Source organism: Caenimonas terrae (assembly GCF_042655405.1).
GTDB lineage: Bacteria > Pseudomonadota > Gammaproteobacteria > Burkholderiales > Burkholderiaceae_C > Ramlibacter > Ramlibacter terrae_A.
The window spans coordinates 891,366-947,333 of record NZ_JBHSMF010000006.1 but is presented as its reverse complement, the minus strand read 5'-3'; the positions used below and the strand labels follow the sequence as shown (position 1 = coordinate 947,333).

General features: G+C 68.8%; 49 protein-coding genes (2 of these 49 running past the window's edge). 28 read left to right on the top strand and 21 right to left on the bottom strand.

Annotation, left to right across the window (positions count from 1 at the left end):
* The 11 genes in view from ACFPOE_RS11350 to ACFPOE_RS11300 are tightly spaced (at most 29 nt apart) and all read left to right on the top strand, a layout consistent with a single transcriptional unit that may run on beyond the window.
* Positions 1-3,552: the 3' portion of a coiled-coil domain-containing protein gene (locus tag ACFPOE_RS11350; protein ID WP_376850193.1), read on the top strand. It extends 561 nt beyond the left edge of the window; only the last 3,552 of its 4,113 coding nucleotides appear in the window; the start codon falls outside the window, past its left edge; the stop codon is at positions 3,550-3,552.
* On the top strand, positions 3,549-5,189 hold the full coding sequence (locus ACFPOE_RS11345; RefSeq protein ID WP_376850192.1) for a hypothetical protein: 1,641 nt from the start codon (positions 3,549-3,551) through the stop codon (positions 5,187-5,189). The genes ACFPOE_RS11350 and ACFPOE_RS11345 overlap by 4 nt, the downstream gene beginning before the upstream one ends.
* Positions 5,190-5,193: 4 nt before the next feature.
* Positions 5,194-8,850, top strand: coding sequence for a phage head spike fiber domain-containing protein (locus ACFPOE_RS11340; RefSeq protein WP_376850191.1), 3,657 nt, complete (start codon positions 5,194-5,196; stop codon positions 8,848-8,850).
* Positions 8,847-9,341, top strand: coding sequence for a hypothetical protein (locus tag ACFPOE_RS11335; protein WP_376850190.1), 495 nt, complete (start codon positions 8,847-8,849; stop codon positions 9,339-9,341). The genes ACFPOE_RS11340 and ACFPOE_RS11335 overlap by 4 nt, the downstream gene beginning before the upstream one ends.
* A gap of 3 nt (positions 9,342-9,344) precedes the next feature.
* The gene (locus ACFPOE_RS11330) at positions 9,345-9,752 is read left to right on the top strand and encodes a hypothetical protein (protein ID WP_376850189.1); all 408 of its coding nucleotides are present in this window, start codon (positions 9,345-9,347) and stop codon (positions 9,750-9,752) included.
* A 15-nt stretch (positions 9,753-9,767) separates the two neighbouring features.
* Positions 9,768-10,070: a hypothetical protein gene (locus ACFPOE_RS11325; RefSeq protein ID WP_376850188.1), complete on the top strand. Its 303-nt coding sequence runs from the start codon at positions 9,768-9,770 to the stop codon at positions 10,068-10,070.
* A complete protein-coding gene (locus tag ACFPOE_RS11320) occupies positions 10,067-10,702 on the top strand; it encodes an SGNH/GDSL hydrolase family protein (RefSeq protein WP_376850187.1) in 636 nt (211 codons plus the stop codon). The genes ACFPOE_RS11325 and ACFPOE_RS11320 overlap by 4 nt, the downstream gene beginning before the upstream one ends.
* Positions 10,699-10,920, top strand: a complete 222-nt coding sequence (locus tag ACFPOE_RS11315; RefSeq protein ID WP_376850186.1) for a hypothetical protein — start codon at positions 10,699-10,701, stop codon at positions 10,918-10,920. The genes ACFPOE_RS11320 and ACFPOE_RS11315 overlap by 4 nt, the downstream gene beginning before the upstream one ends.
* A 29-nt stretch (positions 10,921-10,949) precedes the next feature.
* Entirely contained in the window at positions 10,950-11,921 is a 972-nt protein-coding gene (locus ACFPOE_RS11310) for a lysozyme family protein (RefSeq protein ID WP_376850185.1), read from the top strand.
* Entirely contained in the window at positions 11,918-12,493 is a 576-nt protein-coding gene (locus ACFPOE_RS11305) for a hypothetical protein (protein ID WP_376850184.1), read from the top strand. Before ACFPOE_RS11310 ends, ACFPOE_RS11305 begins: the two co-directional genes overlap by 4 nt.
* Positions 12,490-12,810 (top strand): hypothetical protein, encoded by a 321-nt coding sequence (locus tag ACFPOE_RS11300; protein ID WP_376850183.1) that lies wholly within the window; start codon positions 12,490-12,492, stop codon positions 12,808-12,810. The genes ACFPOE_RS11305 and ACFPOE_RS11300 overlap by 4 nt, the downstream gene beginning before the upstream one ends.
* Before the next feature lie 111 nt (positions 12,811-12,921).
* Here ACFPOE_RS11300 and ACFPOE_RS11295 read toward each other — a convergent pair whose 3' ends face one another.
* The 4 genes from ACFPOE_RS11295 to ACFPOE_RS11280 all read right to left on the bottom strand — a co-directional run bounded on the left by ACFPOE_RS11295 (position 12,922) and on the right by ACFPOE_RS11280 (position 14,921).
* Positions 12,922-13,188 (bottom strand): hypothetical protein, encoded by a 267-nt coding sequence (locus ACFPOE_RS11295; protein WP_376850182.1) that lies wholly within the window; start codon positions 13,186-13,188, stop codon positions 12,922-12,924.
* A 543-nt stretch (positions 13,189-13,731) separates the two neighbouring features.
* The gene (locus ACFPOE_RS11290; RefSeq protein ID WP_376850181.1) at positions 13,732-14,379 is read right to left on the bottom strand and encodes a hypothetical protein; all 648 of its coding nucleotides are present in this window, start codon (positions 14,377-14,379) and stop codon (positions 13,732-13,734) included.
* Between the two features lie 80 nt (positions 14,380-14,459).
* Positions 14,460-14,639, bottom strand: coding sequence for a hypothetical protein (locus ACFPOE_RS11285; protein WP_376850180.1), 180 nt, complete (start codon positions 14,637-14,639; stop codon positions 14,460-14,462).
* 24 nt (positions 14,640-14,663) lie between these two features.
* Positions 14,664-14,921, bottom strand: a complete 258-nt coding sequence (locus ACFPOE_RS11280) for a hypothetical protein (RefSeq protein ID WP_376850179.1) — start codon at positions 14,919-14,921, stop codon at positions 14,664-14,666.
* Between the two features lie 78 nt (positions 14,922-14,999).
* Between ACFPOE_RS11280 and ACFPOE_RS11275 the strand changes: the two genes are divergently transcribed.
* Positions 15,000-15,197: an SOS response-associated peptidase family protein gene (locus ACFPOE_RS11275; protein WP_376850178.1), complete on the top strand. Its 198-nt coding sequence runs from the start codon at positions 15,000-15,002 to the stop codon at positions 15,195-15,197.
* 3 nt (positions 15,198-15,200) lie between these two features.
* Here ACFPOE_RS11275 and ACFPOE_RS11270 read toward each other — a convergent pair whose 3' ends face one another.
* Positions 15,201-15,419, bottom strand: coding sequence for a hypothetical protein (locus ACFPOE_RS11270; protein WP_376850177.1), 219 nt, complete (start codon positions 15,417-15,419; stop codon positions 15,201-15,203).
* A gap of 133 nt (positions 15,420-15,552) precedes the next feature.
* Between ACFPOE_RS11270 and ACFPOE_RS11265 the strand changes: the two genes are divergently transcribed.
* The 4 genes from ACFPOE_RS11265 (at position 15,553) to ACFPOE_RS11250 (ending at position 18,174) form a co-directional block, all read left to right on the top strand.
* Positions 15,553-16,293 carry a TIGR04255 family protein gene (locus ACFPOE_RS11265; RefSeq protein ID WP_376850176.1) on the top strand — a complete coding sequence of 247 codons (741 nt, stop codon included), beginning with the start codon at positions 15,553-15,555 and terminating at the stop codon, positions 16,291-16,293.
* Positions 16,286-16,606 (top strand): hypothetical protein, encoded by a 321-nt coding sequence (locus ACFPOE_RS11260; protein WP_376850175.1) that lies wholly within the window; start codon positions 16,286-16,288, stop codon positions 16,604-16,606. The genes ACFPOE_RS11265 and ACFPOE_RS11260 overlap by 8 nt, the downstream gene beginning before the upstream one ends.
* 7 nt (positions 16,607-16,613) lie before the next feature.
* Complete coding sequence (locus ACFPOE_RS11255; RefSeq protein WP_376850174.1) at positions 16,614-17,222, top strand: GrpB family protein; 609 nt, start codon at positions 16,614-16,616, stop codon at positions 17,220-17,222.
* Positions 17,223-17,736: 514 nt separating this feature from the next.
* The gene (locus tag ACFPOE_RS11250) at positions 17,737-18,174 is read left to right on the top strand and encodes a RipA family octameric membrane protein (RefSeq protein ID WP_376850173.1); all 438 of its coding nucleotides are present in this window, start codon (positions 17,737-17,739) and stop codon (positions 18,172-18,174) included.
* 17 nt (positions 18,175-18,191) lie between these two features.
* On the opposite strand, the gene ACFPOE_RS11245 is transcribed toward ACFPOE_RS11250, so the two are convergent.
* Entirely contained in the window at positions 18,192-18,842 is a 651-nt protein-coding gene (locus ACFPOE_RS11245; RefSeq protein ID WP_376850172.1) for a response regulator transcription factor, read from the bottom strand.
* Between the two features lie 223 nt (positions 18,843-19,065).
* Between ACFPOE_RS11245 and ACFPOE_RS11240 the strand changes: the two genes are divergently transcribed.
* From ACFPOE_RS11240 to ACFPOE_RS11220, 5 genes are read left to right on the top strand one after another with little or no spacing between them, the layout of a single operon-like run.
* Positions 19,066-20,292: an EAL domain-containing response regulator gene (locus ACFPOE_RS11240; protein WP_376850171.1), complete on the top strand. Its 1,227-nt coding sequence runs from the start codon at positions 19,066-19,068 to the stop codon at positions 20,290-20,292.
* A gap of 29 nt (positions 20,293-20,321) precedes the next feature.
* Positions 20,322-21,122, top strand: a complete 801-nt coding sequence (locus ACFPOE_RS11235; RefSeq protein WP_376850170.1) for a sensor histidine kinase — start codon at positions 20,322-20,324, stop codon at positions 21,120-21,122.
* Entirely contained in the window at positions 21,119-21,775 is a 657-nt protein-coding gene (locus ACFPOE_RS11230) for a response regulator (RefSeq protein ID WP_376850169.1), read from the top strand. The genes ACFPOE_RS11235 and ACFPOE_RS11230 overlap by 4 nt, the downstream gene beginning before the upstream one ends.
* Positions 21,776-21,829: 54 nt before the next feature.
* Entirely contained in the window at positions 21,830-22,291 is a 462-nt protein-coding gene (locus ACFPOE_RS11225; protein WP_376850644.1) for a response regulator, read from the top strand.
* Positions 22,288-23,094: a response regulator gene (locus ACFPOE_RS11220; protein ID WP_376850168.1), complete on the top strand. Its 807-nt coding sequence runs from the start codon at positions 22,288-22,290 to the stop codon at positions 23,092-23,094. The genes ACFPOE_RS11225 and ACFPOE_RS11220 overlap by 4 nt, the downstream gene beginning before the upstream one ends.
* Positions 23,095-23,128: 34 nt before the next feature.
* Here ACFPOE_RS11220 and ACFPOE_RS11215 read toward each other — a convergent pair whose 3' ends face one another.
* Both ACFPOE_RS11215 and kaiC read right to left on the bottom strand, forming a co-directional pair.
* Entirely contained in the window at positions 23,129-23,410 is a 282-nt protein-coding gene (locus tag ACFPOE_RS11215; RefSeq protein ID WP_376850167.1) for a circadian clock KaiB family protein, read from the bottom strand.
* Positions 23,411-23,415: 5 nt separating this feature from the next.
* Positions 23,416-25,152 carry a circadian clock protein KaiC gene (gene kaiC, locus ACFPOE_RS11210; protein ID WP_376850166.1) on the bottom strand — a complete coding sequence of 579 codons (1,737 nt, stop codon included), beginning with the start codon at positions 25,150-25,152 and terminating at the stop codon, positions 23,416-23,418.
* Between the two features lie 257 nt (positions 25,153-25,409).
* On the opposite strand from kaiC, the gene ACFPOE_RS11205 reads away from it, so the two are divergent.
* The 5 genes from ACFPOE_RS11205 to ACFPOE_RS11185 all read left to right on the top strand — a co-directional run bounded on the left by ACFPOE_RS11205 (position 25,410) and on the right by ACFPOE_RS11185 (position 31,691).
* Positions 25,410-28,832, top strand: coding sequence for a PAS domain-containing hybrid sensor histidine kinase/response regulator (locus ACFPOE_RS11205; RefSeq protein ID WP_376850165.1), 3,423 nt, complete (start codon positions 25,410-25,412; stop codon positions 28,830-28,832).
* A gap of 112 nt (positions 28,833-28,944) precedes the next feature.
* On the top strand, positions 28,945-30,075 hold the full coding sequence (locus ACFPOE_RS11200) for a sensor histidine kinase (protein WP_376850164.1): 1,131 nt from the start codon (positions 28,945-28,947) through the stop codon (positions 30,073-30,075).
* A gap of 44 nt (positions 30,076-30,119) precedes the next feature.
* A complete protein-coding gene (locus tag ACFPOE_RS11195) occupies positions 30,120-30,461 on the top strand; it encodes a hypothetical protein (RefSeq protein ID WP_376850163.1) in 342 nt (113 codons plus the stop codon).
* Positions 30,462-30,613: 152 nt separating this feature from the next.
* Positions 30,614-31,231, top strand: a complete 618-nt coding sequence (locus tag ACFPOE_RS11190) for a hypothetical protein (RefSeq protein WP_376850162.1) — start codon at positions 30,614-30,616, stop codon at positions 31,229-31,231.
* Positions 31,232-31,463: 232 nt separating this feature from the next.
* Positions 31,464-31,691, top strand: coding sequence for a hypothetical protein (locus ACFPOE_RS11185; RefSeq protein WP_376850643.1), 228 nt, complete (start codon positions 31,464-31,466; stop codon positions 31,689-31,691).
* A gap of 51 nt (positions 31,692-31,742) precedes the next feature.
* On the opposite strand, the gene ACFPOE_RS11180 is transcribed toward ACFPOE_RS11185, so the two are convergent.
* Positions 31,743-32,474, bottom strand: a complete 732-nt coding sequence (locus ACFPOE_RS11180) for a 4'-phosphopantetheinyl transferase family protein (protein WP_376850161.1) — start codon at positions 32,472-32,474, stop codon at positions 31,743-31,745.
* A gap of 36 nt (positions 32,475-32,510) precedes the next feature.
* On the opposite strand from ACFPOE_RS11180, the gene ACFPOE_RS11175 reads away from it, so the two are divergent.
* Positions 32,511-33,233, top strand: a complete 723-nt coding sequence (locus ACFPOE_RS11175; RefSeq protein ID WP_376850160.1) for a thioesterase II family protein — start codon at positions 32,511-32,513, stop codon at positions 33,231-33,233.
* Positions 33,234-33,284: 51 nt separating this feature from the next.
* The gene (locus tag ACFPOE_RS11170) at positions 33,285-33,599 is read left to right on the top strand and encodes an STAS domain-containing protein (RefSeq protein WP_376850159.1); all 315 of its coding nucleotides are present in this window, start codon (positions 33,285-33,287) and stop codon (positions 33,597-33,599) included.
* 6 nt (positions 33,600-33,605) lie between these two features.
* Here ACFPOE_RS11170 and ACFPOE_RS11165 read toward each other — a convergent pair whose 3' ends face one another.
* The 12 genes in view from ACFPOE_RS11165 to ACFPOE_RS11110 are tightly spaced (at most 13 nt apart) and all read right to left on the bottom strand, a layout consistent with a single transcriptional unit that may run on beyond the window.
* Complete coding sequence (locus ACFPOE_RS11165) at positions 33,606-35,819, bottom strand: ABC transporter transmembrane domain-containing protein (RefSeq protein ID WP_376850158.1); 2,214 nt, start codon at positions 35,817-35,819, stop codon at positions 33,606-33,608.
* Positions 35,797-38,922, bottom strand: a complete 3,126-nt coding sequence (locus ACFPOE_RS11160; RefSeq protein WP_376850157.1) for an efflux RND transporter permease subunit — start codon at positions 38,920-38,922, stop codon at positions 35,797-35,799. The genes ACFPOE_RS11165 and ACFPOE_RS11160 overlap by 23 nt, the downstream gene beginning before the upstream one ends.
* Complete coding sequence (locus ACFPOE_RS11155) at positions 38,919-40,025, bottom strand: efflux RND transporter periplasmic adaptor subunit (protein WP_376850156.1); 1,107 nt, start codon at positions 40,023-40,025, stop codon at positions 38,919-38,921. Before ACFPOE_RS11155 ends, ACFPOE_RS11160 begins: the two co-directional genes overlap by 4 nt.
* Entirely contained in the window at positions 40,019-40,321 is a 303-nt protein-coding gene (locus tag ACFPOE_RS11150) for an acyl carrier protein (protein ID WP_376850155.1), read from the bottom strand. The genes ACFPOE_RS11155 and ACFPOE_RS11150 overlap by 7 nt, the downstream gene beginning before the upstream one ends.
* Positions 40,322-40,334: 13 nt before the next feature.
* Complete coding sequence (locus ACFPOE_RS11145) at positions 40,335-42,119, bottom strand: fatty acyl-AMP ligase (RefSeq protein ID WP_376850154.1); 1,785 nt, start codon at positions 42,117-42,119, stop codon at positions 40,335-40,337.
* Positions 42,112-43,059: an MsnO8 family LLM class oxidoreductase gene (locus ACFPOE_RS11140; RefSeq protein WP_376850153.1), complete on the bottom strand. Its 948-nt coding sequence runs from the start codon at positions 43,057-43,059 to the stop codon at positions 42,112-42,114. The genes ACFPOE_RS11145 and ACFPOE_RS11140 overlap by 8 nt, the downstream gene beginning before the upstream one ends.
* Positions 43,056-44,126 carry a 1-aminocyclopropane-1-carboxylate deaminase/D-cysteine desulfhydrase gene (locus ACFPOE_RS11135; RefSeq protein WP_376850152.1) on the bottom strand — a complete coding sequence of 357 codons (1,071 nt, stop codon included), beginning with the start codon at positions 44,124-44,126 and terminating at the stop codon, positions 43,056-43,058. Before ACFPOE_RS11135 ends, ACFPOE_RS11140 begins: the two co-directional genes overlap by 4 nt.
* Positions 44,123-45,322 carry a hypothetical protein gene (locus ACFPOE_RS11130; RefSeq protein WP_376850151.1) on the bottom strand — a complete coding sequence of 400 codons (1,200 nt, stop codon included), beginning with the start codon at positions 45,320-45,322 and terminating at the stop codon, positions 44,123-44,125. Before ACFPOE_RS11130 ends, ACFPOE_RS11135 begins: the two co-directional genes overlap by 4 nt.
* Positions 45,319-49,953 (bottom strand): amino acid adenylation domain-containing protein, encoded by a 4,635-nt coding sequence (locus tag ACFPOE_RS11125; RefSeq protein WP_376850150.1) that lies wholly within the window; start codon positions 49,951-49,953, stop codon positions 45,319-45,321. Before ACFPOE_RS11125 ends, ACFPOE_RS11130 begins: the two co-directional genes overlap by 4 nt.
* Positions 49,953-53,834 carry a non-ribosomal peptide synthetase gene (locus ACFPOE_RS11120; protein WP_376850149.1) on the bottom strand — a complete coding sequence of 1,294 codons (3,882 nt, stop codon included), beginning with the start codon at positions 53,832-53,834 and terminating at the stop codon, positions 49,953-49,955. The genes ACFPOE_RS11125 and ACFPOE_RS11120 overlap by 1 nt, the downstream gene beginning before the upstream one ends.
* Positions 53,831-54,907 carry a TauD/TfdA family dioxygenase gene (locus ACFPOE_RS11115; protein ID WP_376850148.1) on the bottom strand — a complete coding sequence of 359 codons (1,077 nt, stop codon included), beginning with the start codon at positions 54,905-54,907 and terminating at the stop codon, positions 53,831-53,833. Before ACFPOE_RS11115 ends, ACFPOE_RS11120 begins: the two co-directional genes overlap by 4 nt.
* Positions 54,904-55,968, bottom strand: partial view of a type I polyketide synthase gene (locus ACFPOE_RS11110; protein ID WP_376850147.1) — the final stretch only. Its footprint extends 7,755 nt past the window's final position; the window shows 1,065 of its 8,820 coding nt (coding positions 7,756-8,820); its start codon lies beyond the right edge, outside the window — the gene reads right to left on this strand; its stop codon occupies positions 54,904-54,906. Before ACFPOE_RS11110 ends, ACFPOE_RS11115 begins: the two co-directional genes overlap by 4 nt.

The window sequence follows — 55,968 nt, the reverse complement described above, 5'->3', positions numbered from 1 at the left end:
GTCACTGCCGAACAGGCCGTCCAGGCCCACGAGTTCGAGGTGGCGCTTATCCGGCTCGATGCGCAGTCCAACGCGTGGAAACGCACGCTGGCGATGGCTCTGCTGCCGACGCTGAACGACATCCTGCAGACGGTGATCGAGCTGCGGGGGAATACCAGCGCCCTCGGCGACCTCCTGGCCGGTGGCGTCAAGGATGCGCTCCAGACCGTTGCCGTGCTCGGCGTGAATCTGGTCTACATCTTCAAGGAGACGGGGATCGAGATCGGAGGAATGGTCGCGCAGCTGCAGGCTCTGCTGCGGCTCGACTTCTCCTCCATAACTGGCTCGATCAGGGCGCTGAGCATGGTGCTCAACCCTGGAAACGCCGCCGCCGCGCTGATCACGGGCAACTGGAAGGCGTTCAATTCCATCAGCCAGGAAATGAAGACCGACGCCGCCGCCGCGCGCGTCGAAGTCGACAAGCTGAGCAACTCGCTGCTGGGATTGACCAACAGCCGCGCCGGCGCAGGACGCGGCACCGCCGCAGATCCACGCGCTCTCGGGCCAATCGCCAAGGACGATTGGCAGCTGGAGCAGGAGAGGCTGAAGCTCAACGGGGACGGCAAGGCCAATTCCGAATACGAGAAGCTCGTCAAGCAGGTCAACGAGCGAATCGCGCAGCAGGAAAAGGAGCTCGCGATGGGTCGCGAGCTGACCGAACAAGAAAAGTTCGAGGTCAAGATCCTGGCGGACATCGACAACGCCAAGAAGTCGCTGACAGACACCGAGAAGGCATACCTCGAGCAGAAGCTCAAGCAGTCCAACGTGGACGCCCTGGCCCTGCAGATGTACAAGCAGGACCTCAAGAACGCCGGTGACATCGCGCGCCAGGTGTTTCAGGAGAACGCTGAACTCGCGGCTGACGACAAGGCGCGGAAGGACGCGCGCGATGCCCTCAATCAGTCGCTCTTGGACCAGACCAAGGCGCTTCAGGACAACGCCGCGCAGCTTGACCTCGAAGGCAAGATGCTCGGCGCCACCGATCGCGAGCGCGTCACCGCGATGGAGAACCTGCGGATCGACACCGAGCTGCAGAAGCAGAAGCTGGAGGTGGACAAGAACCTGCTGCTGAATGAGGAAGCCCGGGTCAAGGCCCGCGCCCAGCTCGATGCCAACGCCGCGACGGCAAAAGCGCAGTTTGCGGAGCGCGAAGGCCTCAAGGAGCAGCTGGCGCTCCTGAACCAGGTCGAAAGCGAAGGCAAGCAGCTGTGGGACACGCTCACGGCCGGCGGCACCGACACGTTCAAGAAGATCGGGCAGTCCCTCAAGACCTTCCTGCTCGACGAGCTCTACGCGCTGGTCGCCAAACGCTGGGTGCTGAATATCGGCGCGAATATCTCCCAGTCAGTGGTTGGTGGAGGCGGTGGGATGGCTGCAGCAGGCAGCAACATCGGCGGGCTTGGCAACCTGGTCAGCGCCGGCAGCTCGCTCGGCGGGATCGGCTCCGCAATCAGTACCGGCTTCACTGCGGGCTCGGCCGCCAGCGTCGGCGTCGACGCCTTCGGGGTCGGCTCGGTGGGGTCGGCCGGCGGTATCGTCGCAGGCATGGGCGAGGCGGTCAGCGCCGGCCTTGCCGCGATCGGCCCGGTCGGCTGGGTCGCCCTGGCCGCGATCGCAGCCTACTCGATCTTCGGCAGCGGCGGCCACGGCCCGAAAACCGAGGGCGGCTACGCGCCGGCCGGCCTCGACATCCAGGGCCGCGACATCGGGGGCAACCTGCAGGGCAGCCAGCGCGGAGACGTCGCCAGCGCCATGAGCTATGCGGACGGCATCAGCGCCGCTTACGCCTCGCTGGCCAACACCATGGGCCTGGCCAAGAAGGCGCTCGACGTCGGTGTCTTCTTTGCCAAGGACCCCAACGGCACCAGCCAGACCCAGCTGCAGGTCACCTCCAGCGCCGGCTACAACCGCGGCGCGCTGATGGGCGGCATCGAGAACGTCGGCCGCTCCGACGCCGAGTTCCAGACCGCCGTCACCGACGCCACCAGCCAGCTGCTGCTCAACGCCCTGAAGAATTCCGACCTGGCCAGCCAGTACAAGGCGATTCTCAACCAGGTGGCCGACAACGCGGACGCCGGAACGATCCAAACCGCCATCAACCGCGTCACGGCCGCCAAGACGCAGCAAGCGCAGCTGGAAGACACGCTGTTCCAGCTCACCGCCACCGACCTGGAAAAGCTGAACAAGACCCGTGCGGCCGAGCGCGCCGCCGTCGACCCCTTGAACGCGGCGCTGCTGGAGCAGGTCTACGCCCGCCAGGACGCGATCCGGGCCGAGCAGGACGCCACCGCGGCGGCGCAGCAGGCCACTGCGGCAGCCGAGGCCCAGGCCAAGGCACAGGACGCGCTGCGCGCCGCCACCGTGGCCGCCAACCAGGCGCTGGACACGGCGGTCAACAGCGCCATGTCGGCCTATGCCAGCGCCCTGCAGGCCACTGTGAGCCAGCTGCAGTCGACCGTCAGCACCCAGCAGGGCTACGCCGACGCGCTCAAGCAGTTCCGCCTGGCCCTGACCACCGGGCCGCTGGCCGCGCTCTCGCCCGAGGCGCAATACAACGCCACCAAGGCCGAATTCAATCGCCTGTCGTCGCTGCCGGTGGGCAGCGACGAGCGCATGGCCGGCCTGCAGAACGCCGGCCAAGCCTTCCTGCAGGCCAGCCAGAGCTACAACGCCAGCAGCATGGCGTACTTCTCCGACCTGGCCGCGGTCAAGGGGACGGTGCAGGCCAGCGAAGGCGCAGCCCTGACGGCGGCGCAGATCGCGCGGATCCAGCTCACCACGGCGCAGAGCCAGCTGGACGTGCTGCAGGGCATCAAGGCCAATACCGCCAGCGCTGCCTCGCTCCTGTCCTCGATGACCAGCGCGCTGATCGCCCAGATCAAGGGCGGCGGCTTCGTCGGTGCCACGGTCAACCCGGCGGCGCTGGCCGCAGTCACTGGCGGCACCACCGGCGTGGTCAACACGGTGGGCGGCGGCGTCACCTCGTACACCTCGGCCGCCGGCGCATTCGCCACCTTCAGCGGCAACACCAACGCGATCTACGCCAAGGACGGCAGCTACGTCGGCACCGCCAGCAGCGTCACCACCTACATCAGGCAGCTGTTCGACGCCGGCGACTACCAGGGCATTTATGACGGCGCCAAGCGCCTGGGCATCAGCCTGTCGGACGTGGACACGCTGGGCGGCTTCGCGGCCGGTTCCAGCAACGCCTGGGCCACCAGCAAAGGCCTGCCCAGCTTCGCGGTGGGAACGCCCTTCGTGCCGCGCGACATGGTGGCGCAGATCCACCAGGGCGAGCGGATCCTGACCAACACACAGAACCGCGACATCACCGCCAACAGCGCCGCGGTGGTCGAGGAACTGCGGGCCCTCAAGGCCATCTGCCAGCGGCAGACGGAAGTCATCGCGGAGTACTCGCGGCAGGATCTGGCAAACGGCGCCCAGGCGGCAGCGGCAGCGACGAAGGTGGCCGACACCGCGCAGCTGCAGAGCGTGCGGGCGGTGACGCGATGACCAGGCCGATTCTGGTCGCCCAGTTCACCGGCCTTGACGCGAGCGGAGCCTCGACGACGACGCTCGTCGCGACCGAGCCCTTCTCGCAGGGCGGCGGGTCGTCGATCTTCTATCCCGGTGGCCTGACGAAGCCTGGGCTGATCCGCCGCATGATGTATGACAACCAGGCGCTGCGCGGCCCGGAGGCGATCGAGTCGGGCGTGGCCGAGATCGACAACACGAACAGCGACTTCGACGGCCTGTGCGGTCTGGCCTATGACGGGATGACCTTCACGGTGGCGCGAATGGACCCGGCGACGCTGGTCGCCTATCCGTCGCCGAGCAGCCTGAAGTATTCCTTCTTCGGAAAGTCGGAGCAGGCGACATACGACTTCAACACGTTCACGTTTGCGATCCGCGACGCGGTGCATCAGTTCGACGTCGCGGCGCTGGTGACGAAGTACGCAGGCAACAACGTACTGCCGAACGGCATCGAGGGGTCGGCGCAGCTGCTGGGCAAGCCCAAGCCGGCCGTCTTCGGCGGCCCGGCGAAGAACATCAGCCCGATCCTCGTCAACACGTCGAAGCTGATCTATCAGGTCGACGGCGTGCGCGGCCTGGTCTCCGGCTACTCGATCTCCGTCATGGACAAGCGCAACCTCCTGACCGCCGGGGCTGTCTACAGCAAACAGTCGGACATGGAAACGAACGCGCCGGCCACAGGGCAGTACAGGGTCTGGCCGGCTGGCGGCTGCTTCCGCCTTGGGTCAACTTCGACGGGCCGCGTTACTTGCGACGTCACGAATCCCTGCACGACCGGGAACGGGCTGACGGGGTCGACGACGGGGCTGGAGATCCACTCCGTCATGCGGCAGCTCGCGGCGCTGCAGAACCCGGTGTTCACATCCAACGCGCCGTTTCAGAGCCTATGCGCCGCGACGCCGGCGGTCGCCGTCTATCTCGACTCAGAGATCACGGTCTTCAACGCCCTGGCCGATGTCGCCAACAGCGTCAACGGCTACTTCCGCTACATGCAGAACCAGTTTGTGTTGGAGAGCGACGGCGGGATCGGCTTCATGCTCGGCCAGCTCTGCGACCCCGCGAGCCTGCCCTACACGCCTGACCGACAGATCCTCTACGTCACCGAGGCCGACTGCCTGAGCGTGCCGAGGCGCGTCACGCCGCCGGGCTTGGAGCGCGGCCTGCCTGTCTGGCGTGTGAATCTGCAGTACGACCGCAACTACACCGTGATGACCGAGACGGATCTCGTCGGCATTGCGTTGACTGATCTGGAGTACGCGTCGAAGGAGTACCGCACGGTCACTGCCTCCGACAGCTCGATCCTGACGCAGTGGCCGGCCGCGCCGGAGCTGAACGTCACGACGAGCATCACGAACCAGACCGAGGCCCAGGCGGAGTGCAATCGGCTGCTCGCGCTGCACAAGGTCCGCCGCGACATGATCGTCGTGACGATCCCCGGCGAGCTCGCGCGCCAGGTCCCGGACACCGCGGGGACCTTGTTCTATCCGGTGCAGGTCGGCAGCCGCGTGAACCTCAGTTACCCGCGCTTCGGCCTGGACGCCGGGCGCCTCTTTCTCGTCGTGACGCTGCTGGAAAGCTACGACGACGACACCGTCGAACTCACCCTCTGGGGCTGACCATATGAGCTCACTTCTGCTGGCCTACTCCAACAGAGCCGACGGCGGCTCCCTGTCCGGCGGCTCGTGGTGGAACCCGGTCACCAATTTGCAGGACAAGCGCCTGGCGCGCGTCGCCCGCACCAACGACTGCCGCCTCACTAGCACGCGCCTGCGCTGCGACCTGAAGGCGCGCTACCCGCTGCGCGCGATGAGCCTGCACGCGCACAACCTGAGCACGGCGGCGCAGGTCCGCTGGCGCTGCGGCCGGGCCTCGCTCGACATCCTGTTCGACTCCGACACCGTCGACGAGCGGATCACGTTCTCAGGCGGCGCCAACGGGACGAGGATCAACAGTCGCGGGCTGATGCAGGCGAGCACGCGCTCGAACCTGGCGCCGCGCTCGCAGGAGTTCGAAAACGCGAGCTGGACTAAAACAAGCGCCACCATCACGGCCAACGCGATCGCGGGCCCATTCGATCCGTATGGTGGCCCGGTCACGGCCGACGCGCTGGTCGAGGCGGCGGGCGCCGTCTCCCACATGCTCTCGCAGAGCATCACGACGGTCGTTGGCACGACCTACACGCAGAGCATCTACGTCAAGGCCGGCCTGCGCGACAAGTTCCTGCTGCAGTTCTACGACGGCACGACGGACGTTCAGTTCAAGTTCGACCTGGCGGCCGTCTCCGCGACTCTCGCGACGGCCGGGCCCAACGACAGCAGCATCGCCGCGGTGGGGCGCGGCTGGTATCGCGTCAGCCTGACGGCGCTCTGCGCGGCGACGGCCGGCTCGTTCCGGCTGTACCCGCTGGACGCTAACGGCTCGCTGGTCTACTCCGGAAGCACTGCCAGCCCAGCGCTCTATCTGTGGGGCGCACAGCTCGAGATCGGCCCGGTCCTGACCGACTACATCGCAACGACCACGGCAGCCGCCACCGTCACGGATCCGCGCATCGACTACGACCCGCGCAATCGGGTGACGAATCTCGTCTACCCATCGCAAAACTTCTCTGCGTGGAACCAAGACCATGTAGCAGCTGCAGGCGGCTATACCGCGCCGGACGGCACCAACACGGCCTTCTGCGTCACCGAGGACACCACGAACGGCGCCCACCGGATCTACGTCAGCGGGCCGAACAGCACGGCCGGCCTCGGCGTCTACTCGTCCAGCATTTACCTCAAGGCGGGGACGCGGAGCAGCGCCGACTTTGTCGTGTCGGATAACGCGACTGGTGTGATGGGCGCCACGATGAACCTGGTGACTGGCACCGTCGCTCTCTCGGCCTCCGCGGCGGGATCATGGGCTGGCGTGTCGTTCGAGTCTGTCAGCGCCGGCAACGGCTGGTGGCGCGTTAGCGTTCATGGATACAAGGGTAATGCGGCCGGCAACTGCCTGGTCATGGTCTATCTGCTGGACTCCAATAGCAGCGCCTCGTATACCGGCAACGGGACGGGCAGCATCTACGTCTGGGGCGCTCAGCTTCAGGCCGGGCCGAACACCACCGCCTATATTCCGACCGTCGCGGCGCCGGCCAGCGCCTATCAGGACTTCGGCGCGATCCGCACCAACCGGCTGCCGTTCTCCCAGGAGTTCGACCGCTGGGATCGCAGCGGCGAGACGGGCAGCAGCGTATCCGCGAACTCCGTCGTCGCGCCGGACGGCACGCCCACAGCGGACGCCTATACCTGGCCGTCGTCCGGCACGACCTTCGCGTATCTCCCCTCGCTGACGAAGGGCGACGCGAGCAAGGCGTACACCTACTCAGTATGGGCGAAGGTGCCGTCGGGGACGCTCTCGCTGTCGATCTGCATTAGCGACTTCAACGCCCATACTGCGAACGGATCGCCGAACACCCTGACGACGGCCTGGCAGCGAATTTCCTTTTCTGTCCCGGCGGGCGCTCTCGCTAACACCGGGTATCTCGGCGCGGGCCTGTTCGGAGGTCCCGCCGCGGGCAACGTCATCCACCTCTGGGGCGCGCAGCTCGAGGAGGGCGCCGTCGCGACCGATTACATCCAGACGTTCAGCACGGCCCGCACCTCGCCCGACGGTTGCCGCGGCCTGCTGGTGGAGGAGGCGCGGACGAACCTGCTGCAGTATTCGCAGAATCTGGCGCTCTCGCCGTGGTCCGGCAACGTGACCGCGACGCTGTCGCCCACTCTCTTTCGCGGCTTCGCTCCGTTCTACACGCTCGCGAAAACGACCAGCGGTGGGTCGGAATCTCGCGCGCAGGACAACGCCACGACGACGACGACGTCGGACTACATCACGGCGACGATCGCGCTGCTGGCAGGTACGTCCTCGCAGGTTCAGGTCGGGATTTACGACTCTGCCGGTGGCGGCGTCGGGTTTGGCGTCATCGGCGCCAACGACGCCGAGGTTCTCGAAGGGCCCGGGACGCTCTCGAATGTGCTCAACGCTCTGATCACCGTGACCGGCCTGTCCCCGACGGTGCCGACCGTTCTTCGCATCACCAAGCCGCCGCAAGCCGCGGGAGGCAACGCGGGCCTGTTTATCTATCCCGGTACGTCCACCAGCACGACGATCGGCGATAGCGTGCTGGCGACCGCCTGCCAGATGGAGAAGGCGTCGTTCGCCACGAGCTACATCCCGACCGCCAGCACGCCGGTCACGCGGGGCGCCGACAACAACGCGATGTCCGGCTCCAACTTCACGAGCTGGTTTACGTCGACGACGGGCACCCTCTATGCGGACTTCACCGCCTCGAGCACCTCGCGGCCGGTGGCCTCGATCCCCGTCGAGTTGAGCGATACCACGTTCAATAACCGGATAGCGCCCTACCTACTGACGTCCGACAACCGCCTGGCAATCTACGTCGACGCAGCGAGCACGGCGCTGAACGCTGCGACGGCGATCTACCTCGTGCCGAACTCGCCATGCAGGACGGCGATCCGCTGGGACGGCTCTACGGGCGCCATTTCCACCAGCGGCAGAGCAGTCCAGTCCGGAGCGACGGCCAGCCCGGTCGGCCTGAACAAGCTGACGATCGGGCACGACGGAAACAACGGGGAGTTTTTGAACGGGCATGTCAAGCGGATCGGCTTCTTTCCCGGATCGACGTCCGACAGGCTGGCCGATATCGAGATGCAGGCCATCACCACAGGCGGGCTCGATTCCATCGGCTACAACAGCGGCTGGATCAACGCGCTGCAGCTGGCGTTCCAGGGCGACGCGCCCGCGGCCTGGGGCCTCGAGTACATGGTGCATACGACCCTCGGCGGCGCGGCGATCAGCGCCCGCTTCCTGTCCCTTGAGATCAGCGATACGGCGAACGCGGCGGGCTACGTGCAGGCCGGTCGCCTCGTGGCTGCAGGAGGCTTCCAGCCAGCGAAGACCGCCTCCTATGGCCTGCAGTCCGGGCGCGCGGATCTGAGCTCCGTGACGACGTCGATCAGCGGCGTGCGTTATGCGACGCCGCGCCGCCGCCCGCGCAGCGAGCAGTTCCAGCTGCAGTACGTGACGCAGGCCGAGGCCGACCGGATCCACGAGATGCACGACGAGATCGGGACGGTCGACGAGGTCGTCTACGTCCCGGACGCAGCGGACGCCGCCTACAGCCAGCGGTACGGCTTTCTCGGCTACCTCGAGCAACTCGGCGCGCTGGACTACCCGTTCCCGCTGCGCCGCTCCGTTCCGTTCCAGATCAAGGAAAAGCTATGAGCAAAGTCACGACCTACAGCTACGTCAAGGCGCCCGGCGTCACGTGCTCACGCCTGCAGGCGATCTCGGTCTTCTGCGGGACGTCGACGCTGACGGCAGACGGCACCTGGGCGCTGCTGCAGGACTGGATGGCCGGCCTCGACAGCGCCGACACCCCTGAGGGCGATACGTTCCGCCAGTCCGTCGCGGCAGCCTCGCAGGCGCTCGTGACGCTTGCGGAGCCGCCTCCGCCCGCGCCGCCGCCGCCCAGCGTGGTGCCTCAGGCGATCGACATGGTGAAAGCCGAGGTGTACTTCATTCGGATCGGCATCGACCAGGAAGTGAAGGACGCGGTGGCTGCGGCCGGCGCCGAGGCGCAAGCGATCTGGCAGCGCAGCAAGACCGTGCAGCGCAACAACGCCCTGATGCTGCAGATCGCCACCAACGTCTTGCACTGGACGGCGGCGGACATCGACGCGCACTTCATCGCAGCCGACAAGATCGAGATCTAAGCAATGGTGCGCCTTGCGCTCTACCGCGGCCCGGCGCCGACCCGACTCCGGCAGGTCGCGCATCGCCTGATCTGCTGGCGCACGCGCGGGCCGTATTCGCACGTGGAGCTGATCGACGCCGACGGCTGGGGGTGGAGCAGCAGCTGGCTCGATGGCGGCGTGCGGCGCAAGGCCATCGACTTCGGCAACGGCCACTGGGACCTGCGCACCATCGACCGCGACCTCGAAACAGCCGTGAAGTGGTTCGAGGACCACAAGGGCGAGCCTTACGGCGTGATGGGCCTGCTCACCTGGCTGCTGCCGTTCCGCGTCGGCGACAGCCGCCGCCCGTTCTGCAGCGAGGCGGTGGCGCTGGCCATCGGCATGCCCAACGCCTGGCAAGTCAGCCCGAACGACCTTCCGACCGAATGAAAGGCCCGACCGTGCATGGATCCGAAAGAACACCCCAGCGACGCGGTTCGCCGCGCCGTTCGCCGCAGCCTGGTGCTGGACCAGTGGGAGCGCGAAATGGATGACGACCGCCGCCAGGGCATGCCACGTCGCGAAGACGATGCAGAGCGGACTCTGACCGATGCCGACGTCAACGCGATCGTCGAGCGCTTCCAGGAGGCTGTCACCAAGCGCTTCTACACCGACATCGGCAGAGGCGTGATCGCGTCATGCAAGCGGGCGCTGATCATCGTGCTGATCGGCTTCGCGGCCTACGGGTCCTGGAAGGGAATGAAGTGAAGCGCCGCGCCGTCTTCACCCTATCGGCCGCGCTGCTGGCCAGCTGCGGGGGCGGCGGCGCGAGCGCGGCGCAGGAGCTGCCGCTGGTCAACCTGGAGGGCGACAGCCTCACCAGCAGCCACATCGCCGTGCCGCCCGGCCGGCTGGCGGTGCCCACGGTGCGCCGCATCAATGAGCTGGCGGCCGACCGCTTCCTGGCGATCGACAACAGCCAGCCGGGCGCGCGCATCGTCGACGCCCTGGAAGGCTCCGACACCATGCCAGGCGACCCGTATGCGACGCGCGTGCGCATCACGCCGGCGCGGGTAGCCGTGCTGCGCTGGGGCGGCTCCGACGCGATCCTGGGCACCGCGCCAGACCTGTTCGGGCAGCAGCTGCGCGAGATGGTGCGGCTCACCCGCGACGCCGGCGTCGCGCCGCTGCTGGTGGAGGTGATCAACCACGACCAGTGGAAGGTGCAGGCCGACATCTTCAACGCCATCAACCACCAGGTGGCCACCGACACGTCGACGCCGATCGTGCTGATCCGCGACCTGCCGTGGGCGCTGGTGGACCGTATCCACCCCGACCAGGCCACCGCGGACGCGATCGACGGCCGCATCACCACCAAAGTGCTGGAGCTCCTGCAATGAAACTCGCCTTGATCCTGGCCACCGCCTTCAGCGCCGCGCCTGCCGTGCCGGAGGCGCCGGCGCCGCAGCTTTCCCTGATCCCGCAAGGCGCCGTCATCCAGTGCACCGCCCCGGGCGGCTGCTACGTGGCCAACGAGCGGGCCATCGCCGCGCTGGTGCGCGAGGTGACCGCCAGGGCGCGCGCCAGCTCCTGCGGCCGCGGCGCCGACGCCCTCTGACCCGTCACCACCCCCGAAAGGAAACCGCGATGACCGACGACAAGATGCCCAAGCTGCTGCGCCGGCGCAGCTGGGTGCTGTGGCTGCTGCCGGCGCTGGTGCTGGCCTGGCTGTTCTTCACCGACCCGGACGGCGGCCGCGCCACCGAGATCTGGGTGCTGCGCGTGGTGACCGCCTTCATCGCGGTCGCGTTGACGCACCTGGTGCGCAAGGCCTACTTCGACTACCCCGAGGCGGATCTGCGCAAGATGCTCCGCAAGGCGGTGGAGGAGCCGACCGGCGCCGGGCTGGCGATGCTGGCCATCATGGTCTTCCTGACGGCGGTGCTGATGCTGTTCGCCGGCCAGGTGCGCGCCCAGGACGTGCGCACGTACATCCCGCCCAACGCGCAGGCCTTGCTGCCGGTGCTGGCCAGCGAGCGCAGGGCCCAGTGGCCCGACCACCCGGATCCGGCGATGCTGGCGGCACTGATCGAGCACGAGAGCTGCATCACCCTCAAGCGCGCCAGCTGCTGGAACCCGGCCAGCCGCCTGAAATCGGCGCGGGAAGAGGGCGCCGGCCTGGGCCAGATCACACGCACCTGGCGCAAGGACGGCAGCCTGCGCTTCGACGCCCTGGAGGATCTGCGCGGCCGCCACCCGGCCCTGGGCGACTGGAGCTGGGAAAACGTCTACCGGCGCCCGGACCTGCAGCTGCGCGCCGTGGTGCTGATGGGGCGCGACAACTTCACCTACTTCCACCGCCTGGGCGTGCCGGCGCCGGCGGCGCTGCAGTTTGCCGATGCTGGATACAACGGCGGCAACGCCGGCGTCCAGGACGAGCGCCGGGCCTGCAAGGCGGCGCCAGGCTGCGATCCGGCCCGGTGGTTCGGCCACGTGGAGCTGCACTGCCTGAAGAGCCGCGAGGCGCTGTACGGCGGCCGCAGCGCCTGCGACATCAACCGGCACCACGTGGTCGACGTGGTGCTGGTGCGGACGCCGAAGTACAGGGGACTGGTGTGAGCCTCACCGAAAAAATCATCCGCGCCGTGCTGATCTTCGCCCTGATCGCCGGCGTGCTGTTCATCACCGTCAAGGTGTACGAGCACTGGCGCGGCGGCGTGTACGCCGAGGGCGACACCGCCGGCGCCGCCCGTGTCCAGCAGCTGTGGAACAAGGACACCATCGCCCGCGCTGCAGCAGCTGCCAGCGCGACCAAGGCCGCGAGAGCGGAAGAACGTGAACAGGCCGCCCAGGCCATGGAGACCGAACGTGAAGCAAGACGCAATGCCGAAAAAACCGCGAGCCTGGCCCAGGCTGCTGCTGCTCGCTCCTCTGCTGCTGCTGGCGGGCTGTCCGGCCACCTTGCCGCGCTCGACGCCGCCGCCCGAAGTGGTGGATTGCCCACGGCCGCCGCCTGTCCCGGCGAGTTTGTCAAGCAGCGCGACGACGCCATCCGCGCGCGAGCGGTCCTCGGATCGTGTGTCGCGGAATATCAAGCGATGGGACGAGATGATGACGGCGCCATCGATGCCGTCGCCCTCCGCCTCGACACCGCGCTGAGGTACATCACGATCGTGGGGCCGCGCAAGTGATCACGCTGAGCAACAAGCTGCGCCTGGTCAAGCCGGGCGTCTACGCGCACTGGTGCCCGGCCTGCGACAAGCCGCACCAGTTCAACGAATTCGCCGACGACGACCCGGAACACCGCGGCTGCAAGTTCTACTTCAACGGCAATTGGTTCGCGCCCAGCTTCGGGCCCGACATGAACATCGAGTCGGCGACGGTGCCCGAGACGCGCTGCCGCTACTACCTCACGCGCGGGGTGCTGGAATTCCGCAGCGATTCCACCCACGCCCTGGCCGGCCAGGTGATCCCGCTGCCGGACTGGCCGGTGCACACGCGCTGCTGATTGCGCTCGACAACTTCGCAGTTGTCTCCTCCCGGGCGTTTTAATCAGGGGCGCCCGGATACTCCAAACCCCCGCGGCGGGAAGGTCGCGGGGGTTTTTTTACTGCGAAGATTAGGCGTATTGAACCCAGTTGGCGTTGAGCCACTGGGTAATGTGCTGGAAACTGCGCAGGTTGCTGGGGAGGTACTGCAACATCCGTTCTGCCTTCAGCGCATCCATATCGGATCTCAAGTGGGTGTTGAGATAGTGCAGTACCTCGTATCCCTCATGCCTGTTCAAGAGGTCGCGGTCAGGGTGTCCGGTGAGGTGGGCGTTGTCACCGCCGCCCGCACGCCAGCCGTAGGTGAATTGCAACTGGGACTGGGAGAGATTTGCCATCGTGAAGCTCCGATCCGGCCTAAGGCCATACGAAAACCGACCTTTGTTAAAAAATCGAGCTATGCTTCACATGTGTGTAGGTTGGCGTAGCTGACCTTCCCTCCCCGGGCCGTGACGGTTTGGGCGCAAAGGGCTGGAGTTGACGCTCCAGCTCTTTGTCGTTCTGGGGATGATAATTTATCCAGTATTCGCAATACAAGAGGTTGTGGTTCCTAGGGGAATGCACGGTTGTCGCGCTTGACGCCAGGCCTCGTTACCAGCATTCCGGACTTGATCGTAGATCCCGGCCTGGCTTGGCAGGGGGTGAGCTAATCCCTCAGGCAGCATTGGGCGCAGCGATCGTCAAGTACTCAGTCCAGCTTCGATTACCTTAGCGTGCAAGGTCCGCAAGCACCTGGGCACGCTCTTCCCTCGGTGTCGCCGCCGACAACCATGTCCTCGGACGTGTCGTCATTTGAGAAAACGCGGAGCGCGACGCAGAATTTCTCGCCGGCTTCCGCGCGTGAGCACTCTTGCAGCTGCGCGATGACCTAACGCGTCCCTTTATGGCTTCTTCAGGACGGCCAAGACAGCTTCCCGTTCACGCAAGCTTGGATCGGCATTGACAGTGCAGGTCATCCCTGCGGAGAGCATTGCACGTTCAAAGAGCACAAACTCGGCAACCGGATTGTCGACGCTGCGGACAAGCAGTTCGAGTCCATGCGGTTCGGGGCCAGACTGCATGATCCCGCGCGGCAACCCGCCATCAGTCGGGTATATGTCTACTCCACAGGACTGGAAAAGGTTCTGTAGTTCAAGTGCATATATCTGCGCCTCAACGTCAGAGACGCAAGAGACTCTGAGAGTGAGTGGTGGGGTAGCGTCTTGTTGGAATGGAGCGCTTTGTAGCAGTGGCTTGAGCGTTTCCGCCTGTTTCTTGTCGACGCGGCGCATTCGATTCATTTCGGCAATTCGTTCATTCGCTTTGGCGGCCTCTGCATTGGCTTTTGCGGCGCCTTCTTTTGCCTCCTCAGCCCGCGCATTTGCTTCGGCGATCTTTCTATCCGCCTCTTTCGATACGAGGTCGGACACCTGGTATCCAACCATTCCAGCGACAAAAGCAGCCCCGACAGCAAGCGCGCCAGCGATGGCGGCGGTGGCGGTTGCCCAAACGAATATGGCCTCAAGCGCCGCGATTGAAAAGCCCCACATGGATTGCCCTCACTGCCCTTACATTCAAACTGAGTCACTACCGATGACCGCCTGCTGATCGTTCGCCACCTTGAACGTGCTCATGGCATCCGCTCGAAGTCGCCTGCCATGTCGGCCACCGGCACCTCGCCTGCCTCGTCGCCATCCAGGCTCGGAAAGACGGCGATGAGCTCGCCGTCGACGTCGCAGACCAGGACCGCCTGGGCCGGACCGCCGATCGGGTCGCTGTAGTGGTAGTTGCCTGGACTGGTGGGGATCATGCGCGGCAGTCTACTCGCCGCGTTTCAGCCCTTGGCGATCCCGCGGTGCACGGCGGCCTTCTCCTTGGCGGCGTCGTCCTCCGGCTTCAGGATCTCGCGCGCACGCGCGAGCAGCGCCAGCTCGGGGCCCAGGTCCAGGGTGACGGCGTTGGCGTCGCTCAGCACCTCACCGGGCGCCGCCTCGGCCAGCATCTGCCCGTCACTGGTCACCAGGCGGTATTCCACCGCCCGCAGGATCGCGGCCAGTTCCGTCAGGTGGGCGTTGGCCAGGGTCATTGCCATCCGATCATCGTAGCCGAGCCCTACGGCAAAATCCGACGGTCGGCCTCTCGGCATCGCTGGGCTGTGGAGTTGGTCACCATGCTGACGATCAATGCCACGGACCACCCGGTGATGTGCAATTACCACCGTCCCGACGATGAGAAGCGGATGATCGTGCTGCTGCGCGAGGATGACTTCGACGCCTGGCTGGATGCGCCGGTCGAGCGGAGCATGGAATTCATGCGGCAGTGTCCGCCGGAGGACCTGGTCGCCGTCGGCGAACCAAAAGCTGCGTGACTGTCAGCCTAGCCGCTTCGGCGTGCGTAGCGTGAATTCTTCGGTCTTCTGGATGCCCCAAGCGGTGAGGTAGGTCACGGCGCCGGCGCGCGGCTTTCCGCCGCGGTCTTCGACCTTAAGGACTTCCTGCACGGAGGCCGCCAATGAGATCCAGTGGCCGCCGTCAAACTGCACGTAGAGCACTCCGGCCTCAATCTTCGTCGCGATGGATTGATTTTGCACTGGATAAGCATACAGTATCAGAAGGGCGCCGTAGCCGTGTTATTTGCACGCTCGCACCCCCGAATCAGATGAAAATCCCGGGCCCGGGTTTAGGGGGGCCTATGCTACGATTTATTAATAACTCGGTGATCTCATGAAGCTACCTACGCGGTTAGGCAAGGAACCGCTGATCGAGGCGGTCTTCGAAGTCCGTTTTGAATCGACTATTGACGCGTCGGACATTCTCCCCGGGCTGCTCCATGTTGCGCTCCCAGGTGAGAAGCGCATTGAGCGGCTACCGATAAACGAGTTGCCGAAGTCGTTACGCGATCAGGATTTGCAGCTGTCCGTGCAGCCGCTCGTTCGAATATTTTGGAATGGTTTCTACATCATGGTCGGGGAACGCTCCCTAGCGATCTCTTGTACTCTTCCTTATCCCGGCTGGGGGAAGTTCAACGAGGCAATTGTGCAGGCGCTGGGCCATCTACGGGATTCGAGGATCGTTACGGCGATCACCCGATATTCGATGAAGTACGTCGACATGATAGAAGGCCAGAACCTGGGGGCGAACATCGATCGCGTGGAGCTTTCAGTGCAAGTCGGCCGCCACGCGCTGAAGAAGGAACAGTTCCAGCTGAAAGTTCGTATCGAACAGGATGATATGTTCCACATCATTGACCTTGGAGCACCAGCGCACGCGAAAATGCATACGGGGGACGTGCGTGAAGGCCTGCTCGTGGCCATCGATAGCATTGTGGAGGGAAGAATGCCTCTGACGCAGTACATGAACGGGGTTGAAGGCAGGCTAAAGAAGCTGCACACCGCAAATAAGGCGATGTTCTTCGAATGCCTCAAGCCAGCCACGATTGATTATCTGGAGCCAACCTATGATTAGCACCTATTCAATCAACCGTCAGTCACAAACAATGAGCAACTTGCTGGTGGGTATCAGCATGATTGCCGGCGCACCTGCCCATGCTGCTGTGCCTGTGCATGTGCCCGCGGCCACGCGAGTCACAACCCCTCTGCAGTCCCAAGAAACGCCTCCTTCGGTGACGGTGACATATGACCTGGAAAAACCTGCGCTCGCATTTGAAGACGGTGTTGGCCAGGTGTTCAGTCGCCTTCAGGCCGCGCAAGAGCCGCTCGGGCGCGAATTCGAACAAGTCCTCATTGACAACCTCTGGAACCTCTACAGTCGGTCATAGGAAAGAATTGCCGGTTGATGCCGAGACGCTGACGGACTACCTGCCCTATTACCTGACGAGAGAGGAACGGGAGGGACTCCTGAAGGAGCTGGCTGAGTGGCCGCGCCAAATCAGCTACTACTTGTCCGGATTGGAAGATGAGGTCTTGCAGGGGGATGCGTGGACATCGCTCCCCATTCGCCACTCCGAGACTGGAGAACTCGCAAGAGTCACGGGCATCATTCTGTCCAACAGCTGCTCGATAGATCCTTCAAATGATCGTGCAATGCCTGCAAAGGTGGTGGTTGCTCCATTGGTCGAACTGGACCGCTACAGGGAGGTCCTTATTGCGGCCGGGTTCGCCCCAGATGCAATAACGGGCCGCATCGATGCCATTAAGGAGCAGCGCGTCCACAACATCTTTTTTCTTCCGGCGGGCGCTCAACTGAGCACGGATCACTTGGCTTACCTCGACGATCTGTATTCGTTCCCTGCTGCGAAGCTGACCGGCCCGGAAAGGTCAAACAGGAAGCTCGCCACGTTGGCTACGACAGGCTTTTACCTGTTCATTTTCAAGCTGTCGATTCACTTCTGCCGTTTCAGTGAAAACGTGTCCAGACAGCCCAGGCCAGTCTGATACACAGAAGACGAGCAGTTAGGGAGTTGTTCGTTGCCGCCCGATCGCTACAGGGCAGAGACATTCCGGAGTGCAGCGTAGGTCGGTGTCCTAGAACTGCTTCGCGTGGCACGGCATAGGCAGCCAGACCGCCAAGCAACGCCGATTCGGGTCCCCTGACTTTGGAATAAGCCTTGGTCGCCGCTTCGGAAAAAGAGCCGGATAGGCTGCCTCTTTGGAATATTGGAAGTGCCCGGAAGCCGCGCCAGTGTTGGGTTCGTGCACCGGCCTGTCACGCCGGGGGTCGCGGGTTCGAGTCCCGTCCACTCCGCCATCACATCGAGAAGGCCCGCCACAAGCGGGCTTTTCCTTTTGCGGCCGGGAAACAGCTTGGCGTGCTGCCTTCGGCCTCGACGCTTTCCTCGGCATTCGCAAGCCCTCGCCGCAGTCGAAGCGGCTGCTGCGCATTTAGGCTGCGCATTTACTTTGGCCGGCGTTGATGTGACAGTGGCGAACGCGTCGAAAAGGAGCAGCCATGGGCACCGAAATGCGACTGTTCGAGGAATGGAAGGCCAACAACGACCTGCTGAAGTTCTACGAGGACCTGAAGCAGAAGCGCTTCGCGCACTTCCTGACGATCCAGACGGCGTTCCTGGCGTTCTTCGCATTGCTGGCGAAGGACGCACTGGGCGCCGCCTCGATGGTGTCGCTGACGGCGCTGGTCCTGGTCGCGGTTCCGCCCCTGATCATTTCCTTCCACTTCATCCGCGTGGACGCGCGCAGCCGGGCGTTCGTCGACACGGCCAACACGCGCCTGCTCATGATCGAGGAGGAATGGAAGCGGATCTCCCCCGAGAGCCATTTCTGGACCTACCAGAACCTGTTCGACGTCCTCTCCCGCCACGAACAGGGGACCATCGAACGCCATCTTCGGGCGAGGAATCTCCACGGGTTTGGCGGCGCCGCCGTCTGACGCCAGCCGTCCCCGCGTCACGCCTGGATCAGCTTTTTGCGGATGGCATAGCGCGTGAGGCTGGAGACGTCGTGCAGCCCCAGCCGCTCCATCATGCGGCTGCGGTGGACGTCCACGGTCTTGGAGGACAGGCCGAGCTTGAAGGCGATCTCCTTGGACGCCAGGCCCTGCGCCAGCAGGCACAGGATCTCGATCTGCCGCGCGGTCAGTTCCTCGTCGACGGTCGGCTCCGACGGCTGCAGCAGGCGGCTGGCGATCGCGCTGCTGAAGTAGCTGCCGTTGGCCATCACGTTGCGCACCGCCTGTTCGAGTTCCGCCGGCGACGCATCCTTGGTGAGGTAGCCGCACGCCCCGTTGGCCACTGCACGCTTGATCAGGTCCACCGAGTCGTGGGTGGACAGGATGACCAGCCGCAGCTTCGGGAATTGCGCATGCAGTTTCGCCACCGCGCTCAGGCCGTCCATGCCGGGCATGCTGATGTCGGTCATGACGATGTCCGGCTGCAGGCGCTCGACTGCGGCCAGCAGCTCGTGGCCGTCCCTGGCTTCCGCGATCACCGTGACGCCGGAGATCTGCGTCAGCAACGCCTTGATGCCGGAGCGGACCAGGTCGTGGTCGTCCGCCAGGACGATCCGGGTCGCATGGGTGGGGGAGGAGGAGGGCTGCATCGGTGACCTGACTATGTGCCGCACATGCGGGGCTTGCCCACAGTATCCGCCACCTTGCGCCGGGCGAGTGAATGCTCTTGGGTTACACGGTCAATCCCCGGGGATGCTTCCGACTCTCTTAAGGCGACGGCGGCGATGGACATTGTTTCAAGCTGTTTCCCATGCTCTGATGGCGACATCAATGCTGCACCGCTCCCGACGCCGGGAATCCGCCCAAGCCACCGTGACTGATCTTGCCCTCGACCCGATGGCCTGCCGGGACCTCAGTTTCCTGGTGGTGGAAGACCACGAATTCCAGCGCCGCTGCGTCTCCCAGCTGCTGACGTCCATGGGCGCGGCAGCCGTCCACGGCGCCGAGGACGGCCAGGCGGCGCTGCGGCTGATCACCGACGGCGAGCATCCGGTCGACATCGTGATCTGCGACGTCAACATGCCGGGCATGGATGGAATGGAGTTCATTCGCCACTGGAGCGAGCGGGGCGACCCGTCCTCGCTGATCGTGATGAGCGCGATCGAACCGGAGCTGCTGGCCACCGTGGCCAACATGGCGCTGGCCTACCAGGCCCGCCTGCTGGGCGTCGCCGCCAAGCCGGTGACCGCCGCCAAGCTGATCCCCCTGGTCGACCAGCACCGCTTGAAGATGGCACAGAAGCCGGCGGAAAGCCTGTTTTCGTTCCAGGAACTGACCCATGCCTGGACCGGCGACGAGTTCGAGTGCTGGTTCGAGCCCCAGGTGAGCCTGGCCACCGGCGCACTCAGGAGCATGTGCTCGGTGCCGCGCTGGCGCCACCCGACCCAGGGCGTGCTGCTGCCCGAGCGGTTCATGCCGTCGCTGCAGGCGCGCGGCCTGGGCGACGACTTCGCCTGGCTGCAGCTGCAGCACGCCACGGCGCAGTGCCGCCGCTGGCAGCGCGAGGGCGCAGCACCGCTGGTGTCCATTGCGCTGGCCTTCGCGTCGCTGACCGACGTCAAGCTCGCGCCCCGCATCCAGCACATCGCGCAGGGCGAAGGCGTGGACCCGCGCTCGATGGTGCTGCACGTCGACGAGTCGGTGCTGGCCGGGCCCGACCTGGCCAAGGTGCTGGAGAACCTGGCACGCCTGCGCCTGCTGGGCTTCGGGCTGGCGGTCGACGACTTCGGCAAGGGCGCGATGGAGGTGGACCGGCTGTCGCTGGCGCCATTCACCGAGCTGCGCATCCGGTCCGCGTTCGTGGCCGGTGCGGACTGCGACGAATCGGCGCGGGCGGGGCTGGCCGTGGCGCTGGAAGCGGCCCACCGGCTCAAGGTGCGCGCCGTCGCCACCGGCATTGGATCCACGCAGGAGTGGAACCTGCTGCACGGGTGGGGCTGCAGCTTCGGCGAAGGGCCGTTCATCGCTGCGCCGATGGCCGCGACGGCCGTCGCGCGGTGGTCGAATCGCTGGCAGGCCGGCAGGGGCATGCCGGCCTGAGCCGCCACCAAAACTGGCACACTGGCCCCATGCCGGACGTGACCAGCGATCGAAACCGCCAAGGCCCGGAACCGCAGGACTCGGGGGCCGGCGGCGGCGCGCAGCCGCTGATGCGGCCGCTGGCGGGCCGCAGCCTGGAAGCGGCGAGCGCGCAACGCCTGCAGAACCTGTCGCGCCGCCTGATGCACGCCGAGGAGGAGGAACGCAAGCGCCTGGGCCGCGAGCTGCACGATCGCGTCGGCGCCAACCTCAGCGCGCTCGGCATGGGCCTGGAATTGCTGCGCAAGCAGCTTCCCGACGACGCCGGCGGCCCGGTGGCGCGCCGCATCGGCGACCTGCAGGACATCCTGCTCGACACGATGGCGCACGTGCGCGCCGTGCTGGCCGACCTGCGGCCCACCGCCCTGGACGAACTGGGCCTGTTGCCTGCACTGCGGCACCAGGCCGGCGTGCTCACGGCCCGCACCGGCATCCGCTTCCTGGTGGCCGGGAGCGAACCGTCGCCGCGGCTGGCGCCGGACTGCGAGATCGCGTTCTACCGGATCGCGCAGGAGGCCTGGTCCAACGCCAGCAAGCACTCGGGGGCGCGGTCGGTCGGCCTGACCATCTCGCAGCAGGGCAGCGTGGTGAGCATGGTGATCGACGACGACGGCATGGGCTTCGAGCTGGCCGAACTGCCCGCCGGCACGCCCAGCCTGGGATTGACCACCATGCGCGAACGGGCCGAGGCGATCGGCGCCGTGCTGGAAGTGGGAACCGCCCTCGGTGCCGGCGTCAGCGTGCGGCTGGCGCTCGATCGGGACCGGCCCCGGGCCGGGGCCGATCGATGAGCGCGCCGGTCGCGCGGATCAGGGTGTTCGTCGCCGACGACCACGCCATCGTGCGCGAAGGCCTGGTGCAGCTGCTGCAGCTGCAGCCGGACCTGGTCGTCGTCGGGACCTGCGCCGAGGGCAGGGAGAGCCTGCAGCAGATCCGCGCCCTGCTGCCGGATGTCGCGGTGCTCGACATCTCGATGCCGGGCCTCAACGGCATCGAGGTGGCCGCCGAAATCCAGCGGCTCGGGCTGCCGGTGGCGGTCGTCATCCTGTCCATGCACTCGTCGACCGAGTACGTGTTCCGGGCGCTCGAGGTGGGCGCGCGGGCCTACCTGCAGAAGGAGTCGGCGGCCGCCGAGATCGTCGACGCGATCCGCGCGGTCCATGCCGGCCGCAAGTACCTGGACACGCGGATCGCGGGGCTGGTTGCCGGCCACGTCGGCGACGGCGCGGCGCGCGGACCGCTGGAGTTGCTGTCACGGCGCGAGCGCGAGATCCTGCAGCTGGTGGCGCAAGGGCATTCGAGCGCGCAGATCGGCAAGCTGCTGTCGCTGTCGCCCAAGACGGTGGACACGTACCGCAGCCGGCTGATGCAGAAGCTGGGGCTGTCGGACGTGGTGTCCCTGGTGAAATTCGCGATCCAGCAGGGCCTGGTGTCGCTCGATTGAGCGCAGTCGAGAACTCCCGACAGCTTGTTTGGGCGATCCCTGCTACCGTGGCGGATGCCCTCCCCATCAACCGCTTCCAATGCCATCCTGGTCGTCGAGGACCATGAGCTGAGCGCGTTGCTGATCATGGAAATGTTGCGCACCGCCTTTCCCGAGCGCTCGATCCACCTGGCCGACACCATGCGCCTTGCCATCGCCGAATTCACGCGGCTGCAGGCGTCGCTGCTGGTGACCGACATCGGGCTGCCGGATGGCTCGGGGCTGGACCTGACGCGCCGCGTCGTCGCCGCTGACCCGCAGGTGCGGGTGGTGGTTTATTCCATGAACGACACCGCCGTGATGCGCGAGGGTGCCGCCGCAGCCGGAGCGGCAGCCTTCGTGGCCAAAGCCGACCCGGCCGAACTGATCCGGGTGGTCGGCGATCTGCTGCTGGCGATGCAAATGGAGAATTCCCCACGCGGGTCGCCAGAATGCCCCACAGGCGCGGACCTGCCCGCCGGCGAGGCGCCGGCATGAACGCGCCGCTGGATGAAGGCCGGCTCGACGACGTGCTGCGCGGCACCGGCGTGTCGGCGGCGGCGTTTCTGGCGGATTTCCGGCACTGCACCGACGTCGACGTCGAACAACTGCTGGCGGCCGTTGCCGGCGGCGACCTGGTGCGGGCGGAGCAGCTGGCGCACCGCATCGAAGGAGCCAGCCGCGTGATCGGCGCCCAGCCGATCGCCAGGGCCTGCGCCGCGATGTCCGAGGCCAGCCGCGCGCTGGAACCGGCCCGCCTGCGGCTCAAGCTCGATGCATTTCTGCTGTGCCAGAGCGAGCTCTACGCCTGGATCGAGGCGCTGGACCCGTCGGCGTTGCGGCCAGGCCCGGGGGCCGGCGGCGGGCCCGTCTGCGCCGGGCTGAACTTCCTGGTGGTGGACGACCACGAGTTCCAGCGCTCGATGATCCTGCGGCTGTTGCGGCAGCTGGGCGCGCTGGATGTTCGCGGCTTCGCCGACGGTGCCGGCGCGCTGGCCGCGGCGCGCGAGCTGGCGGCGCCTGCGATCCTGGTGCTCGACCTGGCCATGCCGTCGCTGGACGGCATGGAAGTGATGCGGATCGTCGCCGACGAGCGGCTGCCGCTCTCGGTCATCATGAACAGCGCCCTGGCGGACGACCTGCTGCGCTGGCCGCTGCAGGCAGCGCGCTCCTACGGGACCGCCGTGCTCGGCGCCGTCAGCAAGCCGCTGACGGCCGCCAAGCTGGCGCCGTTGCTGGCCCAGCACCGGCACAACCTGCGTCCGCTCGCCGGGTCGCCGGGCGCACCGCCGGCGGCCTGAACGGCGCTGCCCGGGGGGCGGTGCCGCCCGCCGCTCAGCCCCGGTCCGGGGGCAGGCCCAGGGCCAGCAGGAGCGTGTTCTCGTCCGACAGGGTCCCGACGATGCGCTGCACCGGTCCGGGCGACAGCTTCACCAATGTGGGCGTCATCAGGATGCCTTCTGCCAGCGCGCGCATGGGTTCCCTGAAGACGTCGACCACCTCGATCTCGTGGCAGCCAGGCAGCCGGCTGTCGCAGATGTGGGCCAGGTTCCCGAGCGCCTGCGAGGAATTCGGAGTGTCGCCGGCGACGAACAGGCGGAAGCTGAAGGTCTGCATCGCGCTTACTTCCCCTCCGGCTTTGCCGGCGGGATCACGGCATCGGCGCCGCGCAACTCGCGCATCCGCTCCCGGCCGCGCGCCAGTTCGCCCTCGCGGCTGGCGCGGGTGCGCGTCAGCAGGGTCTTTTCCACCTGCTTGGCGACCAGCTCGGTCTGCAGCGACTTGGCGCGCACCTCGAGCACTGCCTCTTCGGCCTCGAGGCGCACCAGGTTCAGCTCGCCCGCGACATCCGCCACTTCGCTGGCGACCCGCTCGGCGCTTTCCTTTTCCCAGCGCAGCGTGCCCATGAGCACCTCGCCGCCGGCGGTGTAGATGTCGGCCAGCGTGACGCCCTCGTCGCTCAGGATCAGTTCGCGCACCTGGTTCGAGTGCGCGGTGCCGCGCGACTTGATGATCGACATGCCGCGGTTGCGCTCGCCGGCCTGCACCAGGTAGTTCAGGTGCAGCCAGGTGTCCGCCAGGGTGGACACCTGCAGCGGCGTCCCGCCGTTGACCTCGCCAGACATCTCGTCGAGCAGGCTGGTGCACACCATCGTGATCCCGGCCGCCTTGGTCCAGTCGATCAGGCGTTCGGCGACGCCGTGGGCCGTCAGTTCGTTGCCCGACTTGGACAGCGTCGAGATCGGGTCGATCACCAGGCAGCGGGCCGACTGCTCGCGCGCCAGCGCCTTGATGCGCACCAGCAGCGTTTCGGCGCTGCCGGTGATCGTGCGCGCCGACACCATGCGCAGCACGCCGCTTTCGACGAAGCGCTGCAGGCGGATGCCGACCGATCCCAGGTTGCGGATCACTTCGCTGCCGTCGGAATCGAAGCTGACGAACAGGGTGCGGTCGCCGCGCTCGCAGGCGGCCTCCGCAAAGGCGCCGCTCAGCGTCGTCTTGGCGGTGCCGGGAAAGCCGGTGACCAGCACGCTGGCGCCGCGGTAGTAGCCGCCGCCGAGCATGGTGTCCAGCCGTTCGACGCCGCTGGTGATGCGCTCGAGGGTGACGGTGGAATCCACCTGCCCCAGCGACCGTGCCACGGCGACGTCGAAGCCGCCGCTGCCGATCACGAACGGCGACTCGTTCTCGTCGAAGCTCGAGCCCCTGAATTTCTGCACCCGCAGGTTGCGCTGCGAGACGCCCAGCGTCACCTTGTGGTTCAGGACGACGGCGCAGTCGACCATGAACTGCATGAAGTCCAGCGGATGCTGGCTGGCCTCGTCGCCGCCCTGCTTGGCGGTGATCAGGCCGGTCAGGCCGTGTTCCAGCAGCCAGGCATGGAGCCGGTACACCTCGCGCCGGCGCGCCGCCGGGTCGGGCAGCAGGGCGAGCAGGATGTCGAGGGCGTCGAACACGATCCGGCGCGCGCCCATCGCCGCGGCCTGGGCGCCCAGCGCCGCCAGCATGCCCGCGAGGTCGAAGCTGCCGCTTTGCACCAGGTCCGGCGCCGGTTGCGCGTCCAGGAAGAACAGCTTGTGCGGTTGCAGGGTTTCCAGCGGCCAGCCGAAGCCGGCCAGGTTGGCGACCAGGCGGGCCGGGGCTTCCTCGAAGGCCACGAAGATGCCCGGTTCGTCGCACGCCGTCGCGCCGTGGACCAGGAACTGCATCGCGAAGATCGACTTGCCGGAACCCGGTCCGCCCGCCAGCAGCGTGGTGCGGCCGGGGGGCAACCCACCGCCCGTCATCTGGTCGAAGCCGGTGATGCCCGTGGGTGCCTTGGCGGCGGCCCGGGCCGGGCGGGAAGGGATGGTTTGCATGGTTCCGATCGGATCTCTTGGTGCCGGCGCGCTGCGCGCCGGCACGCCCGATGCTAGGAGCTCGGCAGCGCCATGTCTGTCGGGCGCTCTCGCCAGCGCCGTAGGGAGTTCTCGACGCCGGGCCCGCAGCGCGGCGCCGGCAGCCCACGAATGGGCGCCGCGGCCGCCGGAAATCGAGAATTCCCCACAGAGGTCGCCAGAGTGCCCGACAGACAGGGCCCGGCCGCAATCCTAGACTGCATGGATGAGCGAATACCGTGCGACCCACTGAGCCCGCGACCGCCGGTGAAATCGGCCAGCTGGTGGAGGAGATGGCGCGGGTCGACGAACGGCTCGACGCGCTGCTGGGCGGCGGCGTCGACAGCCTGACCGCAAGCAACGGCAAGACCTTCCTGCTGCAGCGCGCGCAGCGCCAGCTGCATCTGAGCGAGGCCTCGCACCAGGCGGCCATCCTGGCTGCGCTGCCGGCCCATGTGGCGCTGCTGGACGGCCGCGGCTTCATCACCGCGGTCAACGCAGCGTGGACCCAGTTCGCCGACGACAACGGGATGCGGGATCCGCGGCGGGGAGTGGGCAGCAGCTACCTGGCTGCCTGCGACCACGGCGCCGCGGCCGGCAGCAGCACCGCTGCCCAGGCCGGCCGCGGCATCCGGGCGGTGCTGGCCGGCCAGGTGCGCTCTTTCGAGCTCGAATACACGTGCCATTCGCCGTCGCAGGAGCGCTGGTTCTCGCTGCGGGTTGCCGCCATGGGAAGCGGCCGGTCGGCCGGCGCCGTCGTGCTGCACCACGACATCACGCTGCGCATCAAGACGGCGCGCGACCTGGCCAGCCTGGCGCAGGCGACAGCCCGCCGCGAGCGGATGCTCAACACGGCGCTGTCGGCGATCACGGACTTCACCTACATCGTCGACCGCCGGGGCCGCCTGCTGTTCGCCAACCAGAGTGCGCTCGACCTGTGGGGTTTCACGCTGGAAGAGGCGATCGGCAAGGACGGCTACGACCTGGGCTGGCCGGCAGAAACCGCACGCAAGATCCACGCGCAGTGGGCGTCGGTCTTCGCCACCGGCAAGACGGTGAACGACGAGATCGAGTACCAGAGTCCGGCAGGCGTCAATGCCTGTTACGCCTATGTGTTCTCGGCCGCCTTCGCGGCCGACGGCAGTGTCGACTTCGTCGTCGGCAGCAGCACCGACATCACGCAGAAGCGCCGTTCCGACCTGGCGCTGCAGGAAAGCTTCGCGGAATTCCGCACGCTGGCCGCGGCGATGCCGCAGATCGTCTCGATGACGACCGCCGATCGCGAAGTGATCTACCTCAACCAGCAGTGGATGGACTACACCGGCCTGACCCTGGGCCAAGGCCTGGCCGGCGGCTGGCACGACGTGATCCATCCGCAGGACCGCCCGGCCGTCTCGCAGGCGCACGCAAGGATGCAGGGCGGCACCTATTCTTACGAGGCCAGGCTGCGCCGGGCCGACGGCGCCTACCGCTGGTGGCTGGTGCGAGGCGTCGCCCTGACCGACGACGCCGGGGCGGTGCTCAAATGGATCGGCACCTGCACCGACATCGACGACCTGAAGCTGGCCGAGGTCGAGGTCATGCGCACCAACCGGGAGCTGCAGCGCCAGCGCGCGGAGCTGCGGGTCGTGCTGGACCTGGTGCCGGCGATGATCCTGCTCAAGGACACCCAGGGCACCATCCTGCGCGCCAACGAACGCGCCGCCCGCAACATCGGGCGCAGCGTGGCGCAGATGGAGGGCGCGCCCGTCGCCAGCGTGTATCCGGAGACGGCGACGCCCGGCTACGTCGCGTCGGACCAGGAGATCATCCGCACCGGCCAGCCGATCCTCGGCGTGGTGGAACGGCTCACCAGCGCCGACGGCGCCGAAGTGTGGACGCTCAAGGACAAGGTGCCGCTGCACGACGAAACCGGGGCGGTGACGGGGATCCTGGTGATGAGCGTCGACATCAGCGAGCGCAAGCGCCACCAGGATGCCTTGCGGGAGCTGAACGAGGAGCTGGAGGGCCGCGTGCGGCGCCGCACGGCGGAACTGGAGCTGGCCCGCCACGACGCCGAGACCGCCAACGCGGCCAAGTCGGAATTCCTGGCCACCATGAGCCACGAGATCCGCACGCCGATGAGCGGGCTGCTGGGGCTGCTGGAGCTGCTGGCGCTGGGTGACCTGAACGCCCAGCAATCCTCGACCCTCGCGGTGGCCCGGGAATCGGGCGACGCGCTGATGCGCATCATCGACGACATCCTCGACTTCTCCAAGATCGAGGCCAACGGCATGGAGCTGAACCTGGTGGCGGCGTCGGTGCCGGCAGTGATCAAGAACCTGTGCCGGCTGCACGCGCAGGTGGCCTCGAGCAAGAACCTGACGCTGCACGCCGATGTCTCGGACCAGATCAGCCCGGCGCTGTCCTTCGACCCTCTGCGGCTGGGCCAGATCCTGAACAACTTCCTGAACAACGCCATCAAGTTCACTTCCTCGGGCCAGGTCGACATCTCGGTGCGGGTGCTCGGGCGGCGCGACGAGATGGAGGAGCTCGAGTTCGTGGTGCGCGACACCGGCATCGGCATGTCGCAGGCCCAGGTCGAGCGGCTGTTCCAGCCCTTCGTGCAGGCCGCGGCCGAGACCAGCTCGCGCTTCGGCGGCACCGGCCTGGGCCTGGTCATCTCCCGGCGGCTGGCGGAGCTGATGGGCGGGACGGTGGAGGTGCAAAGCGCGAGCGGCCGCGGCACCGTGTTGACGCTGCGGCTGGCGTTCGAGATCTGCGGGGCCGCGGCGCTGGCGCGCACGCAGGTGGCGGACCAGGAATTGCTGCAGGCCCTGATGGCCGGGCGCCGCTCCGCGCCCTCGGTCACCGAGGCCCAGGCCGATGGCACGCTGCTGCTGATCGTGGACGACCACCCGACCAACCGCATGGTGCTGGTGCGCCAGGCGGCCTCGCTCGGTTACGCGGCCGAGGCCGCCGGCGACGGCGAGCAGGGCCTGGCGCTGTGGCGCAGCGGCCGCTTTGCGGCCGTCATCACCGACTGCAACATGCCCGGCATGAACGGATACGAGCTGGCCACCGCGATCCGGGCGAGCGAGTCGCGGCGCGATGCGGGACGCATCCCGGTGATCGCCTGCACCGCCAATGCCTTGCCGGCGGCGGCCGAGGCGTGCATCGCCGCCGGCATGGACGACCGCCTGGTCAAGCCGGCCAGCCTGTCGGACCTGAGCGCCATGCTGGCGCGCTGGGTGCCGCTGAGCCTGGAGGCGCGGCCGCCGCACCCGGCGGCGCCTGCCGCATCCCAGCCTCCGGCCGCGCTCCAGCGCCGCGGGCTGCTCGATCTGGTGCTGCTGGCGGAAATCTCCGGCGGCGACCCCGTGGCCCAGGCCGACATGCTGCTGGACTTCCGCCGTGCCAACGAGGCCGACGCCCAGGCGCTGCGCGAGGCCATCGGGGCGCAGGACTTCGCGCGGGTCGCCGATTTCGCGCACCGTATCAAGGGCTCCTGTCAGATGCTGGGCGCGCTCCTGCTGGGCGAGGCCGGCGGTCGCCTCGAGGCCGCCGCCGCGGCCCACCAGGCGGGGGAGCTGCGCGCCGCGATGGACGGCTTCGAAGCCGAACTGGGGCGCCTGAACGGTTATCTGGAGATGTTTCCCGGCATCCGCCAAAAGCGTCCGTGACGCGGCGGCCGCACGGCGGCGGCAATGAGCGCACACTGTCCCCCTGGGCCCGCGTTGGCCCGGGCCACTGCCCTGACGTTCGAGGCAATGGCGGCGGCCTGCAAGGAGTGTGATGCATCGTTTTCTGACCAACAACCGCGACGAACTGATCGCCAGGTGCAAGGCGAAGGTGGCCGAACGGCCACGGCGCGCCGCCACCTCGCAGCAGCTCATGAACGGCATTCCGCTGTTCATCGAGCAACTGACGCGGACGCTGCAGGCGGAGGAAGACGGCGAGGCCTGGGAAAGCCTGCGCATTTCCGGCGCCTCCAGCGGCGACGCCGCATCGCTGTCGGAGATCGGCGTCACGGCCACGGCGCACGGCAAGGAGCTGCTGAACCTGGGCTACACGGTCGACCAGGTCGTCCACGACTACGGCGACCTGTGCCAGGCCATCACTGAGCTGGCGGTGGAGCGCGACGCCGCATTTGCCATCGACGAATTCCGCACGCTCAATCGCTGCCTGGACAACGCCATCGCTGACGCGGTGTCCTCCTACAGCGCCGAGCGTGACGCCAGCATCTCGATCATCCGCAGCGCCGAGTCGAACCAGCGGCTCGGCTACCTGGTGCACGACCTGCGCAGTTCCATCGGCACGGCCACGCTTGCCTTGTCGGCGCTGGACCAGGGGACCCTGCCGGTCTCCGGCGCGACCGGCAGCATCCTCAAGCGCTGCATGGCCGCCCTGACCGGCCTGGTCGACCGGGCGATGGCCGAAGTGCAGTTGAAGCATTCCATCCCGATGCAGGGCGAGACCTTCTCGGTCGCGACGATGATTGCCGAAGCGCGCGACAGCGCTGCGCTGGACGCGGACCGCAGGGGCTTGCCCTTCGACGTGCCTGAGGTCGATCCGGCGCTGGGCATCCGCGGCAACCGGGAGCAACTGCTCGCTGCGCTGGGGAAGCTTCTGAACAACGCCTTCAAGTTCACGCAGCCCCAGACCAAGGTCACGCTGCAGGTGCATTCGGCCGCCAGCCGGGTCTTCATCGATGTCAGGGACCATTGCGGCGGGCTGTCGCCGGGGGACGAGGAGCGCATGTTCGCGCCGTTTTCCAAGCGGCGGGGCGACAAGGCCGCCCTGGGGATCGGGCTGGCGATGGCCAAGGCCAGCGTCGAGGCCGACGACGGCGTGCTGACGGTGCGCGACGTGCCCGGAAGAGGCTGCGTCTTCACCATCAGCCTTCCGCTGCACACGCTGCGCTAGCGCATGGACGCATCGCTCGCTTCGCGCCGCGCGGGGACCCGGCCGTGAACCAGTCGCCCCGCAAGGGTTCCGGCAAGCCGCCTGGTCCGACCGACCTTGTCAGGGCCGGCCGCAGCGGCGAGGGTGCCGGCAGCGTCATGGACGAGATCGCCCGCGACCGGCTGGCGGCGGCGCGCGCCGCCACGCACACGGCGGAACAGCAGATCAAGGCCTTGTGGCGCCTGCGTGTGCCGCAAGACCGGACCATCGCCGATCTCTGGACGCTGCAGACCTGGCTCAGTGCCAACGCACCGGATCTGCTGGCCGACAAGGGCGACAGCTTCCAGTATCTGCTGGCGCTGCTGGCCAGCGAGATCGACCCCGGCGGGGGGCCGCAACAGGACTGAGAAGAGCTCGCGTCCGCCCCCGCGGGCGCCCGCCGGGCCGGGCGTCCAGATAAGCGCCGGCGCCGTGAAAAATGGCATTGCGGGATTTCCATTGCGGCTGCGGAAATGGTGAAATGGCAGCAGGACAGTCACGTCAAGGAAAGTATTCGCGTATGGCCACGATCCCCAAGAAACCATGGGCCGGCTTCTCGCGTTCGGAGCCGAAAAAGCCGCAGTCGGCAACCCCCGCGCAACCGGTCAGGCGCTCCGCCGACACCATCAATCCCTACCTGCCGGGCGACCCGATTCCCAAGCCCGAAGCGGTCGAAAAGGACACCGACACCACCTGGGCCGAGTTTGCCGATCTGCAGGCGGTGCAGAACCGCGGCTTCGCGGACACCGCACCGGCGAGCAGAACCATGCGCGACGCGGACGAGCGCAGCTACGCGCCGACCACGCCGGCGCCGCTGCAGAACCTGCACGCCCGCCCGGCCACGCCGGTGCGCAAGGAACTGACGGTGGTCGAAGTGATGGTGGAAGCGCGCAAGAACAACCGCGTGTGCCCCAAGCCCGCGAAGTGGCAGGAGCTGTTCGAGATGCTGCCGGACCGGCGCCACGCGGAGCCGGCACCGCCGCTGGTGGGCGCCGCGTGGAACGACACGCCTTCCATTCCCAAGCGGATGTGCTTTCGCGAGCACATCGAGTGGGCCGCCGCGCACGGCGCCTTGCAGCAGATCTACACCTTCATGAAGAACCTGCCCGAAAGCGACTGGCACCACATGGGCGACTAGCGCACCTGGGCCGTAGGATCCGGCCCGCGCGATTTTTACGCTTGGTCACGAAGCGCGCGCGGGCCTGCGGCGCGGCCTGACTCTGGACAGCGTTTTTTGCCCGGTGTAAATTGGAAAAGGTGCCATTTCTCTTGTCACGAGGCAGTTTCATCGGACGCGCATTCGGATAAATGACATCGGTAGTTCCCTTGCCAAGATGAACCAACTATGGAGGACTCCCATGGCGCAAAGCATGTTCTATGACAAACTGGCCGGCGCTCTCGCGCGCTCAGCGAAGGACCCGGCTTATCGAACCAAGCTGTTGAAAGATCCGAACGGTACGCTGACCGCAGACGGCATCGACGTCGGTCAGTCCAAGATCAAGATGGATTGGGTCGAGACCACCAACTGCCTGAACATTCTGGTCGAGAACGGTGGGGCCAATTGGGCCGGCGCGATCATTCTCAACATCAAGAAATAGTCTCTTGCAGATGCTGGATGAAGCGCGCCGCCTCCGGGCCGCGCGCTTTTTTCATGGCGCCGCGGCGGCGAGCAGCGGATGCGCGTCCCGCAGCAGCGGCGCGTCGGCGCCGCGATGGCCGCTGCGGGATTCGACGGCGAGCGCCAGCACGTGCCCTTGCTGGTCGGGGGACAGGAAGAAGCGCCATGGCGATGCTCCCTGCGCGGGATGGGAGAGCAGCACCGGATGCCGGTCGTCGCCGGCATCGAACTCCAGCTCCGTGGGGTCGCCGGCCAGTCCGCGGCCGGTGGCCTTCAACATCGCTTCCTTCAGCGTCCACAGCAACAGGAAACGGTCCTGCCGCTGCGTCATCGGCAGCGCCTCGATCGCAGCCCGCTCGCGCGGCCCGCAGACCAGGGGCAGCACCGCATCCAGATCGATGGCCTGGTCCCGGGACTCCACGTCGGTGCCGAGCGCGCACCCGGCCGCGAGCGCCACCACCACGAGATCGCCACCGTGCGCGATGCTCAGTGCCAGCGGCGCGGCGGCGCCGCGCAGCCAGGGCTTGCCTGCGGCATCGACCTCGATGGCGACGTCCCGCGCGCTGCATCCCAGCTGCGAGGCCACGGCCAGGCGAGTCATCACCCTGCCGATGGTGAAGCGTTGCCGATCGGCAGCCTTGCCCAAGCGCTCGCAGCGCGATCGTTCGTCCGGCGTCAGCAGGTCGGCGAGGCGGCCAGCATCGGCAGCGCCGCGCCGCAAGCTGGCGATCCAGGCAACGGGAGCTGAGGGCAACGATTGCAAGGCGGGCCTCCGAAGGTCCGGGCGGGGAGCGCGCGCATGACAGCGTCCTTGCGCGTCATCGCCTTTCCGTTCGCCGGCGGCAGCTCATTGAGCTACGCGAAGATAGCACGCGCCCTGCCGGCCGGCGTGTCCATGGTGACGCTGGACCCGCCGGGCCACGGCCGGCGGATGGCGCAGCCGCTGCTCACCCGCGTCGAGGCGATGGCGCTGGACCTCGTCCCCAACATTCGGGAGGAAACGGGCGGCTCTCCTTACATTTTGTTTGGACACAGCATGGGCGCCTACCTCGCGCTGGCCATGCTCGACTGTCTTGCCCAGTCGGACATGCCGCTGCCGCTGCGGCTGGTGCTGTCCGGGGTCGCGCCGCCGGACCGGCCCCAGCCGGAGAAGCTCTCGGCGCTGCCGCCGCCGCAGTTCCTGGCCCGGGTCGCGGCGATGGGTGGCATGCCGGCGGAGGTGCTGCAGGAGCCGGCGCTGGTCGAGCTGTTCGGCCCCATCCTGCGCGCCGACTTCGAGGCCGCCGAGAGCTATGTCGACATGCGGCGGCACGCCTGGTCCGTCCCGGTGCTGGTGCTGCGGGGCACGGCGGACCGGCTCACCGCTGCCGGCCCGGACGCGTGGAGCGCGTGCCTGGACCGCCCGCCGGCCATCCTCGACTTTCCCGGCGGACATTTCTTCCTGTTCGAACGTGCGGCGCAGGTGGCCGCCGCGATCTGCGCAGGGGCCGGTGGCATCGACGCCGTCGCGGGCAGCGCATAAGATTGCGCTTCCGCGCAACCGCGTGCCAGCCCACTCGCCAAAGGAACAAGCATGCCGGAAACGAAGATCTTCACTCCTTCGAATCGCCTCGACAGCGGCAACTCCCCGGCCTTCGAGAAGGAGATCATGAGCCAGCTCGAGGCCGGAACGACCCACGTGCTGATCGACTTCTCGGACCTGAACTACATCAGCAGCGCCGGCTTGCGGGTGGTGCTGCTGACCGCCAAGAAGACCAAGGCGGCCGGCGGCAAGCTGGTGCTGTGCGGCCTGAGCGATTCGATCAACGAGGTGTTCATGGTCAGCGGCTTCAACGCGATCCTGGACATCCAGCCGACCCGCGAAGCGGCCCTCGCGCGGCTGCAATAGCCGCGCCTATTCGGTCGCGGCCATGATCGCTTCGCTCCACTCGGCGGCGCGCGCATAGGCGGTCTTCGTCACCGCCTCCTTCAGTTTCGCGTCCGCTTCCATCAGCTTGATGAACTTCTGCCGGTCCAGGCTGATGCAGACGCTGTCCACCTTCGCGCGCACCGACCAGGTTCGCGGCACCGGCCGGATCAGCGCCATCTCGCCGAAGTAGTCGCCGTCGTCCAGGGTGCCCAGTGGCGTTTCCTTGTCGCCGCCCAGGTTGACGTAGTTCTCCAGCCGGCCGCGGGCGACGATGTAGAACTTGGTGCCCGGTTCGCCTTCCTCGAACACCACCCGGCCGGCCGGAAAGTGCTCGGTCACCAGGTCCTTGCTCAGGGACTCCAGCACCTCGTCGCTGCATTCCGACAGGAAGGGGATCGCCCGCAGGCGCTCCACCGACACCGTCGCCTGGCCCTCCGGGGTGATGGTGAAACCGCTTTGCTTGCGCCACAGCGCGGCGTAGAGGCCGTCCATCGCGACCAGTTCATCGTGGGTGCCGATCTCCGCCACCTCGCCCTTGTCCATCACCACGATGCGGTCGTAGCCGGTGATATGGGTAAAGCGGTGCGTGACGGACACCACCGTCCAGTTCTTGGTCAGCGCGGTCAGCGTCTCGCCGATCTGTGCCTCGGTGTGGGCGTCCAGCGCCGAGGTCGCTTCGTCCAGGAACAGGATCTTCGGCTGCCGCAGCAGTGCGCGCGCAATCGCGATGCGCTGGCGCTGGCCGCCCGACAGGCTGCCGCCCTGGCTGCCGACGACGCTCTGGTAGCCGTTGGGCAGGGTTTCGATCAGCTCGTGGATGCCGGCGGCCTTGGCCGCCTCGATCACTTCCTCGTCGCTCGCGTCGAGCCGGCCCATGCGGATGTTCTCGATGATGGTGGTGTCGAACAGCGCCGTGTTCTGCAGCACCACGCTGGTCTGGCCGCGCAGCGATGCCTCGGTGGCGTCGCGCAGGTCCACGTCGTCCAGCAGCACCTTGCCCTTGAGCGGGTCGTACAGCCGCATCAGCATCGACAGCACGGTGGACTTGCCCGAGCCGGAACTGCCGACGATGGCCACGCTCTTGCCGGCGGGGATGTCCAGGTCCACGTCCTTGAGGATGGGATGCCCGGGCTCGTAGCCGAACTCCACGCCCTGCAGCCGCATCGCCTTCTCGATCTTGGGCAGCGGGCCGGCGCCCGGCGCGTCGGCCAGCGCGGGCGCCACGTCCAGCAGCTTGCGGATGCGGGCGTAGCCGCCCATGCCCTGCATCAGCAGCGGGATGGCTTGCGTCAGGTTGTCGGTGGCGCCGCCGATGTTCAGCAGCAGGCCGATGAAGGCGATCAGCAAGCCGGTGGTGAGATAGCCGTTGACGGCCAGGATCGCGCCGATGCCCAGCACGCCGATCTGCAGCGCACCGGCCGCGACGTTGGTGGAGCGCCCGATCAGCGAGGTGAAGAAGTTGGCCTTGAAGCCGTCGCGCCGCAGGTCGTCCAGCTTGTCGTCGAACTTGCGCTGGCGGTAGTCGCCGAGGTTGAAGGTGCGGATGGTCAGGTTGATCAGCAGGTTCTCCTGCACCATGCTGGCCAGGCCCGACTGCAGGTCGTCCTTCTTGCGGCCGTAGGCGCGCGCCCGCGGGCTGAACGGCCGCGGCGCGATCGCGATCAGCGGCATCAGCAGCAGCGCCGCGATGGCGAGCCGCCACTCGATCACGAACAGCAGCGTGAGGCTGGACAGGATGGTGACCAGCCGCATGCAGAAGCTGGGCAGGCCGCGCACGATCGCGGTTTCCAGCGCCATGACGTCCGGGCCGAAGCAGGCCACGATGTCGCCCTGCGGGGTGCGCGAGAAGAAGTCGCTGGATTGGCGCTGCATGTTGCGGAACAGCTTCTCCTGCAGGCCGGCGGAGATGCGCGAGCCGATCGTCGCAGTGCCGTAGTCCTGCATCAGGCCGGCGCCGGCGTTAAGCAGGTAGCCACCCACCAGCACGCCCAGCAGCAGTGCCAGCAGCGGCATGTCGTTCCTGGGGATGGCGTCGTCGAAGATGTACTTGTAGGTCAGCGGCATCAGCAGGTTGAACGCCACCTGCACCAGAAGCGCGAGCGCCACCAGCGACGCCAGGATGCGGTAAGTGAAGGCCAGGCCGAGTGCCTGTCCGATGAAAGCCCAGAAGCTGGTCTTATGCGGCGTTTGCGTGCTCATGATGCGTCCCCGATGTTGTTCCGGCGTGGCCGGAGGAAGCAGTCGCCCGGGCGGGCCTTTTCACCTTGAACAGGACCGTGTAGACCACCGGGATCACGCCCAGGGTGAGCACGGTTCCCAGGGCCAGGCCGCCGACGATGACGACAGCCATGCCGTACCACAGCTCGCCGCCGAACAGCATCAGCGGCACCAGGCCCAGGATGCAGGTCAGCTTGGTCATCACGATCGGACGCAGGCGCTTGAGCGCGGCCATCACCACCGCCTCGTAGTGGTCCTTGCCTTCCTGCCGCTCTTCCTCGATGCGCTCGAGCAGCAGCACCGCGTTGTTGATGATGATGCCGGCCAGCGCCAGCAGGCCCATGATCGCCATGAAGCCGAAGGTGGCCCGCGCCACCAGCAGGCCGGCCACCGCGCCCACCAGGCACAGCGGGATGGTGATGGCGATGATCAGCACCTTGCGGAAGGACGAGAACTGCCACAGCATCAGCAGCAGGATGGCGCCGAGCGCGATCGGCAGGAACTTGACCAGCGCGCCCTGGGCATTGCCGGAGGTTTCCAGCTCGCCGCCGACGCCGATGCGGTAGCCCTCGGGCAGCGGGATCTTGGCGATCTCGGGGCGGATCCTGCGCACCAGCTGCGAGGCATGCAGCTCCAGGTTCTTGCCGGAGACCGACACCGTGCGCACGCCGTTGCGGCGGCGGATCGCGCCGTCCTCCGGCACGCCGACCAGCTCCGCAATCTGCGTCAGCGGTACCGAGGTCTGGCCGTTGGCGGCGAACACATTGAGCGTCTTGAGCCGGTCGTACGTCATCTGCTCCTTGTCCTTGCCCAGCAGCACGATGGGAACGGTCTGGTCGCTGTCGCGGAACACGCTCACCTGCATGCCGCTCAGATTGGCATTGAGCGACAGCGCCACGTCCGCGGACGTGACGCCGGCGCGCCGCGCCAGGGCCTGGTCCACCTTGACGACCAGCTTCCAGGTGCGGTTTTCCCAGTCGTCCTTCACGTCCACCGTGCCGGGCACTGCGCGCATCACCTGCTTCACGCTTTCCGCCAGATTCTTGAGCGTGGCGGCGTCGGTGCCGGTGATGCGCAGTTCCACCAGCCCGGTCTCGGAGCCGCCCAGCCAGAACTTCTTGACCTCGGCCCGTAGCTCGGGGAAGTTCGCCAGGATGTAGCTGCGCGTGCGGCTGACCAGCGGCTCCACGTCCGTGCCCTGCGGCACGTTGGCGACGATGTAGCCGCGGTGCGGCGCGCCGGCCACCGGCGCCATCGCCAGCACGAAGCGCGGCCCGCCATAGCCGACATAGGCCGCGACGCTGGTGATCTCGGGATTGGCTTTCTTGTCCAACAGCCAGGCGTCGATGGCCCTGATCGATTTCTCGGTCTCCGAATACGGTGTGCCGGCCGGCAGGTTGACGATGGCCATGAACTGGTTGCGCTCGGAGTTCGGGAAGAACTGCTGCGGCACCAGGCCGAAGCCGAACAGCGAGAGCACGAAGGCGCCGGCGACCGCACCGAGAAAGACCACGCGATGCCGCATGATGCCTTCCAGCGCCCGGCGATACGCGCGGTAGAAGCGCGTGTCGTAGTGCGCGTCGGATTCGGCGGCCTGGTGCCCGGGATCGACCTTCATGAAGCGGTAGCACACCAGCGGCGTGAAGGTCAGCGACAGCAGCCAGGAGCTGAGCACCGCGATGCTGGTCACCTGCGCCAGCGAGCGCACATACTCGCCGGTCTGGTCGTCGGCCAGCAGCAGCGGCATGAAGGCGAACACGATGGTCAGCGCGGAAGTGAGCAGTGGTGTCGCCAGGCTCTTGCCGGCGTCGATGCAGGCCTGCCTGCGGTCCTCGCCGGCGGCGAGCCGGCGCATGATGTCTTCGGCGATCACGATGCCGTTGTCCACCAGCAGGCCCAGCGCGATGATCATCGAGGCGATCGAGACGCGCTGCAGCTCGATGCCCATCACGCTCATGATGATCAGCGACATCAGCATGGTGAGCGGCACGATGGTGCCCACGATCAGGCCCGTGCGCATGCCCAGGAACACCATCACCACCACCAGCACGATCACCAGCGTCTCGTACAGCGTGCGCTCCACTTCCGAGATCAGGTGCGTCACCACCTCCGGCTGGAAGGTGGCGAAGTCCAGGCCGAAGCCCAGCGGCAGCTCCCGCTTGAGCTGCGCCACGCGTGCGTTCAGCGCCTTGCCGAACTCCACCACGTTGCGGCCTTCGACCATGGAGATGGCCAGCACCACGGCCGGCTTGCCGTTGTACATCGCGCCGGTGCTGCGCGGCTCGACGTAGGCGCGCCGGACGGCAAACAGGTCCGACAGCGCGATCGCCTGGCCGGTCTTGGGCAGCATGATGGGCGACTTCTCCAGCTCGCCGACGCTGGCGAAATTGCCGGTCGGCTCCAGCGTCACCACAACCTTGCCGGCCGTGACCTGGCCGCCGGGCAGCACCACGTTCTGCCGCTGCAGCGTCTGCAGCACGTCGCCCAGCGACAGGCCCAGGCGCGACAGCTGCGAGGGCGACGCCTCCAGGTAGATCTGCTCGCGCGGCAGGCCATGGATGTCGATCCGCCGCACGCCGGGGATGGTGTTGAGCTGTTCGCGCAGGCCGAGGGCCACCTGGCGCATCTCCGCCATGCTGAAGCCGTCGGCCGTGATGGCCAGCGTCGCGATCGCGACGTTGCCGAAGTCGTCGTTCACCGTCGGCCCGGACACGCCGTCCGGCAGCGACGAGCGTGCATCGGCCATCTTGTTGCGCAGCGTCTGCCAGTACGGACCGAGCTCGAAATAGCGGTCGTAGAGCTTGACGCTGATGATGGTGCCGCCGGTGAAGGCGGTCGAGGTGATGCGCTGCACTTCCGGGATCTCGCGGATCTTTTCCTCCAGCGGCCGGGTCAGCAGGGTCTCGATCCGCTCTGGGGACATGCCGGGAAAGGAAGCGCTGACGATCGCTTCGCGCACCTTGATGGGTGGGTCCTCCTGCGCCGGGTAGTTCAGGAACAGGCTGATGCCCAGGCCGACGATGATCAGCACGCCCGCGGCGACCAGGCGCGGGTTGCGGAAGGCGTAGCCGGTGAAGTTGATCATTGCTTGCCCGGCATGGCCTGCATGCGCTTGACCGGCTGGCCGTCCGACAGGAAGGCCACGCCGGCGGTCACGATCTCGTCGCCCGGCGCCAGGCCCTCGCCGATCTCCATGTCGGCGTCGTTGACGGCCCGGATCTGCACCGGCACCCGCCTGACGCTGTTGCCGGACTTGTCCAGCACGAACACGTAGCCCTGGCCGGGCCCGTTGCCCGGCAGCACCGCCTGCATCGGCACCTGGATGTTGCGCTCGCTGCCACCGGCCCCGGGGCGCACGACGAAGTCCACTTTCGCGGTGACGCCGGCGCGCAGGCCCTGCGTGGCGCCGGACAGCGCGATGTAGGCGGGGAAGGAATCGCCGACACCGGCGCGGGCGTCGATCCGGCTGACCCGGCCTTGCAGCTTGCGTCCGCCGACCTCGATCGCCGCAGCCGCGCCGACGGCGAAGTCCTCGATCAGGTTCTCTGGCACGCGCACCGCCACCCGCATGCCGCCGGCGCCGTCCAGCCGCAGCACGGACTGGCCGGCGTTCACGTCGGCGAAGGGTTCCACCTGGCGGGCGGAGACGACGCCGTCGGCCGGCGCCAGCAGCCGGGTGGCAGCCAGGTCGCGCCGGGCCAGGGCGACCGCCGATTCGCTGCTGCTGACCTTCTGCTGGGCGAGCGTGTAGTCGACGCGGTAGCGCTCCACCATGCTGGCCGCCATGAAGCCGCGTTCGCTCAGCGTCTTGCGTGCGGCCAGCGCATCGCGCTTTTCCTCGCTGTCGCTGACGCTGCTGCGCAGTTCGGCCTCGGCGTTCTTCAGCCGGACCTCATAGGGCACGGGATCGATGCGCGCCAGCAGCTGGCCCTTCTTCACCCGGTCGCCTTCGGCCACCGCCAGCTGGGTGATGCGGCCGGCCACCGGAAAGGCCAGGTTCCAGACTTCCATCGGCTGGACTTCGCCGACCAGCGAGCGCCGGCGCGCCTCGCCGCCGGCCTTGACCACCATGGTCTTGACGCGTGCAACCGTGTCCTCGGTAGCGGCCTTGGATTTTTCGCCGCAGCCGGCCAGCACGGCGAGGCCGGCGGCCAGCAGGATCCGCGTGGCGATGCGCCGGGTCAGCATGGCGGTTGTCCTGGCGTTGCCGCCGCCTGGCGCGCTGCCAGGCCGGCGATATGGCCGGACAGCAGGCGCACCGTGGGGTAGTCCCAGGCGATGGTCGACTCGATCTCGAATCCCAGCAGGTCCTCCAGCGCCACGACGATGTCCATCACCGCCACCGAGTCGAGGTTGAGGCTGACGAACGGCGCCTCGGGATCGACGGCGGCCGGCGCCACCGAGGTCAGGCGCGCGATCCGCTCGAGCAGCCAGTCTTCCAGGGCGTCCGCGGACCACGCCGGTGTTTGGCTTGCAACGCTCATCTGGCGATCCCCCTCATGAAGGCTGGTCGGCGCCCCTTGGCTGCGCCGACAGCGGATGGCTGCGCACGCCGCCTGGCAGCGTGCCGAATTCGTGGCGCAGCTGGCCATAGGCTGTCTTGCCGCTGCTGGTGCGGGCGATGCCCATCGGGCCGACGAAGCGCAGGTGGGCGATTGCCAGCTCCGCTGCGGCCGCCGCGCTGCGCAGCGCTTCTGCGATCCGCAACAGCTCGCGCGCCGGTTCCTCGTGCGGCCCGGCTGGCAGCAGGTGGCGGCTGGCGCGCGCCAGTTCGCAGACGGCCACCACCGTCTCGGCCTGCGCCGCCGGGTCGTTCCAGGCGAACACGGCGGCGGACTCGACCCGCTCGTCGCAGGTCTGCAGCAGTGCCTCGATGTCGTGCGGATAGAGGTTGCGTCCGTTGACGATCAGCAGCTCCTTGCTGCGGCCGGTGACGTACAGGCGCCCGTCCACCACCGCGCCGACGTCGCCGGTGGCCAGGTAGCGCGTTGCGCCCGCATCGTCCGACAGCCGGGCCTCGAAGGTCCTGCGGCTCTGCTGCGGATCGTTGAGGTAGCGCTGCGGCACGCTGGGGCCGGTGACCCAGATCTCGCCCACCTGGCCGTCCGGCACGCGGCGCTGCGTCGCGGGGTCGACGATCGCGATGCGCTGCGGGTCTGCCAGGCCGCTGGACGCCAGGGGCCTGGCGTCCTCTGTCGCGCTGGCTTCGATGCGTCCCGCTTCCAGGCCGGCGCCGGAGACGCTCATGAATTCCGGATCATGGGCGCCGGTGACGAACAGCGTCGCTTCCGCCAGCCCGTAGCAGGTGAGGAACTGCCGCTTGCCGAAGCCGAGCCGGCCGAAGCGCTGCACGAAGGAACGCATGGTGGACACGCGCACCGGCTCGGCGCCGTTGTACGCCGGCGACCAGCGCGCCAGCGACAAGCCCTCGCAGTCCTGGTCGGCGATGCGGTCCACGCACAGCTGATAGGCGAAGTTGGGGCCGCCCGAAAGCACCCAGCGCCCCGGCGGCTGGGCCGAGATCGCCTGCAGCCAGCGCACCGGCCGCTTGATGAAGGCCGCCGGCGCCATGCTGACCGACGGGATCCCGCAGTGGATCGGCACCAGCAGGTTGCCGATCAGGCCCATGTCGTGATAGTGCGGCAGCCAGTTGACGAACAGGTGCCGCGCCGTGATGCCGAACTCGCGCTCGATCAGCGCCAGGTTGGCCGCCAGGTTGGCGTGGCTCACGCAGACGCCCTTGGGCCGGCTGCTGGAGCCCGAGGTGTATTGCACGAAGGCCAGGTCCTGGGCGCCGGGTGCCGCCGTCGCCTGCTCGCCATCGCCCAGGCCCTCCACGACATCCAGCGCCAGCAGTTGCATCGCCGCGAGAGCCGGGCTTTGGGCGAACAGCTCCCGCAGCCGCGGCAGCTCGCAGGCCGAGGTCAGCGCCAGCGGCGCGGCGCAGTTGGCGGCGATCGCTTCCAGCACCTGCGCCGCGCGGCCCCGGCGCGGCACCGTCACCGGCACCGCGACCACGCCGGCCCGCAGGCAGCCGAGGAAGGCGCGGATGAAGTCCAGTCCGGGCGGAAAGGCGAGCAACGCCATCCGCGGCTGGTCCACCGGCCACGGCAGACGGGCCAGGCCGCCGGCGATCTGTTGCGCCGTGCGCCAGAGCTGCGCCTGCGACAGCTGCTGCGTCGCCTCGCGCGCCAGCTCGGGCTGCCAGGACATGGCGAGCGCCTCCGGCGCGCGCTCCGCGTTGGCGCGCAGGCTGTCGATCAGCGTGCGCGGGTCAGCCATGGTCCGCTCCCGCCGCCGGCAGCGCGAACAATTCCGCCAGCGCCACCAGCGCGTCACGGCGGCGCTCCTCCAGATGCCACATCTGGTAGACGATCGCGGCCTGCGCGCCGTGCTTTTCGCAGGCCGCGAGGATCTGCTGGTGGCAGGCCTGCGGCGTGCCGGCGATGTTGACGCGCATGGTGCCGCCGATCCAGCTTTCCACCTGCGCGCGCTGGGCTTGCGCCGCGGCGTCCGTGTCCGCGCAGACGCAGCTCAGCGCCACGGCCAGCTGCGCGCCGTCGCGGCCCTGGGCCCGGTCGCGGTAGGCGCGCGGGATCGCCGCATCCTGCGTGCTGGCGCGGTGGAACAGCGAGAAGGCGTAGCCCGCGCCGGCGGCGGCTGCCATCTCCGCGCTGCGCGCGCCGGAGCCCATCAGCCACAGCGGCGGCGCTTCGGCGAAGCACGGTGTGGCGCCCCTGGCGAAGCGATGGCCCGGCGCGAAATCGCCATCGAGGTAGCGCACCAGCTCCGCGAGCTTGTCGGCGAACAGGCGGCTGGCGCTGCCGGCATCGATGCCGCTTTCCATCAGCGCGGCCAGCGCCACCGGGTCGGCCGGCACGCCGGCGCAGACGCCGAGCGCCACGCGGCCGTCCGACAGCGCTGCCAGCGTGCGGTACGTTTCCGCCACGGCCAGCGGGCTGTACAGCGGCAACAGCACGGCGGCGGAGCCCAGGCCGATGCGGCTGGTGGTGCGCGCCAGCGTGGCCAGCACCACCTCCGGCCCGGTCCAGCAGAAGTGCGCTTCATGGTGCTCGGACAGCCACAGCCGGTCGTAGCCCAGGCGGTCGGCCAGTTGCGCCAGCCGCAAGGTCTGCTGCAGCACCTGCGCGCCATCCTGGCCGGGCGCGACGATGCCCAGGTCCAGCAGCGAAATGGAAAGACGATGGCTGGACGCTCTCATGCTGGCGCTCCTGCCCAGTGCGGGCCGTGTTCCGGCTGCACCGCGGCCGGGTCCGGGTCGACGGCGCTGTACGTGTTCCAGAACAGCACGCGCCGGCCCTGCAGATCGCGCTGCTGGAACAGGGCCAGCGTCTTGGCGACATAGGTGGTCTCGGTGCGGAAATCGGCCAGTTCGGCGACGTCCAGCGCGGCCCGGTCCGACAGCGCGTTCGGCAGGCCGTAGCCTGGCCCGGCGAACTGGTCCAGCCACAGGATCTCACCCAGCGTGACCGGCCTGGCATAGCCGGCCTGGCGCAGCAGGGCCAGCGTGCGACGGGCCAGCTTGCGCATCTTGCCGGGGCCGGTGATCAGCATCGGCACCATGCGCACCGCCACCACCCGAACCGGCAGGCCCGCCATCGCGAAGCCCAGGGCCAGGCCGGCCGCGGTGGCGCAGGTGCCGGTGGGCACCACCACATCGTCGATCGGCGGCAGCTCGCCGGCCTCGATCGCGCGTGCGATCTCCAGCGCGCCCTCGATCACGCCCAGCACGCCGATCGGGTGGTGCGAGCCCGGCGGAATCCAGTACGGCGCGCGCCCTTCCAGCTGGCCGAAGCGCGCGCGCAGCAGGCCCAGCGGCACGTCGATGAAGCGCTCGCAGCGGATCACCTCCATGCCCAGGGCCGGCAGCAGCTTGCGGTTCAGTCCGCTCTCGCGCACGTCCGGCTGCGGGGTGAGCAGCGCGCGGGTGGCCAGGCCGGCGCGCCGACCGTAGACGGCGGTGGCCAGCACCTGGTGGCTGCCCAGCGGGCCCATGGTGACGACGCCGGTGGCGCCCCGCGCCAGCGCGTGGCCCAGGAAGAACTCGAGGTTGCGCACCTTGCTGCCGCCGTACAGCGGTGCGCTCAGGTCGTCGCGCTTGATCCACAGCCGTCCCAGCTTCCAGCGATCGCCCAGGGCGCCGGCCTCGGTGACGGGCGTGGGCCTCTCCACCAGCTCCAGCGGCCGCACCAGCGCGTCCAGCCCGGGCACGTGCTGCGGCAGCAGGCGTGGCGCGAGCAGCGCCTTCGGAGCAAGCGGGCGGCTCATGTGTGCTGCCTCATGGACGGCGCGCCGGGCGTGAGCAGCGTCAGTTCTTCTGCCAGCGCATCGAAGGGCGCGCGCCGCGCCAGCGCGCGCAGCAAGCGCGGATCGGCCGGCTGGTGCAGCGCGACGCGCTCGGCCAGTGCAGGCAGCACGCGGTGCAGGGTCTGCAGCATCGCCAGCGAGGGATTGCGGTATTCCGCCTCCGCGTCCGGCGCCGGGCCGAGGATGAAATGCCGGATGGTCTTGGACAGGTCCGCCATCGCTGCCAGCAGCATCTCCTGGAAGGCCCGTTCGCCCGCCACCTGACCCATCGCGATGACGGAACCGACATCGACGAAGCCGCCGTCGATCACCGCGTTCTGCATCTCCACGCAATGGCCGATGCCGATGTGGTCCGTGCGGCCCGGCAGCCAGCCCAGCGCCAGCAGGCGCGCCACCAGGTCGATCCAGCGCTCCACGGCCAGCGCAGGATCGGTCCGCTTGGCCAACCTCTGCAGCCAGGGTTCGTCGCCTCTCGTCGCCAGTTCCACCGGCAGGTGCGCGACCCGGATCGGCACCGAGGGATAGTGATAGACCAGCGCGCCTAGGCCGCTTTGCGTGCAGGTCTCGACGATCCGAAGGGCGCGCTGCGACAGCAGAGGGCGCAGGGCGGCGAGATGCTCGTCGCGCGTGGACCGCGGCCAGGCGATGGCCAGCAGGGGCGTCGGCAGCCGCGCCAGTTCGCCGAAGCGGGCCAGGTGCGCGGCCTGCAGCGCGCTCGCGATGCGCGCATCGTCCAGCGCTTCGTCCAGGCCCAGGGCCAGCGGCGTCTTCTGCTCCACCAGCGCGAAGTGCTCGGCCGCCGAGAACAGCGACCTGCCGCGCGCCGGGTAGTCGACGCGGAACTCCGCCAGCGTGCGCAGGTGGGCATCTCGATCGGCGGCGTAGGGCTCGGTGCCCTTGAAGGCGAACACGCCGCCCGGCAGCTGCTGGTAGAACGCGCGCAGGTGCCGATACGGCCGCACGTAGTCGCCATCGGGCGCGGCGCCGCTGAAGGGTGCGACGCTGGCGGCGCAGGGCAGGGCGGCGCGCAGTTGCGCCAGCCGCCGGTCCAGTGCCGGCACGCCGGCCGCCAGCGCCGCGTGCAGCTGTGGCGCATCGCGTGCGATGTCCCACGCGATCGCCTGCGGCCGTTGTTGCGTGAATTGAGGCGCATTCATGCCTGTGCTCCCGGGCGCGCCAGCTCGCGCAGGCGCTGCAGGCCGCTGCGCCGCAGTTCGCGTCGCGCGAGGTCGGCCCGCGCCTCGCCTTCCTGGTCCAGCATGGCGCGCAGGCTTTCCCAGCTGACATGGGCGTCCAGCGCCACCTGCTCGAGCACCGCCTGGAATTCGCGCACCATCTCCTGCGCCGTGGAGGCGGCGAACAGCTCGCTGCTGTATTCCAGCGTGCCACGCAGCGCCGGCTCGTCGATCACCGTCAGCAGCAGGTCGTACTTGGCGGTGCCGGTCTCGAGCTCCAGTGGCTCGATGCGCAGCGGGCCGCCGTCCAGCCCGCCGAAAGGCGCGTTCTGCAGCACGAACTTGTGCTGGAACAGCGGCATCACTGCGCGCTCGCGCATCGGGTTGATCTCCTGCACCAGCGTGTCGAATGGCACATGTTGGTGAAAGAAAGCCTCCAGCGTGCGGCCACGCACCTGCGCCAGCATGTCGGAAAAACTGCGGCAGGCGCCGAAGTGCGTGCGCAGCACCAGCTGGTTGACGAAGAAGCCCTGCAGCCGCTCCGCCAGTGGATGGTCGCGGCCGGCGATGTCGGTGCCCACCACGATCTCCTCCTGGCCCGAGCGCCGGCGCAACACCACCTCGAAGGCGGTGAGCAGCAGCATGAACAGGGTGGCCGAATGCCCGTGGGCAGTTCGGCGCAGCTTGTCCGACAGCGCCGCCCCCAGCGCGAAATGCAGGCGGCCACCGCTTCCGGTGGGGGCGGCGGGCCGTGCATGGTCGGTCTTCAGCGCCAGCCGCTGCAGGCCGGACAGGGCCTGCTTCCAGTAGGCGAGTTCGCCGGCCAGCAGGCTCTCGCCGACCAGCCGGTCATGCCACGCGCTGAAGTCTGCGTATTGCGGACCGGCTTCGGGCGGCGCTGCCGCACCCCGATAGGCCGCCAGCAGTTCGGCGGCGAACAGGCCGATCGACCAGCCGTCGGTGGCGATGTGGTCCATCAAGATCAGCACCTGGGCCTGCCCCGCGCCCGTGACCATCAGCGTGATGCGCACCGGCCGCTCGCGGTCCAGCGCAAACGGGGTGCGCGCGGCCAGGGTCAGCCGGCGCAGCGCTTCCTCCTCGCGCTGGCCGGTGGGCAGGTCCCGCAGGTCGACGCTCGTGAGTGGCGCCGGCAGCGACGGATCCGCTGGCAGCATCACCGGCTGGCCGTTGCGCAGGCCGATGATGGTGTTCAGCACCGCGTGGCGGCCGATCACCGCGGCAGCGGCGCGGCAGAACGATTGCAGATCGAAGCCGCCGTCGATGCGCGCCGCCAGCGCCACGTTGTAGCTGGCGCTGGCGGGTTCGAGCTGGCGCATGAACCACAGGCGCAACTGCGCCCGCGACAAGGGCAGGCCGGCCGCGGGATCGAGCAGGGGAATTGCGGCCGCGCGGTCGGTGTCGAGCGGCGCCGCGCCCGGCGCCAGCCGGCGGATGGCGCCAGCCATGCCGCGCACGCTGGGCTGCTCGAAGATCAGCCGCAGCGGGATGTCGATGCCGAACGCGGCACGCAGGCGGGCGACCGCCGACGTGGCGCGCAGCGAATGGCCGCCGAGCGCGAAGAAGTCGCCGTCCTGCGGCACGGCCCCCAGCCCCAGCACGTCGCACCACACCGACGCCACGGTGTCGCGGACCGCGTCGCCGGAAGCCGGAACGCGTTGATCTTGCGCCTGCGAGGCCGGCGCGGGCAGGTTCTTGCGGTCGACCTTGCCGTTGGCCGACAGCGGGATCGCATCGAGCGCCAGCAGGAAGGCCGGAACCATCTGGGCCGGCAGCAACGAGCCGAGATGCGCGCGCAGCTGTTCGGCGTCGACGTGCTGCCCCGGCCGCGGCACGTAGTAGCCGACGATCTGCAGCTGCGACTTGCCGCTGGCCGGGCCGCCCTCGCCGCTGTCGTGCAGCACGCAGACGGCGGAGCGCACCGCCGGGTGGCGGGCCAGCGCCGACTCGATCTCGCCCAGCTCGATCCGGAAGCCGCGCAGCTTCACCTGCGTGTCCACCCGCCCGAGGAACTCCATGGTGCCGTCGGCGCCAAAGCGCGCGCGGTCGCCGGTGCGGTACATGCGGGCCTGCGGCGAGGGTACGAACGCATCGGGGATGAAGCGCTCCGCCGTCAGCTCCGGCTGGCCGGCATAGCCTTCGGCGAGGCACTCGCCGCCGATGAACAGGTCGCCCGGCACGCCCACGGGGCAGGGCTGCAGGCCACTGTCAAGCACGTAATAGCGCGCGTTCTGGATCGGGCGGCCGTAGGGCACACTGGTCCATGCCGGATCGACGGCGCCGACCACGTGGAAGTTCGACCAGACCGTGGCCTCGGTCGCGCCGCCCAGCGCCACCACGCAGGCGCCCGGGAACACCGCCCGGATACGCTCGGGCAGCGGCAGCGGAATCCAGTCGCCGCTGAGGAACACCAGGCGCAGCGCGGACCGGGTGGCGCGCTCCGGCAGCAACGGCGCCAGCTGCCACAGCGCCGCCGGCGCAGAATCCCAGAAGGTGATGTCGCCGCCGGTGAGCAGGTCCACCAGCCGCTGCGGATCGGCGATCTCACCTTCGCTGGCGATGCGGACCGAGCCGCCGGCCGCGAGCATGCCGAACACGTCATACACCGACAGGTCGAAGGCCGGCGAGGTGACGAACAGCATGCGGTCGCGCGGCCCGACGGCGAAGCTGCGGTTGACCCAGTCGACCAGGTTGACCGCACGCGTGTGCTTCACCAGCACACCTTTGGGCCGGCCGGTGGAGCCGGACGTGAAGATCACGTAGGCGAGATCCCCGGGGCGCGCGTCGACGCGCAAGGCGCCATCGGACGGGGCGATGCGATCCGTCTCGAGCACAGTGATGGTCCGCCCCCCGGCCAGTTCCCGCGTAGCGCCGGCCAGCGCGGCCTGGCTCAGGATGCAGCGGATCGGCAGCGCATCGAGGATGGCGTCCACCCGCGCCGGCGGCTGCTGCGGCTCGATCGGCACGTAATGGTGGCCGGCGCTGGTGACCGCCAGCAGCGCGACCACCAGCTCGCGGTTGCGGGCCATGCGCACGCCCACCGGGCTGCACGGCGGCAGGGCGAGCTCGCGCAGGCGGGCCGCGACGCCGGCAACCCGCTGCACCAGGTCCCCATAGGTCATGGACCCGGCTGCGTCGATCAACGCGATCGCGTCCGGCGTGCGCGCCGCCTGCGCCGCGAACATGCCTGGCAGCGTGGCCTCGCGGTCGTAAGGCCGCGCGGTGGCGTTCCACTCATGGAGGATGGTCTCGCGCTCGCGCGGCCGCAGCAGCTGCAAGCCCCCGGGCGGCGCCTCGATGTCGCAGGTCGCCAGCTGCTCCAGCAGGTGCTGCAGCTGGTCCAGCATCCGGCGCGCCGCATCGGCCTCGACCCGCGCCGGATCGGCCAGCAGGCGCAGCGACAGTCCATCCACCTGCGGCTCGGCGATCAGCGCCAGCGGCACGCTGGGCCGCTCGTGCAGCGCAAAGCTCTCGATCCTGGCCTCGCCCAAGCGCTTGCCGGACACCGTTAGCGGATAGTTCTCGTAGGCAAGCACGGTGTCGAACAGCGGCTGCGCCAGGCCGCTCCACTGCGCGATCCGGGTCAGCGCGGCGTGCTCGTGTTCGCGCACCGCGGCCAGCCGCTGCTGCGCCTCCTGCAGCCAGGCTGCGATGCTGCCTGCGCGCGGCGCCTGCAATCGCAGCGGGATGGTGTTCATGAACGGGCCGACGGTGCGCTCCGCGCCGGCGAGTTGCGCGGGGCGGCCGGCGACCGTGACGCCGACCACCACGTCCTCGCTGTCCGCATGGCGCCCGAGCAGCAGCCCCCAGCAGGCCGTGACTGCGATGGCCGGCGATACGCCGGCTTGGCGCGCCAGCCCGGCCAGCCCGGCAAACTGCGCCGCGTCCAGGCCGGCATCGAAGCAGAGCACTGGCGACGCGTCCTGCGCATCGCGGCGGCGCTTGAGCGCCGGCAAGCGCGCCGGTTGCTCGAAGCCCGCCAGCGCCTGCTGCCAGCAGGCTTGCGCCGCCAGCTGGTCGCGCTCGGCCAGCCAGTCGAGGAAGGCGCGGAAGCTGGGCGCCGGCGGCAGCGCAGCCTGCTGGCCACGTGCCGCTGCTTCGTAGAGCGCGCTGACGTCGGCCAGCACCAGCGCGGTCGACCAGCCGTCGACTAGTGCATGGTGGTGGCTCCAGACCATCTCCCACTCCTGCGCCGACCAGCGCAGCAGGGTGATGCGCATCAGCGGCGGCTGGTCCAGCGCGAAGCCGGCGGCGCGGTCCTCCTGCAGGAATTGCGCGCGGACCGCCTCGCGCTCGGCCGGACCGCTGCCGCTGCGATCGAGCACCGCGAACGGCAATGCCGCCTCCTGCGCGCAGCAGCCCTGAAGTTGAGGGCCGGCCTGCCATTGGACGCCCGTGCGCAGGGCGTCGTGCCGCTGCAGCACGGCCGTCCAGGCGCTGCGCAGGGCCTCGGCATCCAGCGGGCCGGCCAGCCGCACGGCGAGCTGCTGGATGTAGGCGCCGCCGCGCGGCTCGCGCAGGCTGTGGACCAGCATGCCCTGCTGCAGCGGCGTCAGCGGCCAGGCGACGGGGGAAGAGGAAGGCTTGGCGGTCATCACATCCCCAGCATCGGCAGCAGGTTGTGGCGCGGCAGGCCGTCCAGCCGCTCGATTTCTTCCAGCTCGCTGTCCAGCGCGGCCAGCACGCCGGCCAGCCGCGGCGGCTCCATGATCGACATGTGGTCGGCCGCGACGTGGTGCACATTGGCAAAGCACAGCCGCTCCCATCCCAGCGGCGCGCCGTCTGCGAGCGGATGCGCGGCGGCTTCGCGGATGCCTTCGGGCAGCAGCTCGGTGGCCTTCATGATCAGCGTGCGGCGCGGCAGCGGCCCGGCCTGGTAGCGGCCGATCACGGTCACGTTGCGCTCGAACACCTGGTACAGCTTCTCGATGTCGGAGCGGCCGGTGTCCGCCGGCACGAAGTCGGCCTTGCGCGCCAACTGCAGCAGGCCCTGCAGCGCGTCGTCGTAGGGCAGGCCGGACAGGTCCGGGCAGCTCAGGTCGGCCTTGTGGGCGATCAGCCGCGAGATCGAGCGCAGCAGCCTGTCGCGCTGCGGCGCCGGTGCGCTGCCGTCGGTGGCTCGGCTGTCGATCAGGCACAGCAGCGCCACCTCGTGGCCGCGCGCCAGCGCCTGGCGCGCGATCTCGTATGCGATCACGCCGCCGGAGGACCAGCCGGCCAGCAGGTAGCGGCGGTCCGGCACCAGCGGCTCGAGCCGGTCCAGGTAATTTGCCGCCAGCTCCTCCACGCTCTCGTAGCAGGCCGGCCCCGACAGGCCGGGGTCCTGCAGCGCCACGATCGGCCGCTCGGTGCGCAGCGCCGAGGCGATGTCGCGGTAGCACAGCACGCTGCCGCCGGTGGGATGGACGAACACGATGGGCGAGCGCCTGGCCTTGCCGGTGCGGATCGGGACCACGATCGGGTCGGTCCGGATCGCTTCGCCGCGCAGCAGCTGCGCCTGCGCGGCGATGGTTGGGGCGGCGAACAGCGAGGTCAGCGGCAGCCGGTGGCCGAATTCCTTCTCGATCTCCGCCATGAGGCGCACCGCCAGCAGCGAGTGGCCGCCGAGGTCGAAGAAGCCGCTGTCGATGCCGGCGTGGCCGATGCCCAGCACGCTCTCCCAGATCCGTTCCAGCCGCATTTCCAGCGTGTCGCGCGGCCCCTTGGTGGCGCGGGCCATCGCCGGCCGCAGCCGCAGCAGCGCCGCCGCGTCCACCTTGCCGCTGGGCGTGGTGGGGAAGGATTCGACCTGGACCAGCCAGTTGGGCGTCATCGGTTCGGGCAGGGCGGCGGCGAGCGCACGCTTGAACTGGGCCGCGTCCACCGAGCGGCCGGGATGCAGCGAGTAGAAGCACAGCAGCTGGTCGATGCCGGCGGCGTCGCGGTCCACCACGGCTGCCGCCAGTGCGACGCCGGGATAGGCCGCGGCCACCGCCTCGATCTCGCCCAGCTCCACCCGGTAGCCCCGCAGCTTGACCTGGCGGTCGGCCCGGCCGAAGAAGTCGATGCTGCCGTCGGCGCGCCAGGCGCCGGCGTCGCCGCTGCGGTACATGCGCTGCCCCGGCGCCGCCGCGAACGGATCGGCGACAAAGCGCTGCGCCGTCAGTTCCGGCCGGCCGTGGTAGCCCTGCGCCAGCGGGGCGCCGGCGATGTGGATCTCGCCGCGCACACCGACCGGCTGCGGCCGGCCCTGGCCGTCCAGGATGTAGATGCGCGTGTTGTCGATCGGCTTGCCGATGGCGACCACCGGATCGCCGGCGCCGACGCGGCCCGCGATCACCTCGATCGTGGTCTCGGTCGGGCCGTAGAGATTCACCAGTTCGACGCCGAGCGCCAGCGCGCTGCCGGCCAGTGCCGCATCCAGTGCTTCGCCGCCGCAGCACAGGCGCCTCAGCGAGCGGCAGGCGCGAAAGCGCGCGTTCTCCACCAGCAGGCGCAGCAGGCTGGGCACGACCTGCAGCACCGTGACCGTGTGGCGCTGGATGGCCGCGGCCAGCGCATCGGGATCGCGCTCGGCGCCCGGCGGCGCCAGCACCAGACGCGCGCCGGCCATCAGCGGGGCGAAGATCTCCCACACCGAGGCGTCGAAGCTCACTGCCGTCTTCTGCAGCACCGCGTCGTCCGGCAGCAGCGGCAGCTCGCGCAGCATCCAGGCCATGTGGTTGGCCAGTGCGCCGTGCGGTACGCGCACGCCCTTGGGCCGCCCGCTGGAGCCGGAGGTGTAGATCAGGCAGGCGAGGTCCGTCGGGCCGGGCTCGGGGAACGCAGGCCGCGGCGTTGCGCAGGCCGCTTGAGCGCCGTCGACCGCCAGCACCTGCAATTGCGCCAGCAGCGCGGCGAAGGCCGGCTTGCCCCCGAGCTCGCCGGCCAGCGGTTCGCAGGTGAGCAGCAGGCCGGCGCCGCTGTCCTGCACCATGAAGGCCAGGCGCTGGTCGGGGTAGCTGGTGTCCAGCGGGAGGTAGGCGGCTCCGGCGCGCTGGATCGCCAGCAGGCCGGCGACCATGTCGATCCCGCGCGGCAGCAGCAGGGCAACGACTGCGCCTGGCCGGGCGCCGGCGTGCACCAGTTGCGCCGCGATGCTGTCGATGCGGGTGGCCAGCGCCGGGCCGTCGAGCCGGATGTCCGCCTGGTCGATGACGGTCCTGCCCGTGGCCGACAGCAGCGCGTCGTGCAACTGCATGTTGACGGCGCGCCATGGAAGCGCAGAAGGCAGGCTCGCGCCTTGCATGCCCTCCAGCACCAGCGCGCGCTCCTGCGGCCCGAGGATGGCGAGCGAGGACAGCGGCTGCTGCGGCGCTCCGGCGATCGACTGCAGCAGCGTCAGGTATTCCTCTTCCAGCCGGTGCAGTGCGCTGGTGTCGCAGCTCCAGGCGTCGTGGTCGAAGTGCAGCGCGATGCGGCCCTGGCTGTCGCGGAAGGCGGACAACTGCAACAGGCAGCGGTCGATCCAGGCGAACGGCGCAAGCGGCTTCAGCAACGGCGAGGCCGTCGATGGCGCTTCGGCCCAGGCAAAGGCCAGCCCTGCGTGAGCCTGCAATGGGAGCGGCGGCACCTGGTCCTGCATCGACTGCGTGTCCGCAGCAGCCCTGGCAACGGCGGCGACCAGGGCGCCGAAAGGCTGCGCTGCATCCGGGTGCAGCGGCAAGGGCGCCAGCCGCGCGAACGGTCCGGGCAATTGCGCCAGTTCGTCGTAGCTGCGGCCGTCGGCGACCAGCGCGAGCGCAACCGGCTCGCCGTCCAGGCGCAGCAACAGCGCGCTCCAGGCCGCGAGCAGGAGATCCGAGAGGTCGGCGCCCAATTCCGCCGCCGTCGATGCGAGCGCCGACTGCAGCGCCGCCGGTAGGTCCAGCGCGTGCCGCGCGGGCCGGGTGCCGGCAGCCGGCATCCGCAACAGGAACGGCAGGGCGGCGGGCCGGTGCTGCGGCCACGGCGACGGCTTGCTACCCGCCGCCTCGTCCAGCGTGTCCTGCTGCCACTGCGCCAGGCTGGAGAAAGGCAGGGCCTCATGGACGTCCGCGCCGGCTGCGGCTCCGCGCAGGTCTTCATCGGCCAGCTGCAGCACCCGCAGCGCGGTTTGCGCATCGGCGGCCAGGGCCGACAGCACCAGGTGGTAGCGATGGGCGCCCAACTGCCGCAGCACGATGCGGCCCGGCTCGGCCTGCGCATCCGCGCCATCGAGCAGCACCGGCGGTGCCGACGGCAGCGGCGACTGCACCGGCAGCTGCATGCCCGGCAGCAGGCCGAAAGCCGTGCGCAGGATCTCGTGGCGCTGGGCCACGCGCGCCAACGCCGCGCACAAGGCCGCTGGGTCCACCGAGGCATCCGCTTCGAATTCCAGCTCCACGCGGTAGGCGTTCAGGCCGTCGCGCGCGCCGAGCTGCCACAGGCGCTGCTGCCATGGCGACAGGGGGAAGCCGCTGGCAAGCACGTCGCTCATTGCATCTCCTCCTCGCCCGGCTGCACGCTGGCGGGGCGCACCTCGTCGCCCATCGCGGTGAGCACGCGGCGCTGGCCGCTGTAGCTGGAGCGGCCGTGCGCCACCAGCATGTTGTCCAGCAGCAGCAGGTCGCCCTCCTGCCAGCGGAACTTCACCGTCTCGGCGTCGTAGGTGGCGCGCAGGTGCGCGGCCACCTCCAGCGGGATCTCGCTGCCGTCGCCGTACAGCGTGTTGTACGGCAGGTTGTCGGTGCCGAAATCCGCCTCCAGCGAGCGCCGCACGTCGTCCGGCACCCCCGAGGGATGCCAGAAGGCAATGTGGTTGAACCACAGCTCCTCGTTCGTCACCGGATGGCGCCGCACGGCGGCGCGCCGCTGGAAGGTGCGCAGGCGGCTGTTGCCGGCCGCGCCGCCCTCGAGCCACCGCCACTCGGTCGCCGAGCGCCGCAGATAGGCTTCGGCCTGTTCCCGCGTCTTCACCGCCAGCGAGTGCTGCCACGATGGCCCGATGCCGGAACCGAAATTGCGCACCAGCATCCAGCCCAGCCTGCGGAACTTGCCGGCGACCTCGGGATCGATGCGCGCCAGCACGCGCCGCACGTCCACCAGCGGCGTCTCTCCATCCACCTGCGGCGCGACCTCGCAGAAGAACGCGATGCGGCCTGGCCACTGGCGCACATACGACAGCTCGTTGTGGGGCGCGATCGGATGCTCGGGCGGAAAGATCGTCGAGGTGTAGACGTGCTTGCTCACCTGTTCGCGCGGCGTCGCCTTCTCGATGTAATGCATCAGCGCCACGCCGACGGCGTCCAGCATGCGCTGGAAGTCCTGGTCCCCGCGCAGGCCGAAGCCGCGCAGCAGGATGCCTCCGTGGCGGTGCAGCAGCTGGGTGATGCGCTCGCGGTTGGCGCCGGCCCAGGCGAAGGGATCGACGCCGCGCGCCACCGGTGTGACCAGCGCCGGCAGGCCCGATGGGTTGTCCCAGGGCGCGATCGAGACCAGTTCGCTGCCAGCCTGCAGCGGGGCGGGCCGGCGGATGGCCAGGCCGGCGAGGGAAGGTGTGGTGAGGCTCATGTCTTGAGCTCCAGTGGTTCGTTCCGGCTCGCCTCGCCGGCGGGGATCTCCACAGCGCCCGCCAGCGCCGCAGCGTGGCGCGCGAAGGACTGCGCCAGCGCGGCGATGTCGGCACGGGCGTGGATGGCGGGATTGAACTGCCAGACGGCCACCAGCCGGCCGTCGGCCACGGCCGCCTCGATCGCGATGCGGTGCAGGCGCGGCAGCGCGCCCGCGCGCTCGGCCCCCCGCTCCGCGCCGTCCGGAAGCCAGGACGCCACGCGGAAGGCGTCGTCCGGCGGGAGCTGCACCTGGCCCAGGTAGTTCAAGCTGATCTCGGGCGGTGGCAGCGCCGCCAGCGCCGCGCGCGCCGCGTCCGGGCCGAGGTGGCGCAGCAGCCCGTGGCCGAAGCCGGCGGCGGGAATGGCGCGCCGCTGTTCGGCCACCATGGCCGCGGCGTGTGCCAGCGGCACGCCTTCCAGGTCGAACCAGGCGGGGAAGCGGCTGCTGAACCAGCCGACGGTGCGGCCCAGGTCGACGTCCGCAGCGGCCGATCCGGCCAGCGAGGTCTCGCGGCCGTGGCCTTCGAGTTCGACGCAGGCCAGGCGCTCGCCGGTCCAGTCGCCCAAGGCCAGGGTGACAGCCGCGATCACATGGTCCTGTGCCGTCGCCGCCGTGCCCGGCGCCGGCTGCAGCAGCCGCGACGTCAGCGCCTCGCCGAGCGAGATGGTTTCGCTGCATTCCTGCGCCACCAGGTCAGCGCCTTGCGCGCCGGCGCCGCTGCGTTGCGGCAGCGATGGCGGCGGCATCGAGCCGGCCAGTTGCCAGTACGGCAATTCAGCTGCCGTGCCGTCGCGGTGGGCCAGCCGCGGCAACAGCTGCGCCCATTGCTGGACCGATGCGGTGCGCGGCGCCAATCGCGGCGCCCGGCCCTCGTGCAGTTCCAGCAAGGCCTGGCGCAGATCGTCCAGCAGGATGCGCAGCGAGATGCCGTCGCAGACCAGGTGGTGCACTGCCAGCACCACCGCCGCCGGCTTGCCGCCCTGCGCGGCGGCCCAGCCGGCCGCGAGCAGAGCGCCTTG

What these genes read in the sequence shown, in the direction of transcription:
- ACFPOE_RS11160 (WP_376850157.1), bottom strand. Translation starts at nt 38,922, where the DNA reads ATGATCAACTTCACCGGCTACGCCTTCCGCAACCCGCGCCTGGTCGCC.
- ACFPOE_RS11245 (WP_376850172.1), bottom strand. Translation starts at nt 18,842, where the DNA reads ATGCAGCCCTCCTCCTCCCCCACCCATGCGACCCGGATCGTCCTGGCG.
- ACFPOE_RS11215 (WP_376850167.1), bottom strand. Translation starts at nt 23,410, where the DNA reads ATGCAGACCTTCAGCTTCCGCCTGTTCGTCGCCGGCGACACTCCGAAT.
- ACFPOE_RS11345 (WP_376850192.1), top strand. Translation starts at nt 3,549, where the DNA reads ATGACCAGGCCGATTCTGGTCGCCCAGTTCACCGGCCTTGACGCGAGC.
- ACFPOE_RS11315 (WP_376850186.1), top strand. Translation starts at nt 10,699, where the DNA reads ATGAAACTCGCCTTGATCCTGGCCACCGCCTTCAGCGCCGCGCCTGCC.
- ACFPOE_RS11260 (WP_376850175.1), top strand. Translation starts at nt 16,286, where the DNA reads ATGATTAGCACCTATTCAATCAACCGTCAGTCACAAACAATGAGCAAC.
- ACFPOE_RS11135 (WP_376850152.1), bottom strand. Translation starts at nt 44,126, where the DNA reads ATGAGCCGCCCGCTTGCTCCGAAGGCGCTGCTCGCGCCACGCCTGCTG.
- ACFPOE_RS11150 (WP_376850155.1), bottom strand. Translation starts at nt 40,321, where the DNA reads ATGAGCGTTGCAAGCCAAACACCGGCGTGGTCCGCGGACGCCCTGGAA.
- ACFPOE_RS11290 (WP_376850181.1), bottom strand. Translation starts at nt 14,379, where the DNA reads ATGTGGGGCTTTTCAATCGCGGCGCTTGAGGCCATATTCGTTTGGGCA.
- ACFPOE_RS11190 (WP_376850162.1), top strand. Translation starts at nt 30,614, where the DNA reads ATGGCCACGATCCCCAAGAAACCATGGGCCGGCTTCTCGCGTTCGGAG.
- ACFPOE_RS11235 (WP_376850170.1), top strand. Translation starts at nt 20,322, where the DNA reads ATGCCGGACGTGACCAGCGATCGAAACCGCCAAGGCCCGGAACCGCAG.
- ACFPOE_RS11225 (WP_376850644.1), top strand. Translation starts at nt 21,830, where the DNA reads ATGCCCTCCCCATCAACCGCTTCCAATGCCATCCTGGTCGTCGAGGAC.
- ACFPOE_RS11185 (WP_376850643.1), top strand. Translation starts at nt 31,464, where the DNA reads ATGTTCTATGACAAACTGGCCGGCGCTCTCGCGCGCTCAGCGAAGGAC.
- ACFPOE_RS11330 (WP_376850189.1), top strand. Translation starts at nt 9,345, where the DNA reads ATGGTGCGCCTTGCGCTCTACCGCGGCCCGGCGCCGACCCGACTCCGG.
- ACFPOE_RS11220 (WP_376850168.1), top strand. Translation starts at nt 22,288, where the DNA reads ATGAACGCGCCGCTGGATGAAGGCCGGCTCGACGACGTGCTGCGCGGC.
- ACFPOE_RS11170 (WP_376850159.1), top strand. Translation starts at nt 33,285, where the DNA reads ATGCCGGAAACGAAGATCTTCACTCCTTCGAATCGCCTCGACAGCGGC.
- ACFPOE_RS11140 (WP_376850153.1), bottom strand. Translation starts at nt 43,059, where the DNA reads ATGAGAGCGTCCAGCCATCGTCTTTCCATTTCGCTGCTGGACCTGGGC.
- ACFPOE_RS11295 (WP_376850182.1), bottom strand. Translation starts at nt 13,188, where the DNA reads ATGGCAAATCTCTCCCAGTCCCAGTTGCAATTCACCTACGGCTGGCGT.
- ACFPOE_RS11280 (WP_376850179.1), bottom strand. Translation starts at nt 14,921, where the DNA reads ATGGCAATGACCCTGGCCAACGCCCACCTGACGGAACTGGCCGCGATC.
- ACFPOE_RS11130 (WP_376850151.1), bottom strand. Translation starts at nt 45,322, where the DNA reads ATGAATGCGCCTCAATTCACGCAACAACGGCCGCAGGCGATCGCGTGG.
- ACFPOE_RS11230 (WP_376850169.1), top strand. Translation starts at nt 21,119, where the DNA reads ATGAGCGCGCCGGTCGCGCGGATCAGGGTGTTCGTCGCCGACGACCAC.
- ACFPOE_RS11175 (WP_376850160.1), top strand. Translation starts at nt 32,511, where the DNA reads ATGACAGCGTCCTTGCGCGTCATCGCCTTTCCGTTCGCCGGCGGCAGC.
- ACFPOE_RS11285 (WP_376850180.1), bottom strand. Translation starts at nt 14,639, where the DNA reads ATGATCCCCACCAGTCCAGGCAACTACCACTACAGCGACCCGATCGGC.
- ACFPOE_RS11250 (WP_376850173.1), top strand. Translation starts at nt 17,737, where the DNA reads ATGGGCACCGAAATGCGACTGTTCGAGGAATGGAAGGCCAACAACGAC.
- kaiC (WP_376850166.1), bottom strand. Translation starts at nt 25,152, where the DNA reads ATGCAAACCATCCCTTCCCGCCCGGCCCGGGCCGCCGCCAAGGCACCC.
- ACFPOE_RS11200 (WP_376850164.1), top strand. Translation starts at nt 28,945, where the DNA reads ATGCATCGTTTTCTGACCAACAACCGCGACGAACTGATCGCCAGGTGC.
- ACFPOE_RS11275 (WP_376850178.1), top strand. Translation starts at nt 15,000, where the DNA reads ATGCTGACGATCAATGCCACGGACCACCCGGTGATGTGCAATTACCAC.
- ACFPOE_RS11325 (WP_376850188.1), top strand. Translation starts at nt 9,768, where the DNA reads ATGGATCCGAAAGAACACCCCAGCGACGCGGTTCGCCGCGCCGTTCGC.
- ACFPOE_RS11125 (WP_376850150.1), bottom strand. Translation starts at nt 49,953, where the DNA reads ATGACCGCCAAGCCTTCCTCTTCCCCCGTCGCCTGGCCGCTGACGCCG.
- ACFPOE_RS11145 (WP_376850154.1), bottom strand. Translation starts at nt 42,119, where the DNA reads ATGGCTGACCCGCGCACGCTGATCGACAGCCTGCGCGCCAACGCGGAG.
- ACFPOE_RS11265 (WP_376850176.1), top strand. Translation starts at nt 15,553, where the DNA reads ATGAAGCTACCTACGCGGTTAGGCAAGGAACCGCTGATCGAGGCGGTC.
- ACFPOE_RS11335 (WP_376850190.1), top strand. Translation starts at nt 8,847, where the DNA reads ATGAGCAAAGTCACGACCTACAGCTACGTCAAGGCGCCCGGCGTCACG.
- ACFPOE_RS11340 (WP_376850191.1), top strand. Translation starts at nt 5,194, where the DNA reads ATGAGCTCACTTCTGCTGGCCTACTCCAACAGAGCCGACGGCGGCTCC.
- ACFPOE_RS11120 (WP_376850149.1), bottom strand. Translation starts at nt 53,834, where the DNA reads ATGAGCGACGTGCTTGCCAGCGGCTTCCCCCTGTCGCCATGGCAGCAG.
- ACFPOE_RS11165 (WP_376850158.1), bottom strand. Translation starts at nt 35,819, where the DNA reads ATGAGCACGCAAACGCCGCATAAGACCAGCTTCTGGGCTTTCATCGGA.
- ACFPOE_RS11155 (WP_376850156.1), bottom strand. Translation starts at nt 40,025, where the DNA reads ATGCTGACCCGGCGCATCGCCACGCGGATCCTGCTGGCCGCCGGCCTC.
- ACFPOE_RS11115 (WP_376850148.1), bottom strand. Translation starts at nt 54,907, where the DNA reads ATGAGCCTCACCACACCTTCCCTCGCCGGCCTGGCCATCCGCCGGCCC.
- ACFPOE_RS11310 (WP_376850185.1), top strand. Translation starts at nt 10,950, where the DNA reads ATGACCGACGACAAGATGCCCAAGCTGCTGCGCCGGCGCAGCTGGGTG.